Source organism: Nostoc paludosum FACHB-159 (assembly GCF_014698835.1).
GTDB classification, from domain to species: domain Bacteria; phylum Cyanobacteriota; class Cyanobacteriia; order Cyanobacteriales; family Nostocaceae; genus Nostoc; species Nostoc paludosum.
This window is the reverse complement of sequence record NZ_JACJTU010000050.1, coordinates 1-49,077: the sequence shown is the minus strand read 5'-3', so window position 1 is coordinate 49,077 and position 49,077 is coordinate 1. Positions and strand designations below refer to the sequence as shown.

Annotated in this window: 31 protein-coding genes and 2 pseudogenes; 19 read left to right on the top strand and 14 right to left on the bottom strand. The window is 39.7% G+C overall.

What is annotated here, in order from left to right; translation table 11 throughout:
- Positions 1-923: 923 nt before the first annotated feature.
- From H6H03_RS40695 to H6H03_RS31655, 5 genes and pseudogenes are all read right to left on the bottom strand, one after another.
- Complete coding sequence (locus tag H6H03_RS40695; RefSeq protein WP_313931972.1) at positions 924-1,370, bottom strand: toll/interleukin-1 receptor domain-containing protein; 447 nt, start codon at positions 1,368-1,370, stop codon at positions 924-926.
- Positions 1,371-1,430: 60 nt separating this feature from the next.
- Positions 1,431-2,021: pseudogene (locus H6H03_RS40690) on the bottom strand (DUF1517 domain-containing protein); the annotation flags it as partial.
- Between the two features lie 124 nt (positions 2,022-2,145).
- Positions 2,146-3,027 (bottom strand): hypothetical protein, encoded by an 882-nt coding sequence (locus H6H03_RS31665; RefSeq protein WP_190959001.1) that lies wholly within the window; start codon positions 3,025-3,027, stop codon positions 2,146-2,148.
- Positions 3,028-3,096: 69 nt separating this feature from the next.
- Positions 3,097-3,690: a DUF1517 domain-containing protein gene (locus H6H03_RS31660; RefSeq protein WP_190959005.1), complete on the bottom strand. Its 594-nt coding sequence runs from the start codon at positions 3,688-3,690 to the stop codon at positions 3,097-3,099.
- A 142-nt stretch (positions 3,691-3,832) separates the two neighbouring features.
- Positions 3,833-5,407 (bottom strand): pentapeptide repeat-containing protein, encoded by a 1,575-nt coding sequence (locus H6H03_RS31655; RefSeq protein ID WP_190959000.1) that lies wholly within the window; start codon positions 5,405-5,407, stop codon positions 3,833-3,835.
- 71 nt (positions 5,408-5,478) lie between these two features.
- Between H6H03_RS31655 and H6H03_RS31650 the strand changes: the two genes are divergently transcribed.
- The 7 genes from H6H03_RS31650 (at position 5,479) to H6H03_RS31620 (ending at position 18,893) form a co-directional block, all read left to right on the top strand.
- Positions 5,479-6,318: a prephenate/arogenate dehydrogenase gene (locus H6H03_RS31650; protein WP_190958999.1), complete on the top strand. Its 840-nt coding sequence runs from the start codon at positions 5,479-5,481 to the stop codon at positions 6,316-6,318.
- A gap of 223 nt (positions 6,319-6,541) precedes the next feature.
- Positions 6,542-6,928 carry a hypothetical protein gene (locus H6H03_RS31645; RefSeq protein ID WP_242058082.1) on the top strand — a complete coding sequence of 129 codons (387 nt, stop codon included), beginning with the start codon at positions 6,542-6,544 and terminating at the stop codon, positions 6,926-6,928.
- Between the two features lie 381 nt (positions 6,929-7,309).
- A complete protein-coding gene (locus tag H6H03_RS31640) occupies positions 7,310-8,407 on the top strand; it encodes a sensor histidine kinase (protein WP_190958998.1) in 1,098 nt (365 codons plus the stop codon).
- Positions 8,408-8,523: 116 nt separating this feature from the next.
- Positions 8,524-9,201 (top strand): response regulator transcription factor, encoded by a 678-nt coding sequence (locus tag H6H03_RS31635; RefSeq protein WP_190958997.1) that lies wholly within the window; start codon positions 8,524-8,526, stop codon positions 9,199-9,201.
- Positions 9,202-9,256: 55 nt separating this feature from the next.
- A complete protein-coding gene (locus H6H03_RS31630) occupies positions 9,257-9,397 on the top strand; it encodes a hypothetical protein (RefSeq protein ID WP_190958996.1) in 141 nt (46 codons plus the stop codon).
- A gap of 283 nt (positions 9,398-9,680) precedes the next feature.
- On the top strand, positions 9,681-14,144 hold the full coding sequence (locus tag H6H03_RS31625; RefSeq protein ID WP_190958995.1) for a DUF4347 domain-containing protein: 4,464 nt from the start codon (positions 9,681-9,683) through the stop codon (positions 14,142-14,144).
- A 546-nt stretch (positions 14,145-14,690) separates the two neighbouring features.
- Positions 14,691-18,893 carry a DUF4347 domain-containing protein gene (locus H6H03_RS31620; protein WP_190958994.1) on the top strand — a complete coding sequence of 1,401 codons (4,203 nt, stop codon included), beginning with the start codon at positions 14,691-14,693 and terminating at the stop codon, positions 18,891-18,893.
- Positions 18,894-19,012: 119 nt separating this feature from the next.
- On the opposite strand, the gene priA is transcribed toward H6H03_RS31620, so the two are convergent.
- On the bottom strand, positions 19,013-21,772 hold the full coding sequence (priA, locus tag H6H03_RS31615; RefSeq protein ID WP_190958993.1) for a primosomal protein N': 2,760 nt from the start codon (positions 21,770-21,772) through the stop codon (positions 19,013-19,015).
- Positions 21,773-22,556: 784 nt separating this feature from the next.
- On the opposite strand from priA, the gene H6H03_RS31610 reads away from it, so the two are divergent.
- The 5 genes and pseudogenes from H6H03_RS31610 (at position 22,557) to H6H03_RS31590 (ending at position 31,907) form a co-directional block, all read left to right on the top strand.
- Entirely contained in the window at positions 22,557-23,729 is a 1,173-nt protein-coding gene (locus H6H03_RS31610; protein WP_190958992.1) for an RpoD/SigA family RNA polymerase sigma factor, read from the top strand.
- A gap of 287 nt (positions 23,730-24,016) precedes the next feature.
- Entirely contained in the window at positions 24,017-24,508 is a 492-nt protein-coding gene (locus H6H03_RS31605; RefSeq protein ID WP_190958991.1) for a GNAT family N-acetyltransferase, read from the top strand.
- Positions 24,509-24,735: 227 nt separating this feature from the next.
- Positions 24,736-25,008, top strand: a pseudogene (locus tag H6H03_RS31600) (element excision factor XisI family protein).
- A gap of 182 nt (positions 25,009-25,190) precedes the next feature.
- A complete protein-coding gene (gene petJ / locus H6H03_RS31595) occupies positions 25,191-25,532 on the top strand; it encodes a cytochrome c6 PetJ (RefSeq protein WP_190958990.1) in 342 nt (113 codons plus the stop codon).
- A gap of 654 nt (positions 25,533-26,186) precedes the next feature.
- Positions 26,187-31,907 carry an ATP-binding sensor histidine kinase gene (locus H6H03_RS31590; protein WP_190958989.1) on the top strand — a complete coding sequence of 1,907 codons (5,721 nt, stop codon included), beginning with the start codon at positions 26,187-26,189 and terminating at the stop codon, positions 31,905-31,907.
- A gap of 146 nt (positions 31,908-32,053) precedes the next feature.
- Here the strand turns inward: H6H03_RS31590 and H6H03_RS31585 are convergent, their stop codons facing one another.
- On the bottom strand, positions 32,054-33,514 hold the full coding sequence (locus H6H03_RS31585; protein WP_190958988.1) for an FAD-dependent oxidoreductase: 1,461 nt from the start codon (positions 33,512-33,514) through the stop codon (positions 32,054-32,056).
- Positions 33,515-33,553: 39 nt separating this feature from the next.
- Complete coding sequence (locus H6H03_RS31580; protein WP_190958987.1) at positions 33,554-34,465, bottom strand: UbiA family prenyltransferase; 912 nt, start codon at positions 34,463-34,465, stop codon at positions 33,554-33,556.
- Between the two features lie 2,140 nt (positions 34,466-36,605).
- On the opposite strand from H6H03_RS31580, the gene H6H03_RS31575 reads away from it, so the two are divergent.
- Together H6H03_RS31575 and H6H03_RS31570 are read left to right on the top strand one after the other, a co-directional pair.
- Entirely contained in the window at positions 36,606-38,699 is a 2,094-nt protein-coding gene (locus tag H6H03_RS31575; protein ID WP_190958986.1) for a TonB-dependent receptor plug domain-containing protein, read from the top strand.
- A 275-nt stretch (positions 38,700-38,974) separates the two neighbouring features.
- Positions 38,975-39,271: a hypothetical protein gene (locus H6H03_RS31570; RefSeq protein WP_190958985.1), complete on the top strand. Its 297-nt coding sequence runs from the start codon at positions 38,975-38,977 to the stop codon at positions 39,269-39,271.
- A gap of 118 nt (positions 39,272-39,389) precedes the next feature.
- Here H6H03_RS31570 and H6H03_RS31565 read toward each other — a convergent pair whose 3' ends face one another.
- Positions 39,390-39,632, bottom strand: a complete 243-nt coding sequence (locus H6H03_RS31565) for a hypothetical protein (RefSeq protein ID WP_190958984.1) — start codon at positions 39,630-39,632, stop codon at positions 39,390-39,392.
- A 430-nt stretch (positions 39,633-40,062) separates the two neighbouring features.
- On the opposite strand from H6H03_RS31565, the gene H6H03_RS31560 reads away from it, so the two are divergent.
- Positions 40,063-40,452, top strand: a complete 390-nt coding sequence (locus tag H6H03_RS31560) for a hypothetical protein (protein WP_190958983.1) — start codon at positions 40,063-40,065, stop codon at positions 40,450-40,452.
- 526 nt (positions 40,453-40,978) lie between these two features.
- Positions 40,979-43,309, top strand: coding sequence for a WD40 repeat domain-containing protein (locus H6H03_RS31555; RefSeq protein ID WP_190958982.1), 2,331 nt, complete (start codon positions 40,979-40,981; stop codon positions 43,307-43,309).
- On the opposite strand, the gene H6H03_RS31550 is transcribed toward H6H03_RS31555, so the two are convergent.
- Entirely contained in the window at positions 43,259-43,516 is a 258-nt protein-coding gene (locus H6H03_RS31550; protein ID WP_190959006.1) for a hypothetical protein, read from the bottom strand. The two genes, H6H03_RS31555 and H6H03_RS31550, sit on opposite strands and share 51 nt — an antisense overlap.
- A 5-nt stretch (positions 43,517-43,521) precedes the next feature.
- Between H6H03_RS31550 and H6H03_RS31545 the strand changes: the two genes are divergently transcribed.
- On the top strand, positions 43,522-44,142 hold the full coding sequence (locus tag H6H03_RS31545) for a Uma2 family endonuclease (RefSeq protein WP_190958981.1): 621 nt from the start codon (positions 43,522-43,524) through the stop codon (positions 44,140-44,142).
- 89 nt (positions 44,143-44,231) lie between these two features.
- On the opposite strand, the gene H6H03_RS41560 is transcribed toward H6H03_RS31545, so the two are convergent.
- Positions 44,232-44,360: a hypothetical protein gene (locus tag H6H03_RS41560; protein ID WP_277926210.1), complete on the bottom strand. Its 129-nt coding sequence runs from the start codon at positions 44,358-44,360 to the stop codon at positions 44,232-44,234.
- Between the two features lie 40 nt (positions 44,361-44,400).
- On the opposite strand from H6H03_RS41560, the gene H6H03_RS31540 reads away from it, so the two are divergent.
- Complete coding sequence (locus tag H6H03_RS31540; RefSeq protein ID WP_242058083.1) at positions 44,401-44,733, top strand: type II toxin-antitoxin system Phd/YefM family antitoxin; 333 nt, start codon at positions 44,401-44,403, stop codon at positions 44,731-44,733.
- Positions 44,730-45,047 carry a type II toxin-antitoxin system RelE/ParE family toxin gene (locus H6H03_RS31535; RefSeq protein WP_190958980.1) on the top strand — a complete coding sequence of 106 codons (318 nt, stop codon included), beginning with the start codon at positions 44,730-44,732 and terminating at the stop codon, positions 45,045-45,047. The genes H6H03_RS31540 and H6H03_RS31535 overlap by 4 nt, the downstream gene beginning before the upstream one ends.
- Here the strand turns inward: H6H03_RS31535 and ptsP are convergent.
- The 3 genes from ptsP to H6H03_RS31520 form a co-directional block, all read right to left on the bottom strand.
- On the bottom strand, positions 45,031-47,547 hold the full coding sequence (gene ptsP, locus H6H03_RS31530; protein WP_190959002.1) for a phosphoenolpyruvate--protein phosphotransferase: 2,517 nt from the start codon (positions 47,545-47,547) through the stop codon (positions 45,031-45,033). The genes H6H03_RS31535 and ptsP overlap by 17 nt on opposite strands.
- Before the next feature lie 67 nt (positions 47,548-47,614).
- On the bottom strand, positions 47,615-48,811 hold the full coding sequence (locus tag H6H03_RS31525; RefSeq protein ID WP_190958979.1) for a hypothetical protein: 1,197 nt from the start codon (positions 48,809-48,811) through the stop codon (positions 47,615-47,617).
- A gap of 35 nt (positions 48,812-48,846) precedes the next feature.
- Positions 48,847-49,077: hypothetical protein (locus tag H6H03_RS31520; protein ID WP_190958978.1), on the bottom strand; the 231-nt coding region annotated here is incomplete at its 5' end.

Here is a 49,077-nt window from a genome sequence, read left to right as displayed (position 1 = left end):
CATGAGGATACGATTCAATTCTTGCCAAAGGACTTGTCATATTCTTTCCACATAATTTCTACTCCAGCTTTTTATTATCTCATGCTATTTATATTAAGGATAAGTCTATTACTTATGAATATGTGTGCCAGGGGAAAAGGCATGAGCGATCGCCACATTTTATTTTAAATACTTTCGCTTAATCAAGCGTATTAGTTTTAACAAAAAAAATTGTTAAAACTCTTATTACTACACAATGTAGAATAGATAAAAGTCTGACTGACTCTTGAGAAAAGTATGTTATAACATTGTACGGACGATGTTTGGTGAATCTCATATAACTCAAGGAGTACACAGAGTGAATCAGATAGAATTAAGTTTAACTACTGCTTACCTGTTAATGACGTGCTATTTTTTAACAAATTGGTTAGTATTTTCCCTACGCCATCCCACTTCTGCTCCAGAAGATAAATTTTTGTCCTTAGTGATGTTTTTGACAACAACTATCTTTTGGCCTTTGATGATTTTCATGTCTTGTTTAGAAATGTTTAATAAAGATAAAATAGATATTAATAAAGTAATTCCTGTAGTTTTAACAATATTTGTGTTTAGTATTTCTTATTATCTGACTTATCTTGTGTAACGGGAATTTTGCTCTAATTTACTATGTATTTTATCATGGTTAAAATCAACCATTTTTTAGATAATTTAATAGTAAAATTTATATAAATATCAACTTATTGCCCTAGATTTTGAAAGACGAAAGTTGAGTATTAAATTTAAATTTTGTCAATTCACTACAGGAAAGCTTTTCAAAAATTCAATTAGTGCGATCGCTTCAAAATTGGATTTGATAAACTTGAATAAAAATTAAAATCTTTAAGTCTGGTTTCAGCTGAAATCTCAATTCCAAAATATTGCTTTTAGGTAAGTGTATAAACCTCCTATAAATTTTTTGAGGCTAATTCTTCAACTACTTTTCGGATGCCTGTAGCCACATTAGCAAAGGCGGCATCAAGATTTGTCCATTGGGTAACAGGCTTACCATCTACGGGCAGAGGTTCGAGGTTGGTAAACACTGCACCTTGATAATCAACTGGTCGGAGAATCACAGGAATAACACGGGCTTCACCAACTTTATGACGTTTCATTGCCCGTTCAACAGTACTATAGCAATCATCGGAGCGCAAGAAATCAGCGCTAATCAGTAGCAAAATTATCCTAGCTGTATTGAAGTGTTCATCAATCTCAGCATTCGTTTCTGCTCCTGCACTGACTTGGCGATCGTACCAAGTCTTAATTACTTTTTGACGTTGTAAAATTGAAAGATGCTTAACCAATTCTTCTAGCAAAGCTTCGTCTTCACGGGCATAAGATAAGAAAACTTCGATAGCTTCATTAATAGCTTGAGGAGATGGCTTAGATAGTAGAGATTCAGATTTAGTAGTCTGAAGAGAAACTAATTCCGGATAATATTGTAATAACTGATCGTTAGTGAGTTCATAGCCTAACTGTGCTGGTGAAAAATGTACTTGAATTGCCCTAAACTTATCCATATAGTGCAAATTGATTAAGTATTTTAAACCTTCCTTTAACGCTTGAACGTTAGAAAGGTCGGTTTCTAATTCTGGTACTTCTCCTTCATAAGCTACTACAATTATCACAATTACGTTATCAGTTATAGGTACGTTTAAAGATTGATTGAATTCAGAGGGAGAACTGTAATCTAGCTCGCTGAGATATCTTTGCTCAGAGTCAGTAAATAAATAATTGACGTAATCTCCTGCCTCACCTTCATTCCAAAATACGTCTCCTTCATTGGCAACAGATAGCCAATATTCATCGTATCGAAGTAGAGATTTGCAGATTTCTACCAATATTTTTCCTAAAACTTCTAAATCGCCATCAGAATTAATTGCATCCCAAGCAGCACTATTTAATACTTTCAAAATTGGTGCTACCCCACTCCCCCCTAAGTGCAAAAATAACCGAGAGACCACATAGCGAGTTTGACCAATCATTCTATTAAACATATCGAGTATATTTTTGGTAATTCAAGATATCGCCTATATTTTTGCAAAAAAGGCAAAAGTAAAACACTTTTGCCTTTTTATTATCTAGTATTTAATTCAACTCAAGCTCAGCACTTAAAACTCCTAACTATGCTTAGCGCCGTCTGCTGCCAAAACCAGTCGAGCGGCGGGGTGCTGAACTACGCCCACTACCAAAACTACCACTACTAGGACTGGTTCTAGTCCTTGTAGGGCTACCGGAGCGTCTTAAGACGCCGCCACCATAACCGGAACCTGTTGAGCGGCTACCAGTATTCGCGCGGGGTGTAGTGCGTACATTTGAACTATCAGGATATGACCTTCTAATTGCCCCTGTAGTGCGGAAAGCAGTGCGATTCCTTACCGCTGCTGGTGGTTCGTTATAGCGAGTTCGATAGCTTTGAACTGCTTGGTCATAGTTGCTACCATATCCACCGAAGCCAGCCAGTCCTCCTGGTTGATAAACAGGGGGCACATAGTACTGGGGTCTGAACAATAGACTACCAATGGCTTGGCCCGCTAAGTTACCAGCCACAGACGCGGCAAATGGTGTCCAAAAGCTATTTTCTTGGCGGACTACCACCGTTTCTTGTCTTCCTGTTTCCGGATTAGTTTTGTTCTCGGTAACATTGTGGACGTAGGCAATTTTAAAATCTTCTGTGAGATATAAAATTGGCTGTCCATTTTCTACCTTTAGATAAGTTTTTTTACCCTGCTTAATTTCGTCATCAGTTAGCCGTGCCATTTGCAAATTTTCAGTTGCAAAGGTTGGCGGCGTGTTGTTGAGTAAAAAGAGGCTGTACTGCCCAGTTGCATCGTCGTAAGTAACTTGTTGAATTTGATACTGACCATCACTCAATTTGGTGTTAGTCGAGGTTTGGCTAACGTTCTTAGCTGGGGGGCTAGCTTGCTCTCCGCCTCCGCAAGCAACAGTTGTCAAACACAAACTCAGTGCTAAAAAAACGACTGTAAATTTACGTACTATCGTCATGATCATTGCATTATTGTCCTATCTCCGAGCTTAACAATTTCTCGATTGAGCAGTAAGTAGAGACTACCCAACAAATTACAAAGGGATCAATTCTGGGTAATGTTGCAACATCTGATCGCTAGTGAGTTCATCGCCTAACTGCGCTGGGGCGAAATGCACATAAATTTCCTGCAATTTACGCTGGTAATGCAAATTGATTAAGGCTTTCAAAGCTTCTTTTAGCGCCTGAACGTTAGAAAGGTCGGTTTCCAAGTCTGGTACTTCTCCTTCATAAGCTACTGTAATCATCACAATTACGTTGCGAGTTACAGGTACAGATAAAGGTTCATCAAACCCAGAGGCAGAACTTTGATCTGGTTGACTGAGAAATCTTTGGGCAGAATCAGTAAATAATTGATCTACATAATCTGCTGCTTCACCTTCGTCCCAAAATATGTCACCTTGATTGGAAGCTGAAAGCCAATACTCATCATATCGCAGTAGAGTCTCGCAGATTTCTACCAATCCTTGTCCCAAAACTTCTAAGTCTCCATCAGCATCGATCGCATCGCGGGCACCACTATTTAATACTCCCAAAACTGGCGCTACTTCACCTCCTCCTAAGTGTAAAAATAGGCGAAAGACCACATAGCGAGTTCGACCAATCATTCTATTCAATGAGTCGCGCATTTTTCCCTCCAGAATTTTATCATTAGTCATTGGTCATTAATCATTGGCCATTAGTCATTAGTTATTGCTCATCTGTCCACTAATAACTAATACTTAATATCTAATGCCCCATGCCCAATGCCAGATGACCAATTTTCAATAACTAATGACTAATATAGTGAAACCCTTTAACAAAATCTAGAACCATGTTTAACGAAGGTAATATATATTTTGCTGATTCGCTAGATTTATCATCATAAACTGAAGTGTTCAGAGAAGACCGATTAATAAATCTTTTACCAAAGTTGGGATTGTCATGCACAATCAAAGTTTGGGCGCTAGAGTTTGTTAAAATTATTTGGCTTGGAGCTTTACAAAAATTTAGCTTAGCAGCTACTTCTAAATTTTTTTTCATTTCTTTGATTGTTGTAGCTTTACTAATAGCTTGCTCTAAAAGCATATTTAATTGTGTTACCATATGTGGAGATTTAAAAGATTTTAAATCTGGTTTTGTTACAACTTCAGTATTAATCATTTCCACCATTTGGGAAATATTCTTTTGGGTAGATACCGCATCTATAAAGGGAAGAATTGCAATATAAGCGGTGGGGAATAATGCTTCGTCGCTATCTACACGGAAGGTAAAAATAGTGCGGCGACGACCACTTTCCAGACTTGGGGGTTGTTTTAGTCCTCGGTATTCTTGAGCAATTTGGTAGTAGGCACCAGCAAGAGCAAAGTTAGCTTCGTGTTCTAGGGCTGCATCAATAATAATCCGAATTGTTGGGGGCGTTTCGTTAAAAAAATCTCGTGAATCGTCGGAATGAAACTTTTGGATAATTGAGCGATCGCCTGTGGGACTGAGGTCAACCCATTCACAAGTCATGCCTTCGGTTTTTAAACCAAATCTAGAAGTAGCATAAAGTTTTGCACCGGTTAAAGTTGCTCCGGTTAAGTCAGCACCAATCCATTCCGCCCTAATTAATTTTGCTTGAGTTAAATTCGCATGTACTAAACTCGTATTCGTTAAATTGGCATTGCTTAAATCTGCACCAATTAAATTTGCGCCGCTCAATTTTGCCCCGCTCAAATCTGCCCACCTCAGGTTCGCCCCGCTCAAATCCGCCCACCTCAGGTTTGCCCCACTCAAATCTGCACCGCTGAGGTTAGCATGGCTAAGATTTGCTTGTCTGAGTTCAGCATCTCGTAAATTCGCGCCGGTAATGTCACAACGACTTAGGTCAGCTGCGTTTAAGTTAGCTGTTTCTAAGTTGGCTCCTGTGAGGGAAGCGCCTCTCAACACAGCTTCGCTCAAGTTAGCGTTACGGAGATTCGCTTGGCGCAGAGTCCCCTCTCGCAGATCGGCGCTGGTGAGGTTAGCTTGGGACAAGTCAGCACGACTGAGATCGGCGCGAATTAATTCGGCACGGATGAGGGAAGCTCCCTTGAGTTGAGCGCGGCTAAGATCTGCTCTAATCAAATTAGCTACATTGAGACTGGCGTTGTTCAGGATGGCGCTGCATAGATTTACACCGCTCAATCTTGCTACATTCAACTTGGCATTGCTCAAGTTAGCTTCATTGAGATTAGCACCACTCAAGTTCACAATACTCAAATTAGCATCGCTCAGATTTACGCCACTGAGTTTAGCGCCACTCAGATTAGCTTCAGACAGTTCAATACCGCTAAAGTTTAAGACTCCTACCGCGTATTGTTCCAGCAATTCCTCTACAGTCATCGATGCTACCTCTGGGATGCCAACTTTATATAGTTGTAAAGTCGGAAAAAATAAAATGTCAAAATTAAAGAATGAATATTGGGATTTTAGGACTGGGACTAATTGGCGGATCTTTGGGTTTTGATTTGCGATCGCAAGGGCATCATATCTTAGGGGTTAGCCGCCGGGAATCCACCTGCCAAAAGGCAGTAGCCCTTGGCTGCGCCGATGCCGCATCAGTCGATCTGAGCCTATTGGCAGCCGCAGAAGTTGTATTTATTTGTACGCCTTTAGCACTTATTGTGCCCCAATTTACTCAATTAATTCCTTATTTGTCTCCCACTACGGTTGTGACTGACGTGGGTTCGGCGAAAGCACAAATAGTTGAAGCGATTTCTCCCCTTTGGGATAATTTTATCGGTGGTCATCCAATGGCGGGAACAGCAGACAGTGGGATAGAAGCTGCACAACGGGATTTATTTGTTAATAAACCTTATGTACTTACACCTCTTAGTACAACACCAACCACTGCAATTACAATTGTCGAAGAAATAGTGCGATCGCTAGGGGCTAATATCTACCATTGTCAACCAGAACAACATGACCGGGCTGTGAGTTGGATTTCTCATTTACCCGTGATGGTTAGTTCCTCGTTAATTGCTGCTTGTTTGAGTGAAACTGACCCAGAGGTTCTGCAATTAGCCCAAAAGCTAGCTAGTTCGGGTTTTCGGGATACCAGCCGTGTGGGTGGTGGGAATCCAGAGTTGGGGATTATGATGGCGCGGTATAATCGTCAAGCATTGTTGCGATCGCTGCACCAGTATCGCCACAATCTCGATGAATTGACTAACTTAATTGAGCAGGAAAATTGGGCAGTTTTAGAGTCAAAGTTGAAATCAACACAACAGGCACGACCTAATTTTGTTGAGTAGTGGTAATAGAGTACGTTACGCTATTAATAACGCACTCATTACTACATTTAGTAAATTTATTGCTGATTTGTTGTGAATGCTTTTTCAGGTAGTTGATGAATTCTTTCAGAGGCAACGGTTAACATGCAACAGGCAACAGGGAAACCCACACTTAAAAACGTGGCATTGGATTGAAGAAAGACGGCGTTTTTCCCAAAGGCTGCGCCTCTAGAAAAACATTTTTTTGAAAGTAGGATTTATACTTACAACTAAAGTTTTCAATCCCTGTTCCCTGTTATCTGCTCCCTACCCTGAAGGGGTTGTAAATTTATCAAAAGAAACAATGGTAGAACGCCCAATCAAAAAATCAGAACGTCAGGCCCAAGCAAATACTGACAATAATGTGGAAAAATTGGATTCCACACCTCCTGTTGAATCCAACCCCAAAAGCTCAAAACCCGATCGCAATCGCTCGTCTGGTAAAGGGAAAAAAGGATCGTTTGCAGATGAAAACAGACCACCTGTTAATCCTGCACTAATGCGCGGTCCAAAACCCGTTAAACCTCCAACTAAGGTGGAAAAAGAAGTTGAAACTGAATCTGAGCCTATTTCAGAGGAGTCTGAAGGTTAACATTTTCCTCAACTCCTCACCAAAAGAAAGGTAGTTATCTTGAAAGCAAAAGGTAGCTATGTTTTTAGGTTTTTCAACGTGGAAACATAACTACCTTAATTAATAACCAAAATTCAAGCTCCAAAATATAGCAATACCTTTGATTTTTGAAATTATATGATTAATAAAAACTCAATTAATTGTGTATTTACTAAAATATAGAATCAGTTTTTTAGAAAAGTAGAGAGTTATTTAAAATCAAAGATAGCCGTAATATTAATAGTGATTGAAAAAATGTTTGTGACTTATGGAGTAACTAAATTCAGATTCATGATTTTGTTAAAAATATAAAAAATAAATTAATTGATACTTTTTTAGCATTACTCGTAATGATTAAAAATTATGTTAAGTCGATTATTGACTATAAAAAAAGCAATTAAAGAGCGTGCTAAGACATATTTGCTAATAGCGATCGCCTTTATCATAGTCATAGTCTTAGAATACATAACACCGCCTGAGTACGTATTCGGCTACCTCTATACAGCGACTATTTTATTAGCAGATTCTCGATTAAATCGAGGAGCAGTAGTCGGGGTCACCCTTGCGGCTACAGGATTAACATTATTAAATTTGTTTGTTCCAGGAAAAGAAATAATTAATCCTCCAACCTTGGCAAATAGGTTAATTGCAGTCTTGGCGTTAGTGGTAACTGCGACTTTAAGCGAACGCAACCGCCGCAATGAAGAAGCGATCGCTCATACTCAAGCACAATTACGCTCCCAAGAACAACTAGCTGCAATGCGTGAAGATTTTATTTCTACCCTCACTCATGACTTGAAAACTCCTTTACTGGGAGCAATTGAAACGCTGCAATATTTTCAAAATCAGCAATTTGGTGAAGTCACCCCAACGCAATCAAAAGTCTTGCAAACAATGGCTCGTAGTCATCGCAGTACGTTGCAATTAGTTCAAACTCTTTTAGATGTCTACCGCAACGATGCCGAAGGGCTGAAACTACAGAGATCGCCTATCAACTTAGTAACTGTGGCAGAAGAAGTAATAGCTACTCTGATGGAACTAGCAAAAACACGTCAGGTTTATATTTCTCTGCACTATGGTGAATCAGATTTTCGCAGCTTTTTTTGGGTAAACGGCGATTCATTGCAACTGGGGCGAGTTTTTACCAATCTATTGAGTAATGGCATTAACCATACTCCCCGTGGCGGTAAGGTAGAAGTAGTATTTGAAAGTTATGCTAGCGAGCAAGTGGTAAAAATACTCGACACAGGTTCCGGCTTTACCGAAGAAGAGTTACCCCACTTATTTGAAAGATTTTATCAAGGACATAGCGATCGCCACGTCTGTGGATCGGGACTAGGGCTTTATTTAACCAGGCAAATTATTACAGCTCATGGAGGTACAATTTGGGCAGAGAATCGGTTACCACGAGGTGCTGTGTTTGGTTTCCGACTCCCTGCTTGTCCACCACCGGGGAATTAACAGGCAAAGGAGGCAAGGGAGACAAGGAGAATAAATCTTCCTCCTTACTTCTGAGTCAACAGTCAGCACTCCCAATGCCCAATGCCCCATGCCCCATGCCCAAGGACAAATGACAAATGACAAAAATCTTACTTGTTGAAGATGATGAATTATTTCGGCTTGGTTTGCGGATGCGGTTGCAACAAGAGACTAGTTTGGAGATTGTTGCAGAGGCAGAAGATGGAGAACAAGCTGTAGAATTAGCCAATCAATATCCTCTGGATTTGGTTTTGCTGGATATCGGTTTGCCGGGAATTGGGGGGATTGAGGCTTGCCGTCAAATTAAGCAGAAACACCCAAATTTACCAATTTTGGTTTTAACGTCTCGTTCCGAAAAACCTCTAATTTCACGCTTAATTGCTGCTGGGGCACAAGGTTATTGCCTTAAAGGTATTCCAGCTGAGTCTCTGATTTTAGCAGTGCGATCGGTTGCAGCGGGGGCTTCTTGGTGGGATCAAACAGCAACAACAGAAATTAGGGCAGCTTTTGAGGGTAATTCTACGATGGTACTATCTACAAAAACTGAAGAAACCATAGAAAATCCCTTAACAAAGCGCGAACAAGAAATTTTGGCACTGGTAGCAGCTGGCAAAAGCAATCAAGAAATTGCAGAAATTCTCTACATTGCCCCTGGTACAGTGCGAGTTCATGTCCATGCTATTTTACAGAAACTAGAAGTACGCGATCGCACTCAAGCCGCAGTCTTAGCTATCCAAAAAGGATTGGTAGCACCAGAATTATTAATCAAACAGTAAAAATATGTAAATCGGATCTTGACATTAGCTAGTCATTTTTAATATTGGCGACCCCTTGAAAATTATTAGCTTTTGTATAATAAGTGATAAACAATTTGAAGTTGGCAAGACATTTTTTATCAATTTGTATGATGTTGTGAATGTGGCGATCGCTAATAGTCGAGGTATTCCCACATCCATCAATGATTACAGCTAAGCCTTTTACTCATACACTGGGTTATTACAGTAATAATACTGTAGTAATTATGATTTTTTTAGCATAATTTTGTCCTGAGTTACTGTATTAGACTTTTTTTTTACCTCCATAAAAAGAGGTTAAATTATCTATTTTATTTACCTATGGAAGCGTATGTTTAAGCATTTGCTTCCTATTTAGTGTTGCGTGGCTAAATCCATCATTTTCGAGTTCCCAAGTTTTATCGGCTAACAAGAATTACAAAACTTCTAAAATCCCAAGGAACTTTACAGAGGAATTACAGATGCCAAATCAAAATATTATTTTTATCGATCGAGCAGTTATAGACTATGAAAACTTGATTGCTGGCATTCAACCAGGGACTAGTGTAGTAATCCTTGACTCAAATAAAGATGGGGTAGAACAAATCACTCAAGCCTTACAAGGTGGAGAATATCAATCAGTTCAAATTATCTCCCACGGCAGTGCAGGAAGTTTGCAACTAGGGGCAACTCAACTTAATGCCAACAATTTGAATTTCTACAGCAATCAATTGCAACAGTGGAGAACTTATTTAACACACGATGCTGACATTCTGCTCTACGGTTGCAATGTAGCATCTGGAGATCAAACTTTTTTGCAACTTTTGAGCCAAATCACAAGCGCAGATGTGGCAGCTTCTGATGACATCACTGGTAGTGCCGAGTTGGGTGGTGACTGGGATTTAGAAGTGAAGGTTGGTTCCATTGAGTCAGATTTAGCCTTGACACCAGAAGTAAGGATGGCTTACAGCTCAATTTTACCCTTATCATTTGCAACTGCCAGCAACTTTGATGCCGGAAACGATGCCCGTTCCGTAACAGTGGGGGACTTCAATAATGACGGCAACTCTGATTTAGCAGTAGCTAACTATAGCTTGGGCAAAGTTTCAGTGTTGTTGGGTAATGGTAGTGGTGGTTTTGGAGCTGCCACAAGCTTTAGTGTGGGAAGTAGTCCCATTTCCGTGACAGTGGGAGACTTTAATAATGACAACAACTCTGATTTAGCAGTAGCTAACTATGGCTTGGACCAAGTTTCGCTGTTGTTGGGTAATGGCAATGGCGGTTTTGGGGCTGCCACAAGCTTTATTGTTGGAAAATATCCTTATTCCGTGACAGTGGGAGACTTTAACAAAGACGGCAACTCTGACTTAGCGGTGGCTAACTCTGGCTCCAACAACATTTCAGTGTTGTTTGGTAATGGCAGTGGTCGTTTCAACATTGCTGCTAGTTTCATTGTGGGAAACAATCCTTATTCGGTGACAGTAGGAGACTTCAACAACGATCGCAACTCTGATTTAGCAGTGGCTAACTATGGCTCCAACAACATTTCGGTGTTGTTGGGCAATGGGGCTGGTAGCTTTGGGGCTGCTAGCAATTTTGGCGTGGGAAGCAACCCTTATTCCGTGACAGTGGGGGACTTTAATAAAGATGGCAACTCTGACTTAGCAGTTGCTAACTATGGCTCTAACACAATTTCAGTGTTGTTGGGCAATGGTAGCGGTGGCTTTGGGGCTGCCAGTAATTTTACCGTAGGAAGCAATCCTGCTTCGGTGATAGTAGGGGACTTCGACAAAGACGGCAACTTGGACTTAGCGGTGGCTAACTCTGGCTCCAACAAAGTTTCAGTGCTGTTGGGCAATGGTAGTGGTGGTTTTGGGACTGCCAAAAACTTTGACGTGGGAATTAATCCCACTTCCCTAGCAGTGGCTGACTTTGACAAAGACAACGACTTGGACTTTGTAACAGCTAATTCAGGCTCCAGTAATGTTTCAATACCGCTTAATACTACTGCACCTGTAAAAGTTAACTTTGGTGCTGCTACCTACAACACTACAGAAGGTAGTGCTGTTACTGAGGTAATTATTACCGTTACTTTAGACGTGACTCCCGAAACTGATGTCACAGTTCCCATTATCATTAACAACAGTAGCACTGCTAGCAGTGGCAACGATTACGTATTTTCACCTAATAGCCTTACTTTTAGCGCAGGGGCAACAGGTTCAAATTTAACTAAAACAATAATTTTACCCATTCAACCAGACGATTTACCAGAGAATACGGAAACCCTTGTACTGAATTTTGGTACAATCACGGGGGCTGTTGCCGGGGCGATCGCTCAAACTACTATAAATATTGCTGCTAATGATGCGATTGAATACGGAATTTCCACCACTACCCCAACTTTAACTGAAGGTAATAGCGGCACTCAATCTGTTACCTTTACCGTCACCCGCAGTGGTGGTATTGGCGTGGCGAGTACAGTAGATTATGCCTTCAGCGGTACAGCAGTTTTAGGCAGTGATTATAACAATATTCAAGTTACAAATGGCGGAAATGCTTCATCGGGGACTTTAAACTTTGGAGTTGGGGAAACAACAAAGACGATTAAAGTCGATGTTTTGGGTGAGTATAAAGTTGAAGTTGATGAAAATATTATTGTTACTCTCAGCAATCCCAATCTCACAAATGCGCCGGAAAGTTCAACAATTATTACCAGTTCTGCTCAATTAGACATCATTAATGATGATGTCTTTATCCCGACACTGATTAACGAAATTCTCTTTGATCCCCCCAGTACAGATAACCCGAAAGAATATATTGAACTGCGTGGTACTCCCACTGAAACTCTAGCAGCTGGAACTTATTTAGTTGCGATTGAGGGTGATTCCGGCTCCCCTAATCCTGGTATCGTTCAGGATATTTTTGATTTGTCTGGTAAGCAGTTTGGTACTAATGGGTTGCTAGTTCTTCTGCAAAAAGGTAATGGTTATACAGTCAACCCTGATGCAAATGTAATAACTAATACTGGAAGTGGAGCGGGATGGGGGAATGGAGCCTCAAGTTCAATCCGTCACACTGGTGGAACAACTGATATCGAAAGTGGGTCTGTTAGCTTTTTCCTGATTCAAACTAATACTGCACCCACCCTGACTAGTGATATTGACTCGGATAACAATGGTATTGCTGATGGTACTGTCTACTCAAATTGGACTGTGCTGGATTCAGTTGGGGTTCTAGATGGAGGAACCACAGACAAAGCATACAGCTCGATTGTATTTAGAAAGGGTTCTAGCGGTTCAGTCCCAACAAATGCTACAGTCGTCAACACCTCATTTATCGCTGGATATGTAGGGCGTTCAGGTAATACCACAGGTTCAACAGCCTCGGATTGGGTAGCAAGTGTAGTCACTGGCACAGCACCAAATTTGACATTAGGTACTGCTGCTAACACATCACCTGGGAGCTTTGCTACTCAACCGCTAAATCACATTGGAAGCACTAACTTTGCTCCTGCTGCTAATATCAATTACGCCATTTCAACTGCTACCCCAACTGTGACTGAAGGTAATAGTGGTACCAAAACTGTCACTTTCACCGTTACCCGTAGTGGTGATACTAGCATTGCTAGTAGTGTAAATTATGCTTTCGGTGGCACAGCAACTTTTAAGAGTGATTACAACAGTATTAAAGTTGCAGGTGCCACAGGTAGTTCGTCTGGGATTGTAAAATTCGCCGCTGGGGAGACAACAAAGACTATTACATTAAATGTTGTCGGCGAAAAGGCCACTGAAGTTGACGAAACCATTAATCTGAATCTGAGTTACCCCAACCAAACAGTTGCGATCGCACCAGGCACAGTTACCATAGTTAACGATGACATCCAACCCACCATCTCCATCGTAGATAAAAGCGGTAAGGAAGACAGCGGCAATGTTGTTTTGACTGTCAAACTCTCTAATGCTAGCAGTGACGTAATTACAGTCGATTACAACACTAGTAATGATAGTGCGATCGCTAACGTTGATTACACCCCAGTTACAGGAACGCTGACTTTCAACCCTGGAGTTACCACTCAAACAATCGCTGTACCCATTCTCAACGATTCTTTTAACGAAGCCAGCGAACGCTTTTTTGTCAATCTCACTAATGCCACTAATGCCACCATTGCTGATAACCAAGCTAATGCGACTATTACTGACAACGATGTAGCGGGTTTCAGTATATTACCCGTTAATGGCCTAGTAACTAACGAAGCTGGTGCTACAGCTAACTTCAGTATTCAACTCACTAGCCAGCCGACTGCTGATGTCACCTTAAGTTTGAGTAGTTCCAATGTGAATGAAGGTACTGTTTCAGTTTCTAGTGTTACCTTTACCGCAGCTAACTGGAATATAGCCCAAACCCTCACAGTTATAGGTGTTAATGATGGCGTTGCAGATGACAATATTGCTTACCAAATCATCACTGGCGCAGCAGTTAGTAGTGATGTCAAATATAACAATGTGAATCCTCTTGATATTGATGTCGTCAATATTAAGAGTGGCAATCAAGTTAGTAGTATTATCACTGGTTCATCCAAGGCTGATAACCTGTTACAGGGAACTAGCTCAAACGATCTGATTTTTGGCTTTGCTGGTAATGATGTCATTGTTGGTGGTGACGGAAACGACCAACTTTATGGCGGTTTGGGTGCTGATAATGTTACAGGTGGTGCAGGTAATGATATCTTTGTGCTTGCCAAGGGTGAGGGTAGAGATACTATCAAAGATTTCAACATTAGTGAAGATTTGATTGCTTTATCAGGTGGTTTGACTTTCTCAGGTTTATCTATTACTCAGAGCATCAATGATACGTTGATTAAAGTTACTGCCACTGACGAAAACCTTGCTTTGTTAACTGGAATTCAAGCATCAACGTTAAACGCTAGTCATTTCATTACTTACTAGTACAGCGCTGCGTCAATAAAACAAGTATACCCAGTTGATTTTACTCAACCGGGTTTATCAATTTTTTATCTTCAGAAAATTACATAATTAGCTTTACTAGATTTTAGTTGTAAGAACTTTAATGTTAAAAAGTTAATCTGACAATACGTTGACTAATTTAGATATGGAAATTAGAGGTATTTCAATTTAGAACTTACGTCTAAATTTTAATTTTTAGAATATTTAAGCGATCGCAGTAATAATACAGTAGAAAATATAGTATTTTTAGCATAATTTTGTACTTACTTATCATATTCATTTTTGAGTTCAAAACAAACGTTATAGTTCCCGATTCAATTTAGGTATCGAAGCGGATATTTAGCGCTGTCTGACTAATCCATACTCTCTATTTTCAAACGAGTCAATCACCCAAAAATCCCAAAACTAAGGCAAGAACATATTTCTTTCCCAGTCAACGCTATTTCCAAGCGAGGTCTAACGATCAGACTTCAACTGCCAGAAAACTAAACTTCTAAAACGCAAATTAATTTTACTGAGGAATTACAAATGCCAAATCAAAATATTATTTTTATCGATGGAGCAGTTATCGACTACCAAAGTTTGATTGCTGGCATCCAAGCAGGGACTAGTGTAGTAATCCTTGACTCAAATCAAGATGGAATAGAACAAATCACTCAAGCCTTGCAAGGTGGGGAATACCAATCAGTTCAAATTATCTCCCACGGCAGTGCAGGAAGTATACAACTAGGATCAACCCAACTCAATGGCAACAATTTAGATTACTACAGCAATCAATTGCAACAGTGGAGAAATTATTTAACCGATGATGCTGACATTCTGCTTTACGGTTGCAACGTGGCATCAGCAGATCAAACTTTTGTGCAACTTCTGAGTCAAATCACAGGCGCAGATGTGGCAGCTTCTAATGACATCACTGGTAATGCCTCTTTAGGTGGTGACTGGGATTTAGAAGTGAAAGTTGGCTCGATTGAGTCAGATTTAGCCTTGACAGCAGAGACAACTAAGGCTTACCACTCAATATTACCTTTATCATCCAACACAGCACCAACACTCGACAACACTGGTAATCCTAGACTCTCCGCCATTGCCCAAGACATAACCGATACCAATAACTCCGGCACTTTAATTTCCGCCATCCTCGCTATAGGTGCAGGTGGCGACCCCATCACCGATCCTGACGCAGGTGCAGTGGAAGGAATTGCCGTCATTGGTGTAGATAATACTAACGGTACTTGGCAATACTCGATAGATGATGGTGCGAACTGGATTAATTTCACTGTATCCGGTACTTCTGCTACATTACTCAAAGATACGGAAAAAATTCGCTTTGTCCCCAAACCTGGTTACAAAGGTACAGCAGAATTTACTTTTCGGGCTTGGGATACCTCAGACGGCAACATTAGTGGCACTACTAATGTAAATCCCGGCGTTGGTGGAGGTGCAACAGCTTACAGTAGTGTTACGGAGACTGCTAGCGTCTCAGTTATACTTAACACTTTTGATGTGGGATTAAGACCCTATTCCATTGTTGTTGGCGACTTTGACAAAGATGGAAATATAGACCTAGTAACGGCAAATAAATCTTCTCAAAGCGTTTCGGTACTTTTGGGAAAGGGCGATAACACTTTTAAACCTGCTAGCACCTTTAGTACGGTCGGGTTCAATGGCTTAAGTCCTTCTTCTGTTGCTGTAGCCGACTTCAACAAAGATGGAAAATTGGATTTGGTAACGGCAAATAGTTTGTCGAATAATATTTCAGTGCTGTTTGGTAAGGGTGATGGCAGTTTTCAAACTGCTGTGAATTTTGCTTTGCAGTCAGCCTTAGCACCCATATCTATTGCAGTGGGCGACTTCAACAAAGATGGAAAATCTGACATAGTAACCGTAAACAATTCTTCCCAAAATATTTCAGTGCTGTTGGGAAATGGTGCTGGTAGTTTTGGTACTGCCAAAAACTTTAAAGTTCCTAGCCGTCCTAGTTTCGTCACAGTAGCCGACTTCAACAAGGATGGAAAATCTGACTTAGCGGTAACGAGTTCTTACTTCAATAACGTCTCAATACTTTTGGGAAATGGTGATGGCACTTTTAACCCAGCCACCCAATTTGATGTGGGACTAAATCCTAATTCTGTTGTCGCAGGGGACTTCAATAAAGACAACAAATTGGATTTGGCGGTGGCAAATTCGGACTCTAATAATGTCTCAATTTTGTTGGGTGATGGTACTGGCGGCTTTGGAATTGCTACTAACTTTGATGTGGGGTTAAATCCTGTATCTGTTACAGTAATTGATTTTGATAGTGACAGTAACTCTGACCTGGCAGTGGCAAATGCAGGCTCAGACACGGTTTCAGTGCTGCTGGGAAATGGCAATGGTGGCTTTGGAACTGCCACTAACTATGGCGTGGGGACAAAACCGTATTCTCTCGCCGTAGGCGATTTCAACAAGGATGGTAAATCTGACTTGGGAGTAGCAAACAGCGAATCTAAAAATGTTTCGCTAGTATCTGCTGAGGATGAAACTTATGAACCTGTTCCCCCCCAACCCATACTTATCAACGAAATTCTGTTCGATCCTCCAGGTACAGATAGCCCGAAAGAATACATCGAACTGCGTGGTACTCCCGGTGCGATTTTAGCGCCTGGAACTTATTTAGTAGGGATTGAAGGTGATTCTGGTACTACTTCTGGCGCTGTTCAAGATATTTTTGATTTGTCTGGTAAGCAGTTTGGTAGCAATGGTTTACTAGTTCTTCTGCAAAAAGGCAATACTTATGCAGTCAACCCCAATGCCAATGTAGTCACTAATACTGGAACTGGAGCCGGATGGGGGAATGGGGCTTCAAGTTCAATCGGTCACAGTGGTGGAGCAACCGATATAGAAAATGGCTCTGTGAGTTTCTTGTTAATTCAAAGTACTACTAAACCCACTCTGAGCAATGATATTGACTCAAATAATGATGGTATTGCTGATGGTACTGTCTACTCAAATTGGACTGTGCTGGATTCAGTTTCGGTTTTAGATGGGGGAACTACAGATAAAGCATACGGCTCGATTGTATTTAGAAAAGGTTCTGTCGGTTCAGCTCCCACAAATGCCACAGTTGTTGATACCTCATTTACAGTAGCAGCAGGATATGTAGGGCGTTCCGGTAATACCATAGGTTCCGCAGCCTCTGATTGGGTAGCGAGCGTAATCACTGGCACAGCGCCAAATCTTTCATTAGGTAATGCTACTAACACTTCACCTGGAAACTTTGCTAGTCAACCATTAAATCACATAGGGGATACTAACTTTGCTCCTCCTACTAATATCAGTTACGCGATTTCAACTGCTACCCCAACTGTGACTGAAGGTAATAGTGGTAGCAAAACTGTCACTTTCACTGTGACTCGCAGTGGTAATACTGCTGTTGCCAGTACCGTAAATTATGCCTTGGATGGCACAGCAACTTTTAACAGTGATTACAACACTATTAAGGTTGCGGGTGTAACAAGTGCCGTATCTGGAGTTTTAATTTTTGCTGCTGGGGAAACAACAAAGGCTATTACATTAAATGTTGTGGGTGAAAAGGTGACAGAAGTTGAGGAAACCATTAATTTGAAGTTGAGTCACCCAAACCAAACAAGTGCGATCGCTACAGGCACGGTTACCATAATTGATGATGACAACCAACCCGCCATCTCCATCGCAGATAAAAGCGGCAAGGAAAATAGCGGCAATCTTGTTTTTACTGTTAAACTCTCTAATGCCAGCACTGACGTAATCACAGTTGGTTACAATACTGGTAATAATACTGCGATCGCTGGTGTTGATTACACCTCAGCTACAGGAAGCATCACTTTTAACCCTGGAGTTACCACCCAAACAATTACGATACCGATTCTCAATGATTTTGTTGCTGAATCCAGTGAGAGCTTTTTTATCAATCTTACAAACCCCACCAACGCCACCATTGCTGATAACCAAGGTATTGGTACGATTACTGACGATGACACAGCGGGTATTACGATCTCTCCTACCAATGCACTTGTAACTACCGAAGCTGGTGGTACTGCTAACTTCAGTATTCAACTAACTAGCCAACCCACTGCCAATGTCACCATAGGTTTGAGCAGTTCTAAAGTTAGTGAAGGTACTATTTCAGCTTCTAGCGTGACATTTACCGCAGCTAACTGGAATATACCCCAAACCATCACAGTTACAGGTGTTAATGATGGTATTGCAGATGATAATATTGCTTACCAAATTATTACTGCCAAAGCGGTTAGTACTGATACCAAATATAGCGTTCTCAATCCTGCTGATATTGATGTCGTTAACATTAAAAATGGCAACCAAGTTAATAGTATTATTACAGGTTCAGCCTCGGCTAATAACTTACAAGGAACTAGCTCAGACGATTTGATTTTTGGCTTTGCTAGTAATGACACTATTGTTGGTGGAGGAGGAAACGATCGCATTTACGGTGGTTTTGGTACTGATAATCTCACAGGCGGTACAGGTAATGATATCTTTGTGATTGTCCAAGGTGAAGGTAGAGATACAATCAAAGATTTCAATCTTAATGAAGATTTGATTGCTTTATCAAGTGGTATAAGCTATTCAAATTTGTCTATTACTCAGAGCAACAATGATACTTTGATTAAGATTGGGACTGTAAGTCTTGCTTTGTTAACTGGAATTACGGCATCGAATTTAAACGCTACTCATTTCACTACTTACTAGTGGTCATTGCATTAATTTTCAGGGTTTGGAAGATCCTCGACTTATTCAAGAAGTCGGGGATCTGAGCATAGATAACAGGTGAAATCATATCCTGTTTATCTATTTTTTACCCCAAAAAATTACATAATATTTAATGGGTCTACATCTATTGTCAAACTAACAGATTGCGGACAAAGCGATCGCACTTGTTCCCAATCTGGTAACTGTGGCAATTCATCAGCAGCAAATTTAATCAATATTTGCCAGCGATAACGATTCGCTACTCGTAAAATACCCGCTGGTGCTGGCCCTAATATCTCTAATTCTTCGTTTTCACTTAAAGCTGTGGCGAGGATTTGGGCTGTATTCTGTACTTGAATAGGGTCAAGACTGCTTAACCGCAATAAAATTAACCTTCCGTAGGGTGGATAATTCAAAGCTTGGCGCTGTTCTAATTCTGCCTGAGAAAAAGACTGATAATCGTGCGATCGCACTGCCTCAATTACTGGATGTTCTGAAGTATAAGTTTGTACAATAACCCTCCCTGGATCGTCGCCTCTGCCAGCACGTCCGGCTACTTGAGTTAAGGTTTGAAATGCGCGTTCGCTGGCGCGATAATCTGATAAGTTCAGCAACCCATCGGCGGCAACAACACCCACAAGTGTCACCTGCGGCAAATCTAAACCTTTGGTGAGCATTTGCGTACCTACTAATAAATCTGCTTCGCCGTTGGCAAATTGCGTAAGTAAGGTACGGTGTGCGCCTTTGTTGCGGGTGGTATCGCTATCAAACCGAATTAAGCGTAATTGCGGAAACTGTCGCGCTAGTTCCTGGGTGACTTTCTGAGTACCGCTACCGAAGAATTTGAGGTAAGGGGAACTGCAATCGGGGCAGAATTTCGGATGCGATCGCGTATAGTTACAGTAATGACACCGCAATAATTCCGGCGCTCCCTCTTCGGTGTGGTGATATGCCAGGGACACATCACAGTAGGGACATTCCAGCACATAGCCACAACTGCGGCAAGATACAAAAGTACTGTGTCCCCGGCGATGGATAAATAAAATTCCTTGCTGCTGTCTTTCTTTTAGCTGTTGCAAAGCTTCTTGCAAGGATCTACTGAATATAGAGCGATTTCCATGCTGCAATTCTTCGCGCATATCCACTATTTCCACTGGCGGTAGTGGGCGGGAGTTGATGCGTTGGGGGAGGGACAGGTAGTAGGAGGACGCGGGGAGGGGGGGACGCGGGGACGCGGAGAGTGTTTGTGAGAAATTCTCTGTATCTTCGTGTCCCTCTTTCCCCGCGTCCCCGCGTCTCTCTGTCCCCGCGTCTTCTTCCTTCACACTCAGCCAACTTTCTAAGGAAGGAGTGGCGGAACCTAAAACTAGGGGGCAATTTTCTAATTCGGCTCGCCATTGGGCGACGGTGCGGGCGTGATAGGTGGGGATCGGTGAGTCTTGCTTGAAGCTGCTGTCGTGTTCTTCGTCTAAGATTATTAAACCCAAGTTGGGTAAAGGAGCGAAAATGGCGCTGCGGGTGCCAATGACAACTTGGGATTCTCCTGTGAGCATTTGTCGCCAGGTGTCGTAACGTTCGCCGTCTGAGAGGGCGCTGTGATATACACTAACTTTATTTCCAAAACGGGCGCGAAAACGGTCGGTTAGTTGGGGTGTGAGTCCAATTTCTGGGACTAAAACCAGGGCAGATTTGCCGACTTGGAGTAGAGGGGCGATCGCTTGCAAATATACTTCGGTTTTTCCAGAACCTGTTACGCCGTGCAACAAAACTTGAGCATATCCATTTAATGTCTGAATTGTTTCTAAGGCATTAGCTTGAGCTGCATTTAATGTCTTTGGTCGGTCTTGAGCTAATGCTGGGCTTTGTTCTGTTCGCAATACTTCCCGTTCTTCAACGACGATGTAACCCTTTTGTACTAAGGTTTTCACGATAGAGGAACTGGCATTGCAAATTTGCAATAATTCACTTTGCCACAACTCTCCACCACGACGCCGCAGCACTTCCAATATTTCTCGTTGGCGAGTTGTTAAGTCAGGTTCAAATGTACTCGCCACTAGCGTCACTGCTTTTTCAAATTTCGGTTTAGTCAGTTGGGGCGGTTCTAAATAACTTTCTACTAAACCTCGTCGCAATAGTTCGCGTACCCCTTGGTAAGCTCGTGGGACTTGATTGTGTAAATACCGAAAGCTATAGTCACCATCTGATTGTTGCTGTAGGAGTTGTAAAATTTTATGAGCATCTTTATTGTTGACTTTGGTTACTAAACTTTGAAAGTTTAATAAAGCCAAAATTTTAATCAAATAATCATTTTCGATTGTATTAAGTAAATAAAACCTAATTAGGGAAGAATAAGGTTGACGAACAACACGCATCAAAGGTGTATCTAATAAAGCATTAATATTAGTGTTAGTAGATACTGCTGCCCCAGCTACAGTTAAGCGGATGCGACGTTGCGATCGCCCCAATAATCCTGGCGGTAGTGCTGTACGTATTACCTGAATTATTTGTGTGTAGTAATACTGTGATACTCGTTCCATCAGAGTCCAGTAACTATCGCGGAAAAAATTCTTTTGAATAACATCTTCCACATCGCGAATTTTTTCTAGCGGTAAATCTGCTGGAAGTTTTGCCACCAATCTAATGGCTACTCCTGTGAGATGTTGTGCGCCAAATGGTACATTCAAAATATCTCCAGGTTTTACTTCTAACCCGGTTGGCAGTCGATAAAGGTAAAGATTTGGCCCTTTTTCTACTTCTGTTGAAGTTCCTGGACAGTCTACCAGTACTTCAACCCAACGATTAAGAATTGCACCTGCCTGATAAGATTCCCCTGGTTCTGCTACCACTAAAGGAGATAAATTTAGGTCATTAATATACATAGTTGCTGACTTAATAGTTAGATATTTTACTCACCTAGCTGCTGCTAACTCAAATTTAGTTTTTGCTTTCTTAAACATAAATGGTATTTCTCAATACTGTTATTCTTCATAATACTTGATAAGTTTCCTCTTATGTAATCTACTAGACAAATTCGTATCAACTTTACATGCAATAAATATTTGGGGTTCTCTATACAAATAAAAGCATTTGGACTATTGCTGTAAAAGTGGCTCTATCTACTAAATAGGGAGTAGTCTTTTTCCGCCTATTGATAGATATTCAACCCTTTGTGCTTATGAGATGCTTTTATACAAATAAGAATATCCCGAATTTAAGCTGCCATCATTGTAATTTGTATTATCAGGGTAACTTGCGATCGGGAATGCATAACCCCAACACCAGGTTTTCGTTTTATCCAGTGGCTTCCGCTAGCTAAACATTAAAAATATTTAGAAAGATATATGAAGATTTAAGAAATCTGGATAATTAGCTGAGACTTTTATATTTGTTTAAATTGAGAAACTTTGAGGGGGTTTGACAGATTTGGTAATTAAGAAAAAAATGAAGAATATATATGTTGTCAACCTGAAAAGTAAGTTTTGTTGGGTGCGAAGGCCAGTTACGTTATAGCTTGTATCTAACTGTAACCCTTAGTTAGTAGGTACACGGCAATTTTTATTCCTCAAGAGAAATTAGCATAAGCTTGTATTTGGCTATATAAACGGGTGCATTCGTCCCTTAGGGAAAACTACCAAGCCTCAAACGAGTAGCTGTAAGTAAATTATGTACCAAACAAAGCAACAATCCCTAAAGGAAACTATGAATATTGTTGAATTGGGAAAAATGGAAATACTGGAGAATACTGCTGATAGTGAAGAACTATTGCTGGAGAATTTAGATGCAGTAGTTGATGAAGAGTCTCCAATTTTAGTAGAAAATCTGGAATCGGAGGAACGGGATGGAGATGAGATGGCTGCGGCTCGTCCTTCGGGATATAATAAGACCGAACATGATGATGCTGTAGGCGCATTTTTTAAGGAAATGGCGCGTTATCCACTGCTAAAACCAGATGAAGAAGTGGAGTTAGCACGGCGAGTTAGGTTTATTGAAGAAATTAGGGAATTACAAGCTAATTTGCAGATAAAACTAGGACATGAACCTAGCAAATTAGAAGTGGCTTCTGAGCTAGAAATGACGGAAAAGCAATTAGAAAGTCGCTTGTATCAAGGCAGGGTAGCGAAACGCAAAATGATTCGCTCGAATCTGAGATTGGTAGTTTCTATTGCGAAGCGATATTTGAATCGGGGAGTACCTTTTCTGGATTTGATTCAGGAAGGAGCAATGGGTTTAAATCGTGCTACAGAAAAATTCGATCCAGATAAAGGATATAAGTTTTCTACCTATGCTTATTGGTGGATTAGACAAGCGATTACTAGAGCGATCGCTAATGATGCACGAACAATCCGGCTACCAATTCATATTGTTGAAAAACTTAATAAACTCAAAAAAGCACAACGAGAACTCAAGCAAAAACTGTGCCGAAATCCTTCCGAAGCGGAAATGGCAGAAGCGCTGGAAATTAGTGTCCAACAACTACGCCAGCTGCAACAATTACGTCGTCAAGCACTTTCTTTAAATCACCGTGTTGGTAAAGAAGAAGACACGGAATTAATGGATTTATTAGAAGATGAAGATAACCTGTCTCCAGAAGCAAAAATGAACGAAAACATGATGCGTCAGGAGATTTGGGAAGTCTTGGGTGACGTGTTAACTCCACGGGAGAAAGATGTTATTTCTTTGCGCTATGGTTTGACAACTAGCGAACCATGTACCTTGGAAGAAGTTGGCAATATGTTCAATCTTTCGCGGGAGCGAGTGCGACAAATTCAAAGTAAAGCTATGCGAAAATTGCGGCGTCCTCACATAGCCAAACGGTTAAAAGGTTGGTTGATCTAAAAATTTCACCCAGCAATCAAAACCTAATACCAAATGAGGATAAATTGAGATTCTGGGAAAAGTCTTTACTACAGGCTTGAAATCCAAAATTCTAAATCTAAAATCCTAAATTGGTATCATACCTGACCTTATTATCTCTCATAACGAAACATTTCTTGAGCGGGGGCGATCGCCAACTACAAAAACCGGGTGTTTTGTACCTTTTTTCGGCTTTGCTTTAGTCATTAATCACAAAAATTGCACAGTTAACTATAGACTATGGACTATGGACTATAGACTATAAACTCATGACTTCGAGTAGCAATTTGATTGTGCGTTTTGCCCAACCAGCTGATTACAGCGTACTGTTTAAATTAATTGAAGGTCTTGCCGAGTATGAAAAGTTATCTCATGCAGTTACCGGTAATGCTTTTGCACTCAAAGAACATTTATTTGGTTCGCACAGATATATAGAAGCAATATTAGCAGAATCTAGCGGTCAAGCTGTTGGTTTCGCCCTATTTTTTCATAATTATTCAACATTTTTAACTAAGCCAGGAATATATCTAGAAGATTTATTTGTTTTACCAGAATATCGCCGCCAAGGTATTGGTAGAGCTATCTTGACTAAAGTAGCTCAGATAGCCGTAGAACGCAATTGTGGGCGGTTAGAATGGAGTGTTTTGGATTGGAATGAATCAGCCCAAGCCTTTTATCGTAGCATGGGAGCTTCAATATTAGATGATTGGCGAATTTGTCGCGTCACAGAAGATGTACTCAGTAAGTTAGGGGCTGTGTAATAATTTAACTAATTACTAATTCGTAATTGAATTAGTTGGGAATTTAGATACCAACTAATTCAAGACCATAAACTCCGAGATTTTGGTGCGGTATTTACCCAATAATTACGAATTACGTTAGCGACACAGGAGCGTCATTAAGAATTATTTTAATTACGATTATGGCTAGACAAAAATATCGGCAATATATTCGACATCTTCTTTCCGAACGGCAAAAGCGAGCTTCGATGTCACGAAATGCCTAAGAGTATGAGGTGCAAACAATTTTTGACGAACAGCAAGACCACTATCAATTACTTTATGTTGGCTGGCGTGGAAATAAACGCGATTTTGGCTGTATCTTACATCTTGATATTAAAGATGGGAAAATATGGATTCAACACGATGGCACAGAAGAAGGAATTGCCAATCGATTGGTTGAAATGGGAGTACCCAAACAAGATATTATTTTAGCATTCCACGAACCCTATATACGTCAGTTTACTGGGTTTGTAACTTAAGAAATATTGTAGAATTTAAAAATATATTATCTCAAGATTAATGGGTATGGTAGCCAATAATCTTTAATTAAAAAATTTTTAAGGCTAGTTTGACAGCTTGTCATTTGACTATAGTAGCGACTCAACTGACAATTATGGAGGATATTCTACCGAATCATCTGTTATTTCAGAGGGAACACGAAATGAAAAAAATTATTAAAGTTATGCTGTTAGGCATAGCAATCTTCACCTTTGCCTTCAATAGTTCAGCTTTAGCCGGAGATACTATTAGTGGAGCTAAAGTATTTAGTGCTAATTGTGCTTCTTGTCATACAGGCGGCAAGAATTTAGTTAAAGCTGATAAGAGCCTGAAGAAGAACGCTTTGGAAAAGTATGGTTTGTACTCACAAGAAGCGATTATTGCTCAAGTTACAAACGGTAAAGGTGCTATGCCTGCTTTTGGCAATCGTCTAAAACCAGAGAAGATTGAAGATGTAGCAGCTTATGTGCTTTCACAAGCAGATAAAGATTGGAAGTATAAGTGATATCATCAGAATTGAGAATTCAGAATGGGCTACGCCACGCTGCGCTAACAGAACTCAGAATTCAGGATTTAAATAGTCTTCACATATGGCTTGAAATCTGAGTTTTTTTAGTTACAGAGATTGCAAAAGAGTGAGGTTCAGATAATCGTAGGAGTACAAAATATTGCACCCCTAGCGGGTACTTCATTTCCCTGAAATCTGCTGTAATTTAATTGCAAACTACCGGAACTTCAAGAATTAATAATTAGCGAGGCTTTGTGTCTCGCTAATTTTATTACTGTTGAAATTTTTATATCATTTATACTAATTGTTTGTAGGCACATATAGATGTACCCATATATCTAAAGATCTGCCCTATTTTTATTTGAGATGAATATCAGTACTACTGATTATGTAGTGAGATTTATACGGAAATTTTAGCTGAGATTGAGATTTAATTAAGTAAAATCTCTAATATGGCAGTTGGAAGATAGTTTAGGGCATAAACTAAACGAAAAACCCTGACATCAATAGATTTTCAAGGCTTTTGCTTGTTCCCTGCTATAAATAATTGAGTTTTCGAGCAAATTCATTACTAGATGTACGAAAACTGATATTAAGAATACGTAAAGGGGAATACTAAGGCTGAATCACAATATTAGAAATAGCACTGCAATGATAGTACTATCCAACGATATACTTCCCCTGTCTGGATATCGCATCACAGAGCAAATTTATTCAGGTAGTAAAACCTTAGTTTATCGAGCTATCAGAAAACAAGACCAAAAGATAGTAGTCATCAAACTGATGCGGAATGAATATCCTACCATGCATGAAATTGCCCAATTCCGCAATCAATATACAATTACTAAAAACCTCAATTTGAAGGGGATAGTTAAGCCTCTGAACTTAGAGAATTACCGTAATGCTTATGCCCTAGTGATGGAAGACTTTAGCGGTATATCCCTCAAAGATTGGGTAAAGAGGAAAGAAAAAAATATTGTCAGTTTAGGAGAGTTTTTTCAGATTGCCATACAGATAGTATCTATTCTAGAGGAATTGCATCGCGATGCCTGCGGCGGGCAAAGCCTACGCATCATTCACAAAGACATCAAACCCGCCAATATTCTGATTAATCCTAGTACTCTCGAAGTCAAACTTATTGACTTCAGCATTGCTACCCTACTACCAAGAGAAATTCAATTTGTTACTAATCCTAACGTCTTAGAAGGAACATTAGCTTATATTTCCCCCGAACAAACTGGAAGAATGAATCGTGGTATTGATTACCGTAGCGATTTCTATTCCTTGGGAGTCACATTTTTTGAACTTCTTAGCGGACAATTACCCTTCACTAGTAATGACCCAATGGAGTTAGTGCATTCTCATATTGCCAAAGAACCAGACAAATCAAAAATTAAAAATTCCAAATTCACAAATGAGGAGATTCCCCAAGTACTTTGCGACATCGTAATCAAATTAATGTCCAAGAATGCCGAAGACCGCTATCAAAGTACCTATGGACTTAAGCATGATTTAGAAATGTGCTACAAGCACTGGGAAGAAACTGGCAATATTCCACTTTTTCAGTTAGCAGCTAAAGATATTTCCGACCGTTTTGTGATTCCCGAACAACTCTATGGTCGTCAAGAAGAAGTAGCAAATCTTCTGGCAGCTTTTGACCGCGTGACACAGGGGAGAACAGAAATGGTTTTGGTTGCAGGCTTTTCTGGTATTGGCAAAACTGCGGTAGTTAACGAAATCCATAAACCTATTGTCCGACAACGTAGTTATTTTATTAAAGGTAAATTTGACCAGTTTCAACGAGAGATTCCCTTATCGGCATTAGTACAAGCTTTTAGCGACTTAATCGGGCAAATCTTGATAGAAACTGAGGCAGAAATTCAACAGTGGAAAGTGAAAATTCTTGCAGCACTAGGCGAACAAGCTCAGATAATTATTAATGTGATTCCTGCACTAGAACAGATTATTGGCAAACAACCAAAAATTGCTGAACTCTCTGGTAATGCTGCCCAAAATCGATTCAATTTATTATTTAAGAGATTTATTCAGGTATTCATTAGCAAAGAACATCCTTTGGTAATTTTTTTAGATGATTTGCAATGGGCAGATACAACATCTTTGAAATTTCTTCAATTATTAATTGCTCAAAATAATATAGAAACTAAAAAATCTTTTTTATCTTCTATTGAAAGTAAAGAAAATCTATGGATTCCTAATTTTGATGGAGAAAAGTGGGAAAGCGATCGCACCCAGAATGTTGATAATTCTGAAGGTAGTTTATTATTGATTGGTGCATATCGCGATAACGAAGTTTCTCAAGCACATCCGCTTTATTTGACAACACAGGAAATTGAAAAATCAGGAGCATCTATTAATTATATTACTCTCAAACCTTTAAATCAAAATAATTTAAATTATTTAATTGCTGATACTTTATTTTGTCAACCAGATGCAGCTGTTCCTCTGACCCAAATGGTCTTTGCTAAAACTAAAGGTAATCCGTTCTTTGGAATTCAATTTCTCAAATCTTTACACAAAGATAATATTATTAAATTTAATTATAATGTTGGTTGTTGGGAATATAATCTCGCCGATTTGCAAACATTCGCTCTCACAGATGATGTTGTCGAATTTATGGCACTTCAAATAGAGAAGTTACCCAGAAGAACACAAGACGTTTTAAAATTTGCAGCTTGTATTGGCAATGAATTTGATTTAAAAACTCTTGCCATAATTAATGAAAAATCTGCCGTAGACACAGCATCTGAAATCTGGAAAGCTTTATATGAAGGGCTAGTTTTACCTCAAACTGAAGCTTATAAATTGTTTCAAAATGCTAGCGTTTCAGTAGAAACTTATGATAGCCAGAAACCGCAAAACTTACCGCTGAATAACTCTCTGTGGCCTCGATACAAATTTATACACGATCGAGTGCAACAAGCTGCTTATTCTCTCATTCCTCAAGACCAAAAAAAGCAAATTCATTTACAAATTGGGCAACTACTATTAAAAAATATCTCAGTTACAGAACGGGAAGAAAAGATTTTTCAGTTAGTGAATCAGTTTAATATTGCAGTTGAAATTATCACAGATAGAACTCAACGTGATGAACTAGCTCAGATGAATCTAGTTGCTGGACGTAAAGCGATAGCCTCAACTGCTTATATTGCTGCAAGTAAGTATTTGAATACTGGTATAGAACTACTAGCGAATGATAGTTGGCAAACAAAATATGAGCTAAGTATTGCTTTGTATGAAACAGCAGCGGAGGCTGCATACCTGAGCGGTAACTTTGAAAAGATGGAGGAATTAATAGAAATAGTATTAGTACAAGCAAAAACATTACTGGAAAAAGTCAAAGTTTATGAAATCAAAATTCAAGCTGATGGAGCGCAAAATAAAGCATTAGCATCTGTCAATACTTCCTTAAGTTTTTTGAAATTGTTGGGAGTGGAATTTGCAGATTCCCCAAACCAGCTTGATGTGCAATTAGCGATGGAAGAAATAACATCTAATCTAGCTGGAAAGCAGATTCAGGAATTAATTAATCTCTCAGAAATGAAGCAGCCTCAACTATTAGCAGCTATGCGTATTTTATCTAGTACTGCTCCAGTTGCTTATCAAGTTGCTCCTGAATTGTTCTTACTTATTTGTCTCAAGCAAATAAATTTATCAATAAAATATGGTAATTCTTCCTTGTCTGCTTATGCTTATGTTGTTTATGCAGTAATGCTTTGTGGAGTCCTAAAAGATTTTGAATCTGGTTATCAATTTGGGAGGCTAGCTTTAAACTTATTAGCTAAATCTGGTGCTAAAGAGATTAAAGCCAGAGTTATGCAAGGATTTTATTCACTAATCGAGATTTGGCAGAGACATGTTAAAGAAACATTAAAACCTTTACTTGAGTCTTACTCTGTCGGATTAGAAACCGGCGATTTAGAATTTGCAGCCTATTGTTTAATGTATTATTCTAGCTTTTCATATTTGATTGGCAAAGAATTGACGGAATTAGATCAAGAAATGGAGAATTACAATCATGCCATTAGTCAAATTAAACAAGAAAGACCTTTGCATTGGAGTAATATCTATAGACAAATTGTTTTAAATTTACTACAAAATACAGAAAATCCATACTGTTTAGTTGGTATAGCTTACGATGAAAACAAAATGCTGCCTATTCATTTGGAAGCTAAAGATGGAGTAGGTCTTTTATATTTATATTTGGGCAAGCTACATCTGTGCTATTTATTTCAAGAATATTTTCAAGCAGTAGAAAATGCAATTTTAGCAGAGAAATATTTAGATGGCGGTATAGGACAATTAGTTGTGCCTGTTTTTTATTTTTACGATTCATTAGCGAGATTAGCTGTATATCCTAATATTTCAGAAATTGAACAACAACAAAACTTAGAAAAGGTGGCTGCTAATCAGGAAAAGATGAATCAATGGGCGCATTTTGCGCCAATGAATTATTTACATAAATTTTATTTAGTAGAGGCGGAACGACATCGAGTGATTGGTGAATATCTCGAAGCAATGGATGATTATGACCAAGCTATTGCCTATGCTAAAGAATATGAATATCTGAATGAAGAAGCTTTGGCTCAAGAACTTGCAGCTAAGTTTTATTTAGGAATCAATAAACAAAAGATTGCCCAAAGTTATCTAAATGATGCTTACTATAACTATATGAAGTGGGGAGCATTAGCTAAAGTTGAAGATTTGCAAAAACGCTATTATCAATTACTTGCTCAAATTATCCAGCAAGAAAAACTTAATATCCAAATAAACGATCGCAGTACTGCTTCCATACGCATATCCCATTCAAGTTCTAATAATAATGAGACCGTTTTTAGTACTAGCATTTCAGATATGCTAGATTTAGCATCTGTAATTAAAGCTTCTCAAGCAATTTCCGGAAAAATCGAGATGGAACAACTGCTTTCTGCATTAATAGCAGTTGTAATCGAAAATGCAGGAGCTTCTAAGTGCGTTATGATTTTGAGTGAAAGCGATCGCTCCAACTTAACCGTTGCAGCAGTCGGTTTAAGTTCAACATCTGGGAGTATTTCTACACAGTTTCCATCAATTGATTTAGATTCCAGTTCAGACGTTCCTATTACTTTAATTAATTACGTCAAACGTACAAAACAAATCTTTGTCAGCGATAATGCAAAAATTGTTAACTTTTTAGTAAACGATCCATACATTCTTCAAGAACAACCCAAGAGTCTTTTGTGTATTCCGATTATTAATCAAGGTAATTTGCTGGGTATTCTTTACCTCGAAAACAACTTAACAATGGCAGCATTTACCCGCGATCGCATCGGAATTATTAATCTCCTCAGCACTCAAGCAGCAATCTCCTTAGAGAATGCGCTCCTCTATAAAAACTTAGAAATATATAGCCAAACTCTAGAAGAAAAAGTTAATGAAAGAACCCACGAATTGAACGAAAAAAATCAATCTTTGGAAAAAGTTATCCAAGAATTACACAGTACCCAAACTCAATTAATTCAAAGCGAAAAAATGTCTTCATTAGGACAAATGGTGGCGGGTATCGCACATGAAATTAATAACCCTATAAACTTTATTCATGGAAATATCACTCATATAAATGAGTATGTCCATAACTTGCTGGATTTAATCAGCACTTATCAGCAGGAATGTCCAAATACTTCTAATTTAATTAAGGAAAAAATTGAAACATTTGACCTCGATTTTCTAATAGATGATTTACCCAAAATTCTTGATTCTATGAAATTGGGAAGTTCCCGTATCCGAAATATTATTTTGGGATTACGCAATTTTTCTCGCCTAGATGAATCGGAAATGAAACCTGTCAATATTCATCAAGGTATTGATAGCACTTTGATGCTTTTACAGCACCGACTCAAAGAAAAGAGCGGACGCTGTGAAATTGAAGTCGTCAAGAAATACGGAAATTTACCAGAAGTTACTTGTTATGCAGGTCAACTTAATCAGGTGTTTATAAATATTTTAAATAATGCGATCGATGCTCTGGAAGAGTCATTTGTTGACAAATACACAAGTCATACAGAAAGCTCGCAGCCATGTCTACAACAAGCTTCTCTAACGCAATTTCACAGACAAATTTGCATCGTTACTAAACTCACAAATTCCAATACGGTGATGATTCGGATTTCTGATAATGGTTGTGGGATGACTTCCCAAGTGCAACAAAAAATCTTTGACCCATTTTTTACCACTAAATCTATAGGAAATGGTATTGGTTTGGGGTTGTCAATTAGCTATCAAATTGTTGTGGACAAACACAAAGGTCAGTTAACTTGCCATTCTATTTTACAAGAAGGAACTGATTTCATAATTGAGATACCGATACGGCAATGAATGGGGATTGGGCATAGGGCATGGGGCATTGGGCATTGGGCATGGGAAGAGGACAAGGAGACAAGGGGAAAGGGTTATTGTAAATTGTCTCCCCATCTCCCCATCTCCCCTGCTCCCAGTCCCCAGCCCCCAGTCCCCAGTTCCTTTTATGATTGTGTAATCACAGACAGCTTTTTCGGAACATCTTGTTCATCAGTAAACTGCTCATTTTTTCTTTGCCAATTAATCGCTTGCTTCAAGACTTTTGTGCTGATACTGGGGTGGAAAAATGCAGTAGGTGGCTTTAGCATGTGTATTACTTCTAAAAATGTCTTGTGAATTTCGGCATTTTCAGTTTGTAGTAACAACACTCGATCGAGATATCGCTGCATGAGTCGGCTGATGAAGTCGGGTTGTCCTCCTTCAGTGGTATGCCAACGTAAATCTTCGCCTGTTGTCATTAGCCAAGGTACAGCAATTACTTTATTTAATTGTTTTTGGAAGTATCGAGATAAACCGATTAAATTCCCGTCGGGATGGTTAGATAATTGCTGATTTAAACATTCATCTAGAGCCAATGCATCTAAAGCGGCAACCGTCATACCTTGTCCGTAGACTGGATTAAAAGCACAGACAGCATCACCCACTAATACAAAGCCTTCTGGCAATCTTTTAAGTTTTTCATAATGACGCAGGCGATTTTCTGTCCGGCGATAACCATAGATGGATGAGAGTGGCTTGGCATCTTTGATAGCTTCATAGATAGCTGGCGATCGCAAGCTACGGGCAAACTCTAAAAAGCCATCTTTATCCGTAGGTGGATAATCTTTACCTACACCTATAAGTGTAAGAATCCAACGATTACCTTCAACTTTATAAATCACACCACCACGATTGTTATTTGGTGGTTGTACTGTTACGTACAAACACTGCCAATCATATTGCAAATTCTTTGGAGGCTCATACCAACAGCTGGCATAGCCCAAAAAAGAGTTAATTACCGTTTCTTGGGGTGGTGTGTAACTCATTGCTTCTAACCATTGAGGTGCTGAAGAATTGCGTCCACTCGCATCCACAACCAAATCAGCAGCTAAATCTGTTTCTGGTTGGTTGCGAAAGCGCACTCGTACACCTGTAACACTAGTCCGGTCTGAACTAGACAATAAAGAAACTACCTGTCCTTCTTGCATAAATGCCAGATTGTCTTCAGCAGCTAAGCGGCGGCGGATAGTTTGCTCTAAAAGATTCCGACTGCAAGTGTGGGTAACTAAACCAGAATTAAAACGGGGTGCCCAACCCGCAAAACCCAGCCAGGGCAAATCATTTCCCCAATCTATAGCGGATGCACCTGAGTCAGCTAATTGAGCTTCTATACCAGGAAAAAGTTCTTCCAACGACTGCAAACCACGCTTAAGCAGGGTATGGACATGAGGAGATTGGGGTACACCGTGGCGATGTTCTGCTTGTTGTGTGAAGTTATCCCGTTCAATAACTGTTACTCGCTCAAAGTATTTAGTCAGTACTTTTGCAGCTAGCAGTCCCGCGATACTTCCCCCAATAACAACAGTGTGTTTAGGACGGCGAACAGATGATTGTAGAGATAAAGTCAATACTTCTAAATTAGTCATGCTTCTTACCTTGTCAGAAAAGTTAGTCCCTGAATTCTGCTAAAGAACAACGATCGCACTACCCAGAACAAGACAATACCAGTAAGTAAACAGCATGTAAGTCTGATGATCTTCTTGTGGAGAACGATTAAATACAATCCGGGCTGCAATAAACCAGCTAAATACTGCCAGGAGAACATCGCACAATAAAGTACTTGCAGTATTTCGCGTGGGCATCATCAATATGAAATGGATGATAAATGGTAATAATCCAAAGCCCAGACTAAGTATAAATCGGCTTGCTTTTTCTCCAAAGGCGATGGGAAATGTGCTTCGGTTAACAGCCAAATCGCCCTCTATATCTCGAAGATCCTGAACTGCAACTAATGTACTCCAAATAGCACCGATGAGAAATAGCCAGCGCCATGCGATCGGTGTAATTGGCGTCATTAATTGCCAAACTGCTGCCAAGTGCGCGAATGTACCTAATCCAATCAAGAAGTTTTTGGTAATCCAGTGCTTATCCCAACCGCCAAAATTATGTAGGATCACAACCATCTGGCAAATTAAAGCCCATTCTAAAACTCCAAAGTACCAGCCTACAAATGTAAATAAGGCCATACTCAAAAACCATCTCACTAAAGCTCCATGAAGTGAGATTTTTCCTGTCACCAGTGGGCGATTTGGCTTATTGATCCGATCTTCTTCTACACCAGCTATTTGGTTAGATAAACAAAATGAGAAAAGGTACAACCAAACAAATAATGTGCCAGATACCAATGCAAAAAGAAATTCACTAAAAGACGATTGTACATAATGCCACGCAGCTACTATAAATAGTATTGGCGGTATGATGGTACTCGAAATATCACGCCCGGTAAATTGCCAAAGTAAATGCAACTCTCGAAGCAGACTTTTGGATAAATTTATTACAGCAAAATTTGAAGATACAACTCTAGTTTGTGCATCCATTGTATTTTTCTATCCTTAAGTAATTGTCAATAGGACTTACGCAAAAAACCTCTCTAGCTCTTATTCCTCTGTGTTCTCTGCGTTCTCTGTGGTAGCCCGTGGCAAGCCGCTCCGCGTCTACGTTTTCCGTGACCTGTGCGTAAGTCATGGTCAAATTAAATTAGTAGTACAGCTATCCGATTTAGGTTATGAACAATAGATTTTAAAAATAATTTCACGCACCAGAGGCAGCGCCAAGTTTGACAAATCCCTTAGGCAGATTGCCGGACTTGTGCAAACTAGCGTTGCATCAAAACTTTCCTAGACGAGCACGCCTAGAAAAGAGATCGCAAAAAATCTTTAGTGTTCACAACTAATTTAGAATTGCTGTAGTAATAAATAGTCAGCAGTATCACTAAAGGAGCTTTTTTAATAAAAGCTACCAAAGAAGAAACTACTACTTCTATATCACTACTAAATTAAGCTTCTTAATCCGTCTTCCAAAATCAGATTGTTTCTACTAACCGATATGTCAAAACCCTCGAAAGTGGAAGCTTTTAACTAAAATTTTGATATCAAAATCTGTAGATATAAAACTTAAATAGCTATATCTACATCTTTATTTTAGCTTGTAAACTTTTTTTGCTAAAAGCAGCATGGAAAAGTAAATTTAAGGTATACTTTTTTGTTGAGGCAACTTAAATAGTTATATACCTAAAATTGCTTGCTTTTATTAGTAGATTTATATGAATAACTAATTTTTTATCATTTTATGGATATCTCAATTGATTTAATAATTATTTAATAAGAAAAACTTGACTTGGCTAGTACACTAGTCAAGTAGAAAAATTGTTTTTTAGTGGTGTTCGGTTGAACTTCCTAACTTATGAATGATTATTTAACTTTTTTTTTATAATCGTAACCGTATTCTTGAGCAATTTTAATTAATTGACAGATATTTTGATTACAATGTATCGTTTGTAATACTTAGTTGGACTTAAATTACTTAAATCAGTCTTTAAAATTAGGAAAATATATTATAAAAGCTGTAGTTTTTAGAGTAGCTTACTGAACACCTTAGCTCCCGATTTGAATTCAAAATTTTCTTGGGAAAGTTTTGTAATCCCCAAAGCTTAATTTTTGACTATCTGCAAAATCAAAAATCTAAAATGCTAGAGATAAAGACTCTTTATTAAATAATTTATTTGGGCATTTTTTTGATTTTTTTTATCTATAAATAAATGTTGCTTCCTTGAGAAATTTTTTCAGTTAAAGCCTAAAACCTCTACTTACAAATTCTCTAGATTAATTTATTATTTCCATGAAACTAGCTTTTTGAGTGGTTGTCAAAAATATTACCTCTGATTTTTTTAACTTAAATGCATGTAGTCTGTAGTTTTTTTAAAATTAAATAAAAATTATTTGTCAATAAAATTACTTTTATGTACTTAGTCAATCTAAGTATTTTGCTTGGTTGATAGATATAAATTAAGTAATTTTTTATGTATCTATATTTTAATAAAGTTTGATAAAAAATCATTGCTTCAATTTATATACCGTTTAAATCAGTATTTTTACATATAAGTCATGATTTTATGACATAGATGTATGTTATAAAAACATGTATCTTAGTTGATTAACAAGGTTAAAAGCTAACAAGAGATATAATCTTCTATCAAAAGAGCGATATTATTCTATACATATAGCTAGTGTATAAAATATACATAGCATAAAATTACATTTCTATCTATAGATTGACAAAAAATACAAAACTTGCATTTACAAAGCATAACTATATTTATTGTGTGTGTTCAAGTCTGCAAAATCAGTGAAGGTAATATTTATTTGTTACTTGAGTCACTACTTAAGTTTTGATGTAAATTTCTAAAAAGCTTATTTAAAAAAGGATTATAGACAATCAGTATTAATGTATATAAATTAATTTAGGGCTAAGTATGAAGAGCGATCGCTGATTTAACGACTTCCAAACCAACAACACATAGAACTACTTATTTTCGAGTAGGCGCTTTTGAAGTAGCTGCAAAATCTGAGGTGCTGTACTCCTAATTGATGCAAATATGACACTGTGTCTTTTGACATAGTTCTACCGCAACCGCAAGAATACGCGTGGTGACTGTTTTAACTTGGTGTGAAAGAGAACGTGAAAAAGTATTTTTCCTTGCTAACAGTAGGTTTACCAACTTTACTGATAGCATTTCCTGGTTTAGCTGCTGATACTGAAATTGAACAGAGAAATACGAATAAATCAACCGAAGCTATTTCAAATATTCCGAGTTTGAGTGAAATCGACTTACCGGCGACTAATGCTGAATTATTAACTCAAGAATCTACACCGAGTGAAATTGAGTCAGAAACTCAGCCGGAAACAGAGTCAGATTCTAGCGATGATGAAGACATTAACATAGAAGCGATCGCAGAATCAGACAGCCTGCCTCAGTCTACACCAACTTACGTAATTGAGAAAGAAGAAATTCAAAAGCAAGGTGCAACCAGCTTAGCTGATGTTTTAAAAAGAATGCCTGGTTTTGCTATTAATGATGTCGGCCCCGGTGCAGATATTCACACAGGAACATATTACCGTGGAGCTTCAATTAATCAATCTGTATATCTGATTAATGGCAGACCAATTAACAATAATGTCAACACCTATCACGGTGCAACTGATTTAAATAGCATTCCTGTAGAAGCGATCGAGCGAGTAGAATTATATAGTGGTACAGCATCAACTTTGTATGGTTCCTCAACCTTTGGGGGAGTTGTTAATATCATCACCAAAGAAGGTTATGGACAGCCGAAATTTTCTGGTACTACAGAATTTGGCTCATTGAGTTTAAATAATCAACAAGTAACCTATGGTGGTTCGGTTGGTTCTGTAAAATACAATTTTAGCTTTGAAAGATTCTTTTCAGATAACCGTTATCGCGTACCTGTAGGTGCAGCAAATCGAGATAGCCAAGGGTTTTTATCAAATGCAGACACAGCTACAAGTACTTACTTTGGTAGTATTGGCCTAGATTTAGATCGAAGAAATTCTTTGAACTTAGATATTACTAAACTCAGTAGTCGTCGCGGCTTAATTTATTTTGGTTTTCCTCTCCAACAAGATAGATTAGACCACGACGGTTTAAATGTTGGCTTATCTTGGAAAACTCGACTAGGTAATGGAGAAAGCTCTAATCTGACAACAACAATTGGTTATAACCAAGATTATTTCAGCACCTATGGCCCTACAGGAATATTTTCCCGTACAGGAGTTTTAGATACACAACAACTCTCAGCTAGAGTAGATCATGAATGGAGAATTACTGCCAATAATAAATTGCGTTGGGGTTTAGATTTGAAAAACACCGACTTAATCGGTGATGTTTTGAGTACAAATCCTAGTAGGATTGGCAATAACGAAATTGAAAATAGGAGTTTGTTCAATACAGCTTTATTTGCTGTGAATACTTTGAATATTAGCGAAAGTTTTCTGGTAGATTTAGGACTCAGACAAAGCTTTGACAGCGAGTTTGGAAGTTATTTGAATCCTAGTGCCGGTTTACGTTATGCAGTTACACCAATAGTAGCAGTGCGCGGAAGTTGGGCCGGGGGACAACGCAATCCTGGGTTAGATCAGTTATATGTTTATGATACGGTTCATGGTTGGGAACCTAATCCTGATTTAGAGCCAGAAATCGGTTCAACTTGGAGTGCAGGAGTGGATGTCAAATTTTCTGACAATTTGATTGGGCAGTTTACTTACTTTGGTAGTAGTATACGCGATCGCCTGGGAATCATAGCAGGAAGATGGGCAAACATTGGATTAGTAGATACCAATGGTTTAGAAGCCGCATTGCAATTAAAAATTGCTGCTGGTTGGTCAACTTTTCTCAACTATACTTATACAGATGCCCAAATCAAAACAGGAGCAGAAAGAGGTTTGCAGTTAGGTTTAATTCCTTACTCTGTACTCCAAACTGGTGTAGGTTATCAAAGTGCAGGTTGGCAAGCTAACTTATATGTTACTTACAACAGTGGCGCTCGCAGGTCTATCTTTACGAACCCTGGTGATAGGACTACAGATTTTGCACCATCTTTTGTGAATTTAGATTTCACCGGTCGTATACCTTTAACTAGCAATTTAGGACTGACAGTTTACCTCGAAAATTTGTTAGGTGAACAATACGAGCGAGTCAACCGCATATATAGCCCTGGTTTTACTTTTCGTGTAGGTTTAAGCTCAAGTTTGTAGATGCCGACTTTTCGCTGTGTACTCTGTGCTTTAGATTTCTCTAACCACAGAGGCGCAGAGAACACAGAGATAAGATGGTGCGTTAGGCTAAAGCTATCAGGACTTACGCACTCAGATCCCCCAACCCCCTTAAAAAGGGGGCTTTAGAATTCCCCCCTTTTTAAGGGGGTTGGGGGGATCGAGGTTTCAGGCTTCAGTGCGTAAGTCCTAGCTATAACGCATTACTTAAGATTTACTTTTTATCTAAAATCTAAAATCTAAAATCCAAAATTTCAATGAGAGCGAGGATTGAAAATAAATTACTTTTTATCCACCATGAAGATTTGCCAGAGTTTAAAAAGGGCGGTTCTGTGGTGAGAAATTCATATTTCTGGGCACTACGTTCAATTGCTGGCCAAGCTTCCCGTTATCGTGATTGGGAATATGAGCCGGAGGTTTGGCTGGCCCTTTCGCGGATGCTGTTATCGTTCGCTGAATCTGGGTATTTGGGTTACAGAGAGACTGTGTTAGAGTTTCCGTTGTCTCAAGGGGAAATTCCCGATGTGTTGCGAAATGTATCCACTTGGGAGTAGTAGGGATTTTGGATTTTAGATTTTGGATTTTGGATTAAAAACTGGCTAGGTAATCCGAATTAAGCGTTTATTGTAAGACTATCAAGCTTTAAGCCTAATTTAAGATGTTTTACGGGTCTTAAATCAAGTTTATGACTTGAAAAGCAGCTTTTGCGACTTGAAAAGCAGCTTTTGTGACTTGAAAAGCAGCTTTTGCGACTTGAAAAGCAGCTTTTGTGACTTGAAAAGCAGCTTTTGCGACTTGAAAAGCAGCTTTTGCGACTTGAAAAGTTGCTTTTGCGACTTGAAAAGCAGCTTTTGCGACTTGAAAAGTTGCTTTTGCGACTCGTAATGCTAATTGGATAAATACAACAGATTGCAAACGAGTGAGGTACAGATCATCGTAAGGGCAAAACAGCTGTCATTGGTGTCAACTTAACGTGAAAGACTAGTCTGATAAGCATTTCAAAATTTTTCGATGTGCTACCTAGATTTTCGATCCCCCCTAACTCCCCTTAAAAAGGGGGGAACTAGAGCCTTGTGCCCCCTTTTTAAGGGGATTGGGGGATCTAAAACCACGATAAATTGAGTATTTGAGCTTAAGTTGACACTAATGTACAGCTGTAAAGCCCCTACCCATGTACTTAATTTACCTGAAAGACGCTGTATTTTTTTATCTGAATGGGGGCACTTAAATGAGGTTCATTGCGTCAGCATTAGCCATCATGGACAAATCTTAGTTAACAGCAGTGCTGAAATAAGCTAGTTCTGAGAAAAGTATTAAAATGCGGCAGTTAGTGTAGGAAAACAACGTGAAAATAGGCTTTATTGCTAAAACATTAATTACATCCATAGGATTTTTCACTTTATTTGCTCCAAGTCAAGCATCGGCTCAACTGATACCGCAACCTTGGGTTTCAGTGGGTGGCAAAGATGGTGATGTAACTTATGCTGTAGGTGCTAGGGCTTTGAATTTTGGAGTTGAACTAGGAACAGGCCCTGATGGTGCTACAGGAGTAGATGTTTTGAAATTTATCAGTTTGCCTGTGGTTTCACCTTATGTAGGAGTTGGACTTTATTCAGAAGATAAAGGTGTTGCGGTTTCAGGTGGTGTTCAGGTAGGCGCAACTGATAATGTTTTTGTAGGTGCTGGTTACAATTCTATTCGCGGCTTTAATGGGCAAGTGGGAATCAGGTTTTAACAGGTGTCTTGAGTTAGGCAATGGGCAATAGGGGATTTGCAAATTAAAAAATATCGAAATTATTATTGTCAATCGATATTTTGTGTCCTTAGAGTTAGGGGCGGGCGAGACGCCCACCCCACAAGATTTTACAAAATTGAATAATTGATTTATTGGTAATCTTTAGGAATAGATAATAGGGAACAAACGATAGATTTTTTTTAATCAATGGCTCCTCCTTTAGGTTTATCCGTGGGGGTAATCCAAAATCTAAAATCCGTCTTGAAATGATTTAGGGTAGCTATAATCGTTTGATAGCTTCGTAATACACATTGGTTAAACGAAATACTAGATGCTGCGTCTCAATCCCACATCATACGCCTGATAACTGTTGTGGAAAAATTTGGACAATACATGCTATCTTTTTGGATAGATGACATTCTATAGACAAAGAGTAATGTGTATTGTCTACACAATGTCTAACACTCGGCTATTATTCAGATTTTCGGCACACTGTTAGTGTTATTTATTTAACAGGACTCTCCTTATGGAGCCAGGGCTAAGATTACTAATTCAATTGGTATTAGAGTTTGCACCTGTAATTGTAGACCTGATACAAAAGAGAAAAGAAGAAAGTCTGACTACAACTAATTATCTATTGCCAACAGTCATCAATGAAGCTGTCAGGTTTGGCAAGAATCTGATGGCAGAAAATGATAGCTATGACTCAAGTTTTGAACAAACAAAACTTCTGCAACAAAAATTAGCTGTTTATCAGCGTGAAACACAATTAAAAGTAGCAAATCAAGAAAGAGAGACTACTCTTAAGTTACCAGAAGTATACAAAATTTTTGATAGTTGGCCTTTAAGATTATATCCGTCACAAATTTTAGAATCTCATACAAATCAAGGACGCACTCCGCTAAAAGTTTTTCTCGCTCCTCCCCAAATCAAGTTCGACCAATTTGAACATAAGACTGATGGTGTTTCTGAAATAGAACTAATGTTGGCTGAAGGTTTAAGAAAATTGTTCAATCAGCATTATTCTCTGCACAATCCCATTAGACCAACAGAATTTTTAGCAGGGGCTTGGGATAGTAAACGTTTTCATAGTGAATCTAGTATCAAGGCTCTGTATGGCATATTAAAAACAGAGCCTATTTTAATTTTAGAATCAGAAAATGATGGAGATTATCTAAATTTTCGGATTGCTTATTGGGGATTCAAGCAAGATAGGTATTACTACAAAACAATTGCACGGTTGTCTTATAAAGAAATTCTTCAGGAATCTGCTAAAAGTCGCGCTCTGGAGTGGAAGCAAATTCGAGATGAATTATTAGCGCTGGGAGAAAATTTAGAAGAAATCAATCTTTTGGGTAGAGATAATGTATTTAACTTGGCTATTTTAGAAAAATCAGAAAAATGGCAAGCTCAAGGGATTGATGTGAGCAAGTTATCTTTGCAGTATCAAGTTAATCATCAAGATTTTGAAAAACTTTGCCAAGTATTGATTACTTGTCACTTTCTGGTTGCTGCTTGGGTAGCGGATATTTATCATTTAGTTCATCACGATGTACCGCCTTTGCTGCCAAAGTTGCTGCCAAGTTTGCTCAAAGATGCTTTTGATTTACAATCTGTGCAAGCGATAGCCACAGGTTATAAACAAGTCTACCAAGCTCTAGAACAGGAACGACGTTATTGGGTTCCAGAGTTGGCTTTGCAGTTAGCTCAAAGTTTATCTCATTTACCCGATCGCTCTTGGGCACAAGAACAAATTGATTATTCAATCAGCACATGGTTGGAATTGCGTCAAGCCTCACCACAGGAATTTGCTAACCCTTTAGAGGCGATGCAATCGGCTGTGAGAATTGAAGATGAAGAGTATTTCCAAAACTTAAAAGCATATTTTACAACTGTGGGCGATCGCCAAAGTATTCTCAGTGTAGAAAAACTGTTAGATGCGATCGCCACTCTCAAATATAAACTTACCTTAGAAAATGCCAATCTCAGGTACACCCTCACTGGACATGCTGGTAAAGTCACTTCTGTGGCCGTTAGCCCTGATGGCGAAATTTTAGTTAGCGGCTGTGCAGACAAAACCATCAGTCTCTGGAATCTGCAAACTGGGAAACTAATTCGCACTCTCACAGAGAATTTGGGTGAAGTTTCATCTCTAGCAATTAGCCCCGATGGTAGTTTCCTGGCTATTGGTAGCTGCGAACACCCCAAAAGTAATGTCAAAGTTTTGCATTTGAAAACAGGCAAAGTATTGCACACACTTTTAGGGCATCAAAAACCTGTAAATGTCGTGGCAATCAGCCCAGATGGTACAATTCTTGCCAGTGGCAGTAATAAAATCAAGATTTGGAATTTAGATAAAGGCGACCGCATTTGTACCCTTTGGCATTCATCGGCTGTTCATGCCGTAGCAATCAGCCTTGATGGTACGATTCTTGCCAGCGGTAGTTCTGATAACAAAATCAGGTTGTGGAATCCACGCACGGGCGACCCGTTAAGTACGCTAAACGGTCATGATAGCGAAGTTAATTCAATTGCCATGAGTCCCGATGCACAATTTCTCTTCAGTGGTAGTGCTGACACAACCATCAAAGTTTGGCATTTGGCTACTGGTAAATTGCTGCACACATTAACTCGACACTCAGAAGCAGTAAAATCCTTAGCCGTTACTCCAGATGGACAAACTCTAATTAGCGGTAGTGCAGATAAAACCATCAAAATTTGGCGACTTTCCACAGGCGAACTACTGCAAACCCTCACTGGCCATTCAGAGACAGTGAATTCTCTAGCTTTAAGTCCTGATGGTAAGTTACTTGCCAGCGGTAGTACAGACCAAACCATCAAAATTTGGGAGATATAGGGATTGGGGACTGGGGACTGGGGATTGGGAAGGTGGGGACTGGGGACTGGGGACTGGGGACTGGGGACTGGGGAGATGAGGGAGTGAGAGAGAAATAACCAATACCCAATGCCCAATGCCCAATGCCCAATGCTCAATGCCCAATGCCCAATGCCCAATGCCCAATGCCCAATGCCCAATGCCCAATGCCCAATGCCCAATAAGCAATAACTATGACTCAAGTCTTACGTCAACTAGTAACATTCGATGAATTTATCAGTTGGTATCCAGAAAACGCACAGCAACGCTATGAACTACATGATGGAGTAATTGTTGAGATGGTACCACCAAAAGGTGACCATGAAGAAATTGTCGGTTTTTTGGCACTGGAAATATCTGCCGAAATTAAAAGACTTAAACTGCCCTACTTCATTCCCAAAACAGCATTTATTAAACCATTGGAAGCTGATTCAGCTTATTCACCAGATGTGTTGATTTTAAATCGTCCTAATTTAGTAAACGAGCCTTTGTGGAAAAAAGAATCAACTGTATCCTATGCAGCATCAATTCCTTTGGTAATTAAAGTTGTAAGTACCAACTGGAGAGATGATTATTTAAAAAAAGCTGCTGACTATGAAGCAGTAGGTATCGGGGAATACTGGATTGTAGATTATGCAGCTTTAGGTGGTAGACGATTTATTGGCAATCCCAAACAACCAACTATCTCAGTTTACTTGTTGGTTGAAGGGGAATACCAAGTCCGACAGTTTCTTCAGGGCGATGTCATTGAATCACCAACGTTCCCGGAATTGAATTTAACTGCTGAACAGATTTTTCAAACCGCCAACATGTAGAGACGTTGCAATGCAACGTCTCTACACCCAAGAATAGGCCATTCGGTTTCGGTTAAGGCAACAGACGCGATAAATCGCCGTCTCTACAATCATGGGTGTGGGTGCGTTAATAGTTCTCTGACCTGTTGTGCTGAATCTTGTTCTAATGCTGATGCGGCGATCGCCTCAGCTTCAGGTAGGGTTAATTTAGCTTTGGTTTTCTGGTTGACGCACAGCATAAAAAAAAATAGTATCGATTTAGGTACTTAATTAGGTGCGATGATGGTCAACGTTGAAAATATTCACTCGCTAACAGACTTTCGCCGCAATGCCAGCAATTATGTTGAGCAAATTAAAGAAACAAAAGCTCCACTGGTATTAACGGTGAATGGGGAAGCAGCGGTAGTAGTTCAAGATGCCCATACTTTCCAACAGATGTTAAATCGATTGCAGCAGCTTGAACAAGAGTTAAACCAACTGAAGCTAGAAAACTTGCAACAGGAAATTCAAAAGGGTATTAACCAAGCTGATAGAGGCGAACTCTTCGATGGGGAAGAAGTTATGGCACGACTTCAAGCTCGTTACCAGGCTGGTTTGGCTGACGCTTCATGAGTCATTATACCTTTACGCCGTTAGCAGTCAGCGACCTCGATAACATCTATGAATACATAGCTTCAAATGACCTCCCAATATTGGGACGATTGCTTAACCGCTTTACCGAATTGTTTAGGAAACTTGCTGCTATGCCTGGAATTGGTCGTAACCGTGCTGAGTTAGGCGAAGGTATAAAGAGCTTTCCCTCTGGTAATTATGTCATCTTTTATCGGACGGTTGAAGGAGGAATTGAAATTATGCGTGTCTTGCATGGGGCGCGAGATATCGAGAAGATATTTGCTCAGGACACCGAATTTACCCAGGGCGATTAACTGAAGTTGAGATTAGCTCTTTGACCTGTTGTGCGGAATCTTGTTGTAATGCTGATGCGGCGATCGCCTCACTCTCGGCTAAACTTAACTGATGAATGCCCTGCTTAATTGCAGGTATACTTTGAGGATTTACACTTAATTCATCCAGTCCCAAACCTAATAAAATCGCTGTTGCTAAAGGATCTGCCGCCAATTCGCCACATAAACCGACGGAAATTCCTGCTGTATGACCAGCCTCAACGGTTTGCTTTACCATCCTTAATACCGCTGGATGCAGCGCATCAACTAAATTTGCCACCCGTGGGTTAGTACGATCGCCTGCCATGACATACTGGCTAAGGTCATTAGTGCCGATACTAAAGAAGTCTACTTCAGCAGCTAATCGATCTGCCATCACCACTGCTGATGGCACCTCTACCATAATCCCTAATTTTATTCCTGTATCATAGGGAATACCAGCTTGCTTGAGTTCAGCCTGCACCTCACCGAGAATTGCTTTAGCTGCACGCACCTCCGTTAAAGTAGCAATCATCGGCAACATAATTTTAATTTCGTGTCCAACACTGGCTCTCAAAATTGCCCGTAACTGAGTTTTGAAAACTTCTGGATTACCCAAGCAAAAACGAATTCCCCGCCAACCTAAAAATGGGTTGGCTTCGGGAAACCCTACCCTCAAATATGGAAGTGGCTTGTCGCCGCCAATATCCAAAGTCCGAATCATCAGCGGACGATGTTCCAAAACTTGAGCGATCGCCTGATACACTGCTAATTGTTCTTCTTCAGTGGGGGCGCTTGTTCTGTCCAAATAGAGAAACTCGGTGCGGAGTAGTCCCACACCTTCGGCACCATTAGCTACAGCAACTTGGACATCAGCAATACTGCCGATATTGGCAAAAACACTCACTTGCCGACCATCACGAGTAATTGCTGGCTGGTGTGCCGTGGCTCGTGCTTGCTGTTGGGCTGTTTGCCAAGCTTCTCGCTTTGCCTGAAGCTGTTCTAGAATGTCTAACTCTGGTTCCACCCAAGCTTTGCCGCTTTCACCATCCAATGCCATAAGTGTACCATCTGCCAAGTACAAGACCTGGGCATCTACTCCCAAAACTGCGGGAATACCTAAAGTCCGGGCGATAATTGCACTGTGGGAAGTGGCACTCCCAGAAGTTGTACAAATGCCCAGTACCTTTGTCGGGTCTAGTCCGACGGTATCTGAAGGTGTTAAATCGCTGGCTACCAAAATCGCTGGTGACTCTAGATGCAAGTTTGCAGGGGCATTTCCAGTTAGTAAGCGCATCACCCTTTGTCCCACATCCACAACATCGTCCACTCGCTCTTGCAAATAAGAGTCCTCAAGTGTGCGATAGGAGGTTGCCACTTCATCGACTGCCCCTTGCCAAGCGGCTTCGGCATTTATATGCTGTTCTAAAATGCGCCCATAAGCCGCTTCTAAAAGAACTGGATCTTCTAAAAATAGTAAATGGGCGTCAAAGATTGCAGCTTCAGCATCGCCAATTTGAAAAGATGCTTGTGAGAACACCGCCTGAATTTCTTGGCGGGCGATATGAATTGCTGCCTGTAACCTTTGCCACTCTGCTTCGGTATCATCTACGTGATATTCGGTAACTGCAATTGGGGCGGGTTGATAATGAACAACAGGTGCGATCGCCACTCCAGCAGAAGCCGGAATTCCCGACAGTTCGCCATCAGTGGCTGGGGTAACTTTGTGTTGCAAAACTGGTGGATGATTAAAAGCAGCATTATCGTCGCCAAAATTAGTGGCAAACAATACTTGCAATGCTGCCAGTGCTGCATCTGCATCTGAGCCGGTGGCAGTAATTAGCAATTCGTGTCCTTGACGCACCCCTAAAGTTGTGACTTGGTTAATACTGTCACCCCGGACTAACCCGCTATTTCTAGTTAAATTTTGCACCAGAATTTGAGATTGAAATCTGGCTGCGGTTGCTACAAACTGGGCTGCGGGGCGGGCGTGTAAGCCTAAGCGATTGCTGACAATCAGCCGGATTTCTCGCGTTGGGGATTCTGGATTGCTGGCTGGGATGTGGCTATCCACAACCGACGCAGGGCTACTAACTCCACCCAATTGAGTTGCTTTTGCTAATAATGCGCCTCGTGCTTCCGCCATCACTTGTTGAATATTACTACCAGCTGCTGCGGCTACCACAGCAGCGATCGCACCTTCCACTAGAGGCGCTTCACACAAATATACTTTTTGCCGTTGTTCCTCTGGTAGAAACTCCAGCGCCATTTCTGCGCTGAGTAAAGCACTACCCAAATCCATTAACACCAAGACACCATCATCAGAGAAAACAGCAGCGATCGCTTCACTAACCTGGATGGGATCTGTACCCAAGGGATTTTCCGGATCTTCAATACCTGCTGCAATAGCAATGGGGACTTCGCCCCGAACCATCTGCGCGGCGAGTTCCCGCACACCCAAAGCTAATTGTTTACTGTGAGAAACTATGACAATTCCGACCACTGCCACACCGCCAATCTTATTGAGAGGTTTGCGATCAGCCAGTTATCCATTTCATTTTCCCATTGAGCTAAAATTGCAACTGCCCGAAGATATTCCGGTCTTTGGAGTTAGAAACCCGAACAAAATAGCCCTCTTTTATAGGAATACGTGGTGTCCATTCATGAACGCCATCGCTAGCAGTACGGGAAGAAATGTTTTGAATAAGTTTCTTCTCATAGTACAACCTAATCGAGACATCGCCATCAAAATTGTCTCGCCACAATATTAAATAAGGCTGATCTTTGTTTGCAATGACTTTGCCTGCTGGTTGACTGAGGAAAATTTTTGGTGCAACTTGATTTTTACTTTTCTTACGGAATCCTAGATAATGAGGTAAGTCTCGGAAAGTGGGATTTTCTTGCAGATTAGATAGTTGTGGGACAATAATATTTCCTTTTTGGGGATTGAACAAATAAGTCGATCTGCCTCCGTCAACGGTAATGATATCGCCTTTGACTCCTAATTTACGTAATAAATCCGCTGCCTCGTCTAAAGTTGCTTGGTTCACTGTCATAATCAACAACAACTCGTCACCCTTAACACTATCTTTGTTAAGAGTACCGATGACTTGGTATTTATTCACTTGATTTTGAGCTAATACTTTTGCCGGATGATCGCTGTATTGGTAAGTGACGATCGCGTTTTTTACTGCTTTTTGATTCAGAGGCGCACCACTAACGCGATCGTAATTTGTAATGTATGCCTGCTGATCATCCCAGACTAAAGCCTTGAGGCGAATATTACTATAATATTTGTCTTTTGGTTCTTTGACCGGGCCGTAGGGACTATTACCGCCGCTGATGACTACACCATTGAGTTTTATAGGAAAAGATAATTGAGTGCTGGGTTGATATTGCTCAAAAAAAGAACAATTAATAATAGAAAAAACGTTGTTAGCGTAAAGTTTTTGATATTCGTCTGCAACTTCAGAGAATAACTTATTTTTGAAGAAAGGACTGTAATGTCCGCCTTCTCCTTGATAATATTTACCTTGATTTTGACCCATATTATTGACCTCTCCAATGATTTGGTCAACGTGCATTTTGCGGAGGTCAATAACTTGTAAATAAGCTTCGTTACCGTTCGTTAATTCTTTTCTATATAAAGCTGCACCGTCTATCTTTTGGAGAGGCTGATAAGAAGATAAAGGATCGAAACTTTGAGCAATCCACAGGCTACTCAAAATTGGCAGTAAAAAAAACAATAAATTGATGAGAACATTCATCAGAATTTTCTTGAGGCAGAAATATGTCTCAGGAATTATAATCTAGATTTTGATATTAACCAGGTTTTGTGAAGTTTAAGTTTGAGCCTCAGAAGGTCAACGTCGAGCCTCAGAAGGTCAACGTCGAGCCTCAGAAGGTCAACGTCGAGCCTCAGAAGGTCAAAGTCGAGCCTCAGAAGGTCAACGTTGAGCCTCAGAAGGTCAACGTCGAGCCTCAGAAGGTCAACGTCGAGCCTCAGAAGGTCAACGTTGAGCCTCAGAAGGTC

What these genes read in the sequence shown, in the direction of transcription:
- H6H03_RS31660 (WP_190959005.1), bottom strand. Translation starts at nt 3,690, where the DNA reads ATGCGCGACTCATTGAATAGAATGATTGGTCGAACTCGCTATGTGGTC.
- H6H03_RS31555 (WP_190958982.1), top strand. Translation starts at nt 40,979, where the DNA reads ATGGAGCCAGGGCTAAGATTACTAATTCAATTGGTATTAGAGTTTGCA.
- H6H03_RS31640 (WP_190958998.1), top strand. Translation starts at nt 7,310, where the DNA reads ATGTTAAGTCGATTATTGACTATAAAAAAAGCAATTAAAGAGCGTGCT.
- H6H03_RS31650 (WP_190958999.1), top strand. Translation starts at nt 5,479, where the DNA reads ATGAATATTGGGATTTTAGGACTGGGACTAATTGGCGGATCTTTGGGT.
- H6H03_RS31625 (WP_190958995.1), top strand. Translation starts at nt 9,681, where the DNA reads ATGCCAAATCAAAATATTATTTTTATCGATCGAGCAGTTATAGACTAT.
- H6H03_RS31605 (WP_190958991.1), top strand. Translation starts at nt 24,017, where the DNA reads ATGACTTCGAGTAGCAATTTGATTGTGCGTTTTGCCCAACCAGCTGAT.
- H6H03_RS31545 (WP_190958981.1), top strand. Translation starts at nt 43,522, where the DNA reads ATGACTCAAGTCTTACGTCAACTAGTAACATTCGATGAATTTATCAGT.
- H6H03_RS31620 (WP_190958994.1), top strand. Translation starts at nt 14,691, where the DNA reads ATGCCAAATCAAAATATTATTTTTATCGATGGAGCAGTTATCGACTAC.
- H6H03_RS31535 (WP_190958980.1), top strand. Translation starts at nt 44,730, where the DNA reads ATGAGTCATTATACCTTTACGCCGTTAGCAGTCAGCGACCTCGATAAC.
- H6H03_RS31525 (WP_190958979.1), bottom strand. Translation starts at nt 48,811, where the DNA reads ATGAATGTTCTCATCAATTTATTGTTTTTTTTACTGCCAATTTTGAGT.
- petJ (WP_190958990.1), top strand. Translation starts at nt 25,191, where the DNA reads ATGAAAAAAATTATTAAAGTTATGCTGTTAGGCATAGCAATCTTCACC.
- H6H03_RS31585 (WP_190958988.1), bottom strand. Translation starts at nt 33,514, where the DNA reads ATGACTAATTTAGAAGTATTGACTTTATCTCTACAATCATCTGTTCGC.
- H6H03_RS31540 (WP_242058083.1), top strand. Translation starts at nt 44,401, where the DNA reads ATGATGGTCAACGTTGAAAATATTCACTCGCTAACAGACTTTCGCCGC.
- priA (WP_190958993.1), bottom strand. Translation starts at nt 21,772, where the DNA reads ATGTATATTAATGACCTAAATTTATCTCCTTTAGTGGTAGCAGAACCA.
- H6H03_RS31590 (WP_190958989.1), top strand. Translation starts at nt 26,187, where the DNA reads ATGATAGTACTATCCAACGATATACTTCCCCTGTCTGGATATCGCATC.
- H6H03_RS31580 (WP_190958987.1), bottom strand. Translation starts at nt 34,465, where the DNA reads ATGGATGCACAAACTAGAGTTGTATCTTCAAATTTTGCTGTAATAAAT.
- H6H03_RS31570 (WP_190958985.1), top strand. Translation starts at nt 38,975, where the DNA reads ATGAGAGCGAGGATTGAAAATAAATTACTTTTTATCCACCATGAAGAT.
- H6H03_RS41560 (WP_277926210.1), bottom strand. Translation starts at nt 44,360, where the DNA reads ATGCTGTGCGTCAACCAGAAAACCAAAGCTAAATTAACCCTACCTGAA.
- H6H03_RS31665 (WP_190959001.1), bottom strand. Translation starts at nt 3,027, where the DNA reads ATGATCATGACGATAGTACGTAAATTTACAGTCGTTTTTTTAGCACTG.
- H6H03_RS31635 (WP_190958997.1), top strand. Translation starts at nt 8,524, where the DNA reads ATGACAAAAATCTTACTTGTTGAAGATGATGAATTATTTCGGCTTGGT.
- H6H03_RS31610 (WP_190958992.1), top strand. Translation starts at nt 22,557, where the DNA reads ATGTACCAAACAAAGCAACAATCCCTAAAGGAAACTATGAATATTGTT.
- H6H03_RS31655 (WP_190959000.1), bottom strand. Translation starts at nt 5,407, where the DNA reads ATGACTGTAGAGGAATTGCTGGAACAATACGCGGTAGGAGTCTTAAAC.